The following is a 57256-nucleotide window of genomic DNA, read 5'->3' as shown; positions in this document are numbered from 1 at the left end:
GGCCCGAGGCCGACAAGGCCTATCTGCATCGCGGCATCGCCGCCCGCGGCTTCCTGCGGACCTTCGTGCTGGCCGAGGGCATGGAGGTCACGGCCGCCACGCTCGAGCATGGCCTGCTGCACGTGGACCTGGCCCGTCCGGAGCCCGAGCGGCTGGTCCGCCGCATCCCGATCCGCTCGGTGGGCTGATCGCCCAGCGACAGCCCGACGACAGTCCCCGGCGCGCGGGCTGAACCCAGACGCGCCACGGGGCGTTCCCCTTTCGAAGGAGGTGGTCTTATGACACCCAACCCCGCTACCCCGTTCTTCTCGGCCGAGGCCTTCGCGGCCCTGGGCGCCCCGGACCTGGTCTATGTGCGCCCGATCAAGGCGGCGGAGATTCTGGCCGACGTGCCGGTCGGCGTGACCGACGAGGTCGAGCTGTCTCCCGACCAGACCCTGTACGCGGTGTTCCGCGCCGACGGCGCCCGCCTGGCCGTGCTGACCGACAAGGACGCGGCCGTCGCCGCCGCCCTCGCCCACGAACTGGCGCCGGTCTCGGTGCACTAAGACCGCTCGATCAACGTTCCTCGGCGCGCTAAGGAGTCGCGGCCACAGGCGAGGAGCGGCGAGCATGAGCACCTGGATCGGACGTCGTACCCTGCTGGGAGCCGCCGGGCTCCTGGCGGCCCCCCTTCCGGTACTGGCCGCGGCGCCCAAGCCCCGCGTGGCCATCCAGACCGACCACGGCACGATCGTGGTGGAGCTGGAGAGCGGCAAGGCCCCGATCACCTCGGCCAATTTCCTGCGCTATGTCGACGCCCACAAATATGACGGCGGGACCTTCTATCGCGCGTCGAAGACCAAGGGCGTCAAGGGGGCCGGCTCGATCCAGGGCGGGCCGCCCGATCGCGTGCGCCGCTTCGCCCCGATCGCCCACGAGAGCACCCGCCTGACCGGGATCAAGCACCGGGCGGGAACCATTTCCATGGCCCGAAACGCGCCGGGCACGGCCACCTGCGACTTCTTCATCTGCGCCAGCCCCCAGCCTTATCTGGACGCCCACCCCGGCGGGCCCGGCGACAACCAGGGTTTCGCGGCGTTCGGCGGCGTGGTCCAGGGCCTGGACGTGGTCAAGAAAATCCTGGCCCTGAAGGCCGACGGCCCGGCCCTCTATCCGGCCATGAAGGGCCAGATGCTGAACCCGCCGGTCAGGATTCTGAGCATGAAGCGGGCCTGAGCGCCGTGACCCGGTTCCTGACCCTCGCCGCGGCCCTGATGGCTGTCGCCGCCCCGTCGGCGGGGCTGGCTGCGGAAAGTCTGCTGGCCCGGGCGGTGTCCTGCCAGGTCGACGACGGCGACCTCGTCACGCTGATGGGGGCGCTGGCCGCCGAGGACGCCGGCCTGAAAACGGCGGCCCAAACCTTCGCCGCGCCGTCGGGCGATCTCTATCGCCTGGCCAGGCCGGTCGGCGCGCTCGGCTATGCCACGGACGCGATCTATGTCTCGCCGGGCCGGATCGTCATGGTCGTGTCGGGAGAGGCCCTGGCGGCGGTCTCCGCCCGGCTCCAGCTTGAGGCCGAGCCCTACGGACCCGCCGAGCGGCGGATCGACGATACGCGCAAGATCGTCGCCTACCAGCTCAGCCAAGGGGCCCTGAACGGCAAGGTCCTGGTCGGCTGCGAATATGGAAATCCCGCCGCCGCGGCCTGGCTGGGCGACGACATGGCGGGGTTCTGACGAGCGGCTGATCGCTCGGTGGGTCAGGCCGCGGTGGGCTTGCTCTCGTGGGCCTGGGTCAGCATCACGTGCACGGCGTCGGCCGAGCGGGCCTGGCGCAGCTGCTCGCGCAGCTCGGGCTGGCGCATCATCCGCGACACCCGGGCCAGGGCCCGCAGGTGGTTGGAATCGGCCTGCCTGGGGGCGAACAGCGCGATCAGCAGGTCTACCGGCTTGTCGTCCACCGCGCCGAACGCCACCGGGGTTTCCAGGCGCACGAACACCGCGCGGACCCGGTCGATGTCGGACAGGCGCGCGTGCGGGATGGCCACGCCCTGGCCGACGCCGGTGGAGCCGGCGTTCTCACGCTCGATCAGGCCTTCCAGCGCCTCGTCGGCGTCAACGCCGAACGCGCGGGCGGCGACGTCGGCGATCACGCCGAGAACCTGACGCTTGTTGGCGGCGCTGACTCTGAGGGTGACCGCGCCGGGCTCGAGGAGATCGCCAAGGGTCATGATATGGAAACTCGCTCGTAGTCGGTCGTCGCGCTTCGTCGCCGCCTCTCGCCGAGACGGGGGCCTACCGAAACGCGCCGACCGATCCGAGGTTCGATCAACTTGCGGCCGGTGCGTACCCGTTCAGCGATTTGGTGCGTTCGGGGTCGATCCAGCCGATATTTCCGTCAGGCCGCCTGTAGACCACCGACAATCCGTCGTGGGCGGCGTTCCTAAACACGATTGCCTGGGACTCGGTCAAGTCCAGTTCCATGACCGCCATGGAAACAGTCATCGTCTTGAGGGCGGCCTGGGACTCGGCGATGACCATGGCGGCCGGAGCGCCCTTGGGGTGCTCGTCGTCGACGGTCCAGTCGTCGTCGTCGATGTCGTCGCTGTCGGGGGCCCGCAGCACGTACATGGCGGCGTTTTCCGCCTGCTTGGCGGTGGCGGCGATCGAGTGGCTCTTAAGTCGTCGCTTGTAGCGCCGGATGCGCGTCTCGATCTTGGCCAGGGCGGCGTCGAAAGCCGCGTGGGCGTCGCCGCCCGAACCATGGCTGATCAGCTGCTGGCCCGAAGCCAGCTTGACCGAACAATCGACCCGGAAGGCGAAGCCCTCCTTGCTGATCACGACGTCGGCGTCACCGCCGCGGTCGAAATACTTGCCGATGCTCAGGGTGATTTCGTCGGAGACTCGCGCTCGCAGAGCCTCGCCAACGTCGACATGCTTGCCGGAGATTTGGACTTGCATGGCCTAACAACGCGCCCGTCTGGGTCTGGTGTCAAGCGTCGCAAAAGCGACTTAAACCAGTCCCGGAATCATGTGCAGCAACCGGTCGACCGCGGCCGCCACCACGCCCGCGCTCAGGACCAGCAGGCCCACGCTGACCGCCCCCATCAGGTAGCCCAGCAGGGCCAGCAGGCCGTCGCGCTGCAGCAGGGCCAGGGCCAGGACGGCCACGGTGGCGCCGGGCGCCAGGTTGCCCAGCGGGATGGGCAGCACCAGCACCAGGGCCAGCAGGGTGCAGACCACCCCGATCAGCCGCTCGCCGACCGGCCCGAACAGGATCTTCAGCCGCGGGCGGGTGACCAGCTCCATCCGCCGGACGATCGGCGTCAGCCGACGGAACAGCCCGCGCAGGTCGTCGCGCTTCAGGGGGTGCTCGACCAGCCGGCGCGGCAGCCAGGGGACGTCGGACCCCCAGGCGATCTGCGGGGCCAGCAGCAGGATCGGCAGGCTGAGGATCGTCGATGAGCCGGGGGGCAGGGGCAGGCAGTTCAGCAGGCCGAACACCAGCAGCATGGCCCCGAAGGCGCGGCTGTCGAACTGCTCCAGCATCTGGCCGACGGTCAGGACGGGACGTTCGTCCTCGCCGAATCCTTCGATCACGTCGGATAGTCTCTGGATGCTCATGCTCAGCCTTGGATCGCGTGTCTATCAACGCGGATCGCGAGCGTCCGGACCATCGGTCAGGCGGTTTCCTTGATCAGGCGCCGGCGTTCGACCGACGATGGGATCCGCAGGGCCTCGCGATACTTGGCCACGGTGCGGCGGGCGATGTCGACGCCGCTTTCCTTGAGGATCTCGACGATGCGGTCGTCGGAATGGACGTCGGCCTCGGTGCGCTCGGCCTCGACCAGGCCCTTGATCTTGTGGCGCACGCTGGCGGCCGAGTGGGCCTCGCCGCCCTCGGTGGCCTGGATCGCCGAGGTGAAGAAGTACTTCAGCTCGAACACCCCGCGCGGGGTGGCGATGTACTTGTTGGAGGTCACCCGGCTGACCGTCGATTCGTGCATGCCGATGGCGTCGGCGACGGTCTTCAGGTTCAGCGGCCGCAGGTGCTCGACGCCATAGGCCAGGAAGCCGTCCTGCTGGCGGACGATCTCGCTGGAGACCTTCAGGATGGTCTTGGCCCGCTGGTCGAGGCTTTTGACCAGCCAGTTGGCCGTAGCGAAGCTGTCGGCGACGAAGGTCTTTTCCTGCTCGGTCCGCGCGCCCTTGCTGACCCGCGCGTGGTAGCGCTGGTCGACCAGCACCTTGGGCAGGGTGTCGGTGTTCAGCTCCACGTGCCACAGGCCGCCGGGCGTCTCGCGCACGTGGACATCGGGCACAAGCGTTTGCGGTGGGTCGGAATGGAAGGCCGCGCCGGGGCGGGGAGTCAGGGCGCGGATCTCGGCGACCATCTCGCGCAGGTCTTCGTCGTCGACGCCGCAGACCCTGCGCAGGGCGTTCATGTCGCGACGGGCCAGCAGGTCCAGATTGTCCAGCAGGGCGGCCATGCAGGGGTCGTAGCGATTGACGTCCTTCAGTTGCAGGGCCAGGCACTCACGCACGTCGCGAGCCATGACGCCGGCCGGCTCGAAGCCTTGCAGCACCTTGAGCACGCCCTCGACGAAGGCCAGGTCGCAGCCCAGGCGCTGGGCCACCTCCAGGAGGTCGGCGCGCAGGTAGCCGGTGTCGTCGACCGCATCGATCAGCACCCCGGCCACGACGTTCTGGGCGGGAGAGAGGCCGGCCACGGCCAACTGCTCGGTCAGGTGCTCGACCAGGGTCGGGGCGCGGGCAAGGGCCTCTTCGTAGTGGCCGTCGCCCTCGAAATTGCCGCCGCCGCCGGTGCGCGACCAGTCGATCTGGCCGCCGGCCTGCTCGGCGCCGGAATCGGTCCCGTCGCCGGTGGCGCGCTCGCCCGGCGAGACGTCGTCGGGCGCGGCGTCCATCTGCTGGCTGGCGGCGCTGTCGGACACGGAGTCCAGGCCGAGATTCTCGGTGGGGCGCTCGGCGATCTCTTCGACGGCGCGCTCGGTTTCGGCCGGGCCGTCCTCGCGCTGGAGCAGGGGATTGCGCTCGAGCTCGGCCTCGACGAAGGCGTCGAGCTCCAGGTTCGACAGCTGCAGGAGCTTGATCGCCTGCTGAAGCTGCGGCGTGATGACAAGGCCCTGGCCTTGCCGAAGCTCCAATCTGTGGCCGAGAGCCAAGGCGCCCTCCTGGGCAAATCAACGAACCTGTTGATCGCCATTGAAGGGCAGTCTGGTTAACGGGGCGCGAACGCCAGCAAAAAGCGGGCCAGTGCGACACTCCGTCCGGAGAGACGGACGTTTTTCTCCACGGAACGAGGTAAGGGCCCGGAAACGCTGGACTTAAGCCACGCTGGTCCGGACGGGAATCGGCCCGCGCGCCGGGTCGAAGGGCGAGCGGGCCGTTAAATTCTGCCGGGCCTGCGGCGCCGGGCGATTAAAAATTCGCCGCCGGCCGCCTTCAGCGCTCGTCGAAGCTGTCGCCCAGATAGACGCGGCGGACCTCGGGATTGTCGACGATCTCCTGCGGCGAACCTTCGAACAGGACCTCGCCGGCGTGGATGATCGAGGCCCGGTCGACCATCTGCAGCGTCTCGCGGACGTTGTGGTCGGTGATTAGGATGCCGATGCCGCGGTTCTTCAGATAGCTGACCACTTCGCGGATGTCGGAGATCGCCAGCGGGTCGATGCCGGCGAACGGCTCGTCCAGCAGCATGAACGACGGCTCGCTGGCCAGGGCGCGGGCGATTTCCACCCGGCGGCGCTCGCCGCCCGACAGGGCCACGGCCGGCGACTTGCGGATGTGGGTGATGCGCAGCTCTTCCAGGATCTCGGTGACGTGTTCGCGCGCCTTGCGCTGGTTCTTCTGGCGCATCTCGACCACGGCCATGACGTTCTGCTCGACCGTCATGCCGCGGAAGATCGAGGCCTCCTGCGGCAGGTAGCCCACGCCCATGCGGGCGCGCTGGAACATCGGCTGGCTGGTGATGTCCTCGCCGTCCAGATAGATTGAGCCGTAGTCGGCGGCGACCAGGCCGGTGATCATGTAGAAACAGGTGGTCTTGCCGGCGCCGTTGGGGCCCAGCAGCCCCGCGACCTCGCCGCGCTTGAGGCGCAGGGAGACGCTCTTGACGACGGGACGGTCGCCGAACGACTTGCCGACGGCGTCGACGAACAGGCCTTCGGAGGCCGCGTCGCGGTTGACGCCCAGGGATTGCATCGAAAACGCCATGGGGTCCTACGGCTTGCCGGCGGGCTTCTTGTCTTTGTTCTGGTCGGGATAGAGCACCGCCCGCACACGCGTCTTGCCGCGACCCGTGGCGTTGGATTCCATCTTCACGTCATTGGTCTTGGTCTTGATCGTCATGCGGTCGCCGCGGGCCACGTCCTGGCCCTGGACGGCCACCACGTCGCCGGTCACCACGATGGTGTCGTTGTCATAGGTGTAGACGGCGTGGTCGCCGCGCACGGTCTGCTCGGGCGTCACGTAGAAGACGTTGCCGTCGGCCTCGACGCGGTCGACGTCGCCGCAGTCGTTGTTGCCGGTGGGCGAGGAGGTCTTGCCCGGCGTCTTGCGGCGATTGTAGACGGTCATGGTCGCCGCCCGCATCCGGGCCTTGTCCTGCAGCACCTCGACGGCGCCCCGGAAGATCGTCTTGCACTGGCTGTTGATGACCTCCTGCTCGTCGGCGGAGATGTCCACCGGCGCGCTGGAATTGTTGCCGCTGGCGGCCGGCGTCTGAGCCGTCGCCGCGCTTCCGAAGCCGACCAGGAGGGCCGGGCCGCTCAACAGGCTGAGGGCGATCGCCGTCGGCGCCATCCATCGATTCATCAACCAGGTCCTCATGTCTATTCGGAAGCCGTCCCTTGCACCGGGACCGCTTGGCCCGTCTTCCGGTCGATTCGTGTCCTGACGCCGCCCCGGAAGATGATGCGGTCGCCCTTGTCATATACGGAGTAGGCGTTGGATTGCACCTGTCCAGTAGGACCTTCGCCTTGCAGCTCGGTTTCGCCGGTCGTGTTGCCGTTGCGCGTATCGACCATGGCCTCGTCCGAGGCGAAGCGATAGCCGGCTCCGTCGTCCATGCGGACATTGCCATAAAGCTGCAGCTTCAGGGTGTCCTCGCGATAGACGCCGCGGTCGGCGGTCGAGCGGGTCGGGGCGGGGCTGCCCACGCCCAGGGTCAGGGTCGGGGCGTCCAGGAACACCCGCTTGAGGTCGTTTTCGTCGCGCACCGCCGAGCGGGCGGTGATGATGAACGGCCGCCCGTCGCTGGACTGGCCGTAGAAGCGCGGCGTGACCATGCGGATCTGCGCCTTGCTCTCGGACGGCCGGCGGTCGCCAGCGGTGAACGAGCGCCAGGCCACCTGGCCGCCGACCGTCGCCAGGGTGGCGAGCATGGCGATCGGCAGGACCACGCGCGCCAGCTTGACGCGGCGCGAGCGACGGCGCCAGCGGCGCAAGTCCCGCCTGAATCCCGCCCGATCCGCCTCCAGGGTGGTCATGCCTCCAGCCTTCAGCTGTGCGCGAAGATGTCGACGTCTTCCCAGCCGGCCAGGTCGAGGGCGGCGCGGTGGGGAAGATAGTCGAACGCGGCCTTCGCCAAGGCCATGCGGCCCTCGCGGACCAGCATGGCGTCCAAACGCTCGCGCAGGGCATGCAGATGCAGCACGTCGGACGCCGCATAGGCCACCTGTTCGGGCGACAGCGTCGCCGCCCCCCAGTCCGAGCTCTGCTGGACCTTCGACAGCTCGACGCCGACCAGCTCGCGCGTCACGTCCTTCAGGCCGTGGCGGTCGGTATAGGTGCGGGCCAGCTTGCTGGCGATCTTGGTGCAGTACACGGGGGCGGTCATGACGCCCAGGTGCAGCAGGAACATGGCGATATCGAAGCGGCCGAAGTGAAAAAGCTTCACCACGGACGGATCGGTCAGCAGGCGCTTGAGGTTGGGCGCGTCATAGGTCGAGCGGTCCAGGCGCACCACGTGGGCGTCGCCGTCGCCCGACGACAGCTGGACCACGCACAGCGGATCGCGGCCCAGGCGCAGGCCCATGGTCTCGGAATCGATGGCGACCGCGGTGGCGCCGGCGAACGCGCCGTCCGGAAGGTCGCCTTCATGCAGGAAGTTGGCCAAGTCTAACGTCTCCGCGCCTCGGTCTCGTCGCACGGGACGTTGCGAATTCCGACACGCCTTAAATATGGTGCGCCGACACTATAGGCCGGATGAACAGGATATCTATCCGCTGGTCACGACCATCGCCAGCCCTTGGTTGAGCTTGCGGAGCTTTCAATGTCTGGAAACCTGGGAAGCCCGGCCGAAGCCCGAACACTTTCGGCGCCACCCCGACCTTCTTCCGAAGGTTGGTAGGGGGTGGTGCCCAGGAGAGGACTCGAACCTCCACGACCTTTCAGTCACTGGCACCTGAAGCCAGCGCGTCTACCAATTCCGCCACCTGGGCCTGCGAAGCGATCCGTGGACCGCCGCGAGGCCGGGACGTTTATGCAAAGGTTTTGACCGCGTCAATCGCTTAGTTGCGCATTTCGTTGCGATTGGGCTCGCGGTCGTCTATCCCCCGGCTCACGGGTTTAGGACGAGGTTGATTATGCAAGGTCTGGTCACGGTGTTCGGCGGCTCCGGCTTCGTCGGCGGCCAGGTCGTACGGGCGCTCGCCAAGGCGGGCCATCGCGTGCGGGTGGCGGTGCGCAATCCCAACCTGGCCTACCGCATGCGGATGCTGGGCGATGTCGGCCAGATCGAGGTGGTGCAGGCCAACATCCGCAACGCCCCGTCGGTGGCGCGCGCCGTCGACGGCGCCGAGGCGGTGGTCAACCTGGTCGGCGTCCTGTGGGAAAGCGGCCGGCAGACCTTCCAGACCCTGCACGTGATGGGCGCCAAGACCGTCGCCGAGCAGGCCCGGGCCGCCGGCGCCAAGCGTCTGGTGCAGGTCTCGGCCCTCGGCGCTGACGCCGAATCGTCCTCGAAGTACCAGCGCACCAAGGCCCAGGGCGAGGCGGCCGTCCGCGCCGCCTTCCCGGGCGCGGTGATGATCCGCCCGTCGGTCATGTTCGGGGCCGAGGACAAGTTCTTCAACAAGTTCGGCCAGATGGCCGCCCTGTTCCCCGCCCTGCCGCTGATCGGCGGCGGCGAGACCAAGTTCCAGCCGGTCTATGTCGGCGACGTGGCCCAGGTGGTGGCCAAGGCCGTCGCCAGCCCGGCGGCCGAGGGCCTGACCTACGAGCTGGGCGGCCCGGCCGTCTACAGCTTCAAGGCGCTGATGGAACTGATCCTGCGCGAGACCGGCCGCAACCGCGTCCTGGCCCCGATCCCGTTCTTCGCGGCCGGCCTGATCGGCAAGGTCGGCGACCTGTCGCCGATCAATCCGCCGCTGACCTCCGACCAGGTCGAGACGTTGAAGGCCGACAACGTCGCCAACCACGGCCTGCCGGGCCTGGCCGAGGCCGGCGTCGTCCCGACCGCCGTCGAGGCGGTGGTTCCGTCCTACCTCTACCGCTACCGCAAGGGCGGCCAGTACGCCGAGGTCCCAGCCGGGGCGTTCTAGGACTCAGGCCCTTCTCCCCTTGCGGGAAAAGGTGTCGGCGAAGCCGACGGATGAGGGGTCTCTCAAAAATGAAAGCCGCGACAAGCCGAAAGGCCGGTCGCGGCTTTTGCGTTTATCGACCCCTCACCCGGCCCTCCGGGTCACCCTCTCCCGCAAGGGGGGAGGGATCGCTAGTCGCGAGCCAAGTCGACGCGGTGTTTGAGGCTGGCGATAAACTCGACATCCGCGATGTAGGAATCCGCCAGCTCGACGCCGAACTGGCCAGTCTTGTCTTGGGTAGCCTTGCTCAGGAGCTTGGCGACCGTTCGCCGATCTCCAGACGCGACAGCCGCCAGGAACTTCACGGCCTGATCCGTCGCGACGAAGTAATCCTCGATGTCCTTGTCCGTGAAAGATCGAAAGGCCTTCACGACATCACTTCGGCATGTAGATCAGGCCCAGGCCGATCACCCCCACCACGATCCGCCACCAGGCGAACGGGGTGAAGCCGCGCTTGCCGATGAAGGCGATCATCGTCTTGACCACCACCAGGCCCGACAGGAACGACACCACGAAGCCGATGGCGATCGTGCCGGCGTGGCTGGGGTCGATGTCCTTGTAGCTCTTGAGCAGGTCCAGGGCGAAGGCCCCGACCATGATCGGGATGGCCATGAAGAAGCTGAACTCGGCCGCGGCCTTGCGCTCGACGCCCAGCAGCATCGAGCCGACGATGGTCGAGCCCGAGCGTGACACGCCGGGAACCAGCGACAGGCACTGGAACAGGCCGATCAGGAAGGCGGTCTTCAGGCTGAGCGCCATGCCGTCCTCCTCGCGCACCGGCAGCTTGGAGCGGTCGACCCACAGCAGCAGGAAACCGCCGACGATCAGCGACACGCAGATCACCTGCGGCAGGAACGGGTTCTCGAAGAAGTGCTTGATCACCCCGTGCAGCAGCAGGCCGGCGGCGAAGGCGGGGATGCAGCCGATGATCACGCTGAGCGCGAAGCGGCGCGCTTCGGGCCTGGTCGGCAGGCCGACCACCACCTGCCACAGGCGCTGGAAATAGACCGCGACCACCGCCAGCACCGCGCCCAGCTGGATCAGGACGATGAAGGTGTCCCAGGTCGGGTCGGTCAGGCCCAGGGCGATCTTGGTCAGCAGCAGGTGGCCCGTCGATGAGACGGGAATGAATTCGGTCAGGCCCTCGACCAGGCCCAGCACGATCGCGATCAGCCAATCCGGCATCGTCAGTCCTCTCAAGGGCCGGGCTTCCGGGCGCGGCCGTACAAAAGCCCCGGCCGGGGCGTGCGCCTGGCCGGATAACAGCGGGTGTATCCGCGTGGCCGCGCCGCGGAACCGCGGAGACGGCCTTGATGGTCCCCCAAGGCCGTCCTGCCCCGATTTCGTGTCGATCGTTCGTCCGCCCGTCGTCGCCCGCCTGAAAAGCGGGCGGCGCGCGGCGAAATCAGATTTCCTGGTTGTACTTGCCGACCCGGTCGCCCAGGCGCGGCTTGACCTCCTGGCGGAACAGGGCCCGCATGTCGTCCTCCGACCGCGTGCTTTCGACCACCACGACGATCTCGGGCTTGTTGGACGAGGCGCGGACCAGCACCCACGAGCCGTCCTCCAGGTGCACGCGCACGCCGTTGACGGTGATCACCTCGGTGATCTTCCGCCCCAGGATCGAGCCGCCGGCGGCGAACAGGTCCTCATATTCCTTCACCACGTCGGCGACCACGCCGTACTTCACCTCATCGCCGCAGTGCGGGCTCATGGTCAGGGAGGTGAAGGCCACGGGCAGGGCCTTGCGCATGTCCGACAGCTTCACGCCCGGATTGCGGTCCAGCATGGCCAGGATGGCCGCGGCCGCGGTCAGGCCGCAGTCGTAGCCGTAGCCCAGATCGCCGTTCATGAAGAAGTGGCCGCTCTTCTCGAAGCCGGCCAGGGCGCCCAGCTCGGCGCTCTTGCGCTTGATGTAGCTGTGGCCTGTCTTCCAGTAGACCACCTTGCAGCCGTGAGCGGCCAGGATCGGGTCGGTGGCGTAGAGGCCGGTCGACTTGACGTCGACCACGAACGTCGCGCCGGGGTTCAGCGGGGCCAGGTCGCGGGCCAGCATCAGGCCGATCTTGTCGGCGAAGATCTCCTCGCCCTCGTCATCGACCACGCCGCAACGGTCGCCGTCGCCGTCGAAGCCGAAGGCCAGGTCGGCGCCGTGCTCGCGAACGGCGTGGGCCATCGCGTGCAGCATCTCGGCGTCTTCCGGATTCGGATTGTACTTGGGGAAGGTATAGTCCAGCTCGACGTCCATGCCGATGACGTCCGAGACGCCCATCCGCTGCAGACCGTCGACCGCGAAGGCGCCGGCCGTGCCGTTGCCGCAGGCGGCGATCACCTTTAGCGGCCGGGTGACCTGGGCGCGCTTGGCGACGTCGGCCAGATAGCGCTCGGCCTCGCCCTCGACGCGGATCAGCTTGCCGCCGTCGCGTTCGACGAACGCGCCCGACAGCACGATTTCCTTGAGCCGGCCCATCTCGTCGGGGCCGAAGGTCAGGGGCTTCTGGGCGCCCATCTTCACCCCGGTCCAGCCGTTCTCGTTGTGGCTGGCGGTGACCATGGCCACGCAGGGGATGTCCAGGTCGAACTGGGCGAAATAGGCGGTGGGCGACAGCGCCAGGCCGATGTCGTGCACCTCGCAGCCGGCGGCCAGCAGGCCCAGGGTCAGCGCCTGCTTGATCGACAGCGAATAGCCGCGGAAGTCGTGGCCGACCACGATCCGCGACTGGCCCAGCTCGTGGATGTAGGTCCCCAGGCCCAGGCCCAGGGCCTGGACGCCCAGCAGGTTGATCTCCGGCCCGAACAGCCAGCGGGCGTCGTATTCCCGGAAACCCGTGGCCTTGACCAGGGGGTCATTCTCATAGGCGGCGGTATTGGGAACGAGATCGGTGCGAGGCTTGGAGAACATCAATCACATTTCAGCTGTTGAAGGAGCGGGCCGGGGCCAGGGTGTCGCGGCCGGCACAATCGAGGACTCACGCTGATTTGCCAAGCGCAAGGCGCGGACGCGGTCCGGCGATGATTATCCAAGCCTCGTGACGGTTTACCTGTTCGCCGGACATGTCCGTGCGGCCCTGTGTCGCCCCGGTCGGAACGGATGGCATCCCATCGGACGAGAAACGCCCCGCCACAAGCGCCATACTCTGATCGTCAACTTATCAGACCAATAGTCCGCCGATCTGCGAGTCGCTCTCAATGGCCCCACGGGCGCCGCGGATATATTTGTCTACCTTTTTGACTGACGCATTCTTCTTGCCGCCAAGAGTCCGTATTAGCCCTTCGCACGCAAATTTTTCCCTGGCAGCAGGGACGAGGGAAGTCGCATGGCCGAGCGCATGCTGAAATTCACGACTGTCGCCCGCAAGACGCCCGAAAAGCGTTCGGCGGCTGAGCGGAATGGCGACTTCCACGAGATCTACGCCGACTTCATCGACGCCAAGGCCACCGAGCAGGCCTCGCGTTGCTCGCAATGCGGCGTGCCGTTCTGCCAGACCCACTGCCCGCTGCACAACAACATCCCCGACTGGCTGCGGATGACCGCCGAGGGCCGGATTCAGGAAGCCTACGAGCTGTCGCAGGCCACCAATTCCATGCCGGAGGTCTGCGGCAGAATCTGCCCTCAGGACCGGCTGTGCGAGGGCAACTGCGTGATTGAGCAGTCGGGCCACGGCACCGTGACCATCGGCTCGGTCGAGCGCTACCTGACCGACAAGGCCTGGGAGATGGGCTGGGTGAAGCCCCTGGTCGCCAAGGCCGATCGCGGCCAGTCGGTGGGGATCATCGGCGCCGGCCCGGCCGGCCTGGCCGCCGCCGAGCGGCTGCGCGAGGAAGGCTATGCGGTCACCGTCTATGACCGCCACGACCGGGCCGGCGGCCTGCTGATCTACGGCATTCCCGGTTTCAAGCTGGAAAAGGACGTGGTCGAGCGCCGCACCCGGCGCCTGGCCGACGGCGGCGTGGTGTTCAAGCTGGGCTTCGAGGTCGGCCGCGACGCCACCCTGCAGCAGCTGCGCGACCAGCATGACGCGGTGCTGATCGCCGTCGGCGTCTACGCCGCGCGCGACCTGACCGCCCCGGGCTCGGGCTCGCAGGGCGTCGTGCCGGCCCTGGACTACCTGATCGCCTCCAACAGGAAGACGCTGGGCGACGACGTCCCGGCCTATGACAGCGGCCAGCTGAACGCCGAGGGCAAGGACGTGGTCGTGGTCGGCGGCGGCGACACCGCCATGGACTGCGTGCGCACCGCCGTCCGCCAGGGCGCGACCTCGGTCACCTGCCTCTATCGCCGCGACAAGGCCAACATGCCCGGCTCGCTGCGCGAAGTGGCCAACGCCGAGGAGGAGGGGGTCACCTTCGAGTGGCTGGCCGCCCCGCGCGCCCTGCAGGGCGACGCCGACGCCGTCACCGGCGTGCGCGCCATCCGCATGCGCCTGGGCGCCCCGGACGCCTCGGGCCGTCAGACCCCGGAAGAGATCGACGGCGGCGACTTCGACCGTCCCGCCCAGCTGGTGGTCAAGGCCCTGGGCTTCGAGCCCGAGAACTTGCCGCAGCTGTGGTCGGCGCCGGACCTGAAGACCACCCGCTGGGGCACGGTCAAGGCCGATGTCCGCCACCAGATGACCAACCTGGACGGCGTGTTCGCGGCCGGCGACATCGTGCGCGGCGCCTCCCTGGTGGTGTGGGCGATCAAGGACGGCCGCGACGCCGCCGACGCCATGCACCGCTACCTGATGACCAAAGCCTCCGCGATTTCGATCGCGGCGGAGTAAGTGCCGGCTGATTTCCTCGTCCTTCGACAAGCTCAGGATGAGGAAATCAGACTGCCAGTGACGCTTCAGTAGCCCTCATCCTGAGCTTGTCGAAGGACGAGGGCGGACCAAAGACACCCTTCTGGGAGGCCGCCATGGCCCAAGACATCGACCTCTATCTGAAGAACCGCCAGGCCCTGATCGACGGCCACGCCTACGACCCCTCGACCGAGCGCGACGCGTGCGGCGTCGGCCTGGTCTGCGCCATCGACGGCCAGCCGCGCCGCGAGGTCGTCGAGCTGGCGATTAAGGCCCTGAAGGCCCTGTGGCACCGCGGCGCGGTCGACGCCGACGGCAAGACCGGTGACGGCGCCGGCGTGCTGGTCAGCGTCCCGCAGGACTTCTTCGTCGACCAGGTGCGCCGCACCGGCCACGCCCTGCGCCAGGGCCCGATCGCCGTCGGCCAGGTCTTCCTGCCGCGCACCGACCTGGGCGCTCAGGAGGCCTGCCGCACGATCGTCGAGGCCGAGGCCCTGCGCTTCGGCTTCTATATCTATGGCTGGCGCCAGGTGCCGGTCGACACCTCGGTGATCGGCGAGAAGGCCAACGCCACCCGTCCGGAAATCGAGCAGATCATGCTGGCCGCCCCGGCCGGCCTGGAGGGCGAGGCGCTGGAGCGCGCCCTGTTCCTGTGCCGCAAGCGCATCGAAAAGCGCGTTCACGCCCAGAACATCAGCGACTTCTACATCTGCTCGTTCTCGGCCAAGTCCCTGATCTACAAGGGCATGTTCCTGGCCGAGCACATCGACGAGTTCTATCCGGACCTCAAGGACGAGCGCTTCGCCGCGGCGGTGGCGATCTTCCACCAGCGCTATTCGACCAACACCTTCCCGCAATGGCGCCTGGCCCAGCCGTTCCGGATGCTGGCCCACAATGGTGAGATCAACACCATCAAGGGCAACATCAACTGGATGAAATCCCACGAGATCAAGATGGCGGCCGACGCCTTCGGCGAGTTCGGGGACGACGTGAAGCCGGTGATCCAGCCGGGCGGGTCGGACTCGGCCAACCTGGACAACACCTTCGAGGTGCTGGTCCGGGCCGGCCGCGACGCGCCGATGGCCAAGACCCTGCTGGTGCCGGAGGCCAACGGCCCGCACATGAAGGCCTCGCACAAGGCCCTCTACAGCTATTGCAACGCGGTGATGGAGCCGTGGGACGGCCCGGCCGCCCTGTGCGCCACCGACGGCCGCTGGGTGGTGGCCGGCAAGGACCGCTCGGGCCTGCGTCCGCTGCGCGTCGCCTATACCGACGACGGCCTGGTGATCATGGGCTCTGAAGCGGGCATGTGCGGCGTCGAGGAAAGCCGCATCACCCGCAAGCTGGCGATCTCGCCGGGCCGGATGATCGCCATCGACCTGGGCGAGGGCAAGCTCTACGGCGAGGACGCGATCATCGACGAGCTGGCCGGCCGCCACCCCTATACCGACTGGCTGGGCAACATGGTCGATCTCGAAAAGGAGATCGGCCCCGGCCCCGAGCCGCGCAAGTACGGCCGCGAGGAGCTGACCCGCCGCCAGGCGGCCGCCGGCTTCTCGCTGGAGGACCTGGAAATGGTCCTGGCCCCGATGGTCGAGGAGGGCAAGGAAGCCGTCGGCTCGATGGGCGACGACGCGCCCCTGGCCGTGCTGTCGGAAAAGTACCGGCCGCTCAGCCACTTCTTCCGCCAGAACTTCAGCCAGGTGACCAACCCGCCGATCGACCCCCTGCGGGAGACGGGCGTGATGAGCCTGAAGACCCGGTTCAAGAACCTGGGCAACATCCTGGCCCAGGACGCCGCCCAGGCGGACGTCTATGTGCTGGAAAGCCCGGTCCTGACCACCGGCATGTACGAGCGCATCCATGGCCTGCTGGGTCAGAAGAATGTCGCCGTCATCGACTGCACCATGCCGCTGCCGGCGCCTGAGGCGCGTCCGGGCGACGCCCTGCGGGCCAATCTCGACCGCATCCGGGCCGAGGCCGAGGACGCGGTGCTGCGCGGCTGCGGCGCCATCGTCCTGACCGACGAGGGCAGCGACGCCGAGCGCGTCGCCCTGCCGATGATCCTGGCCACCGGCGGCGTCCACGCCCACCTGGTCGCCAAGGGCCTGCGGTCGTACGTCTCGATCATCGTCCGCTCGGCCGAGTGCCTGGACACCCACTATTTCGCGGTGCTGGTCGGCGTCGGCGCCACGGCGGTCAATGCCTACCTCGCCCAGGAAAGCTTCCAGGACCGCCTGGAGCGCGGCCTGGTCGGCGACAAGTCGCTGCGCGACGTCTGCATCAACTTCAAGACGGCCATCGAGGGCGGCCTGCTGAAGATCATCTCCAAGATGGGCATCAGCGTCATCTCCTCGTACCGCGGCGGCTACAACTTCGAAGCTGTCGGCCTGTCGCGCGCCCTGGCGGCCGAGTTCTTCCCCGGCATGCCGTCGCGCATTTCGGGCATCGGCCTGGCCGGCCTGGAGAGCAAGGCGGTCGAGCTGCACCGCAAGGCCTGGGGCGAGCCGGCCGTGACCCTGCCGGTCGGCGGTCTCTACAAGCTGCGGCGTTCCGGCGAGGCCCACGCCTTCGAGGCGCGGCTGATCCACACCCTGCAGAGCGCCTGCGACACCGGCGACTTCGAGCTGTACCGCCGCTGGTCCAACGGCCTGCGCACGCAAAAGCCGATCCAGCTGCGCGACCTGCTCGACTGGCGCTCGGACCGCAACCCGATCTCGACCGACGACGTCGAGAGCGTCAACGAGATCCGCAAGCGCTTCGTGACGCCCGGCATGAGCCTGGGCGCTCTGGGCCCCGAGGCGCATGGCGTGCTGAACATCGCCATGAACCGGATCGGCGCCAAGTCGGTGTCGGGCGAGGGCGGCGAGGACTCCGCCCGCTACAAGCCCCTGCCGAACGGCGACAACCCCAACAGCGCCATCAAGCAGGTGGCCTCGGGCCGGTTCGGCGTCACCGCCGAATATCTGAACCAGTGCCGCGAGATCGAGATCAAGGTCGCCCAGGGCGCCAAGCCCGGCGAGGGCGGCCAGCTGCCCGGCTTCAAGGTCACCGAGATGATCGCGCGGCTGCGCCACGCCACGCCCGGGGTGATGCTGATCAGCCCGCCGCCGCACCATGACATCTATTCGATCGAGGACCTGGCCCAGCTCATCTATGACCTGAAGCAGATCAACCCGATCGCCCGGGTCACGGTGAAGCTGGTCGCCGCCACCGGCATCGGCGCGATCGCGGCCGGCGTGGCCAAGGCCAAGGCCGACGTGATCCTGGTGGCCGGCAATGTCGGCGGCACCGGCGCCTCGTCCCAGACCTCGGTCAAGTACGCCGGCGGTCCGTGGGAAATGGGCCTGTCGGAAGCCAACCAGGTGTTGACCCTGAACAACCTGCGCCATTCGGTGGTGCTGCGCACGGACGGCGGCATCCGCACCGGCCGCGACGTGGTCATCGCCGCCATGCTGGGTGCGGAGGAGTTCGGCATCGGCACGGCGTCCCTGGTGGCCATGGGCTGCATCATGGTGCGCCAGTGCCATTCCAACACCTGTCCCGTGGGGGTCTGCACCCAGGACGAGGCCCTGCGCGCCAAGTTCACCGGCACGCCGGAAAAGGTCATCAACCTGTTCAGCTTCGTGGCTGAAGAGGTCCGCGAGATCCTGGCCGGCCTGGGTTTCAGGAGCCTGCAGGAGATCGTCGGCCGCACCGACCTGCTGGCCCAGGTCAGCCGCGGCGGCGAGCACCTGGACGACCTGGACCTGAACCCGCTGCTGGTCCGCGCCGATCCTGGCCAGAACAAGCCCTACTGCACCGTCGAGGGCGGCCGCAACGCCGTGCCCGACACCCTGGACGCCCAGATCGTCCGCGACGCCGCGCCCCTGCTCGAGCGCGGCGAGAAGATGCAGCTGACCTATACGGTCCGCAGCACCGCCCGGTCGATCGGCTCGCGCACCTCCAGCCACATCGTGCGCAAGTTCGGCATGAAGGGCCTGCCCGCCGGCCACCTGACCGTCCAGCTCAAGGGCTCGGCCGGCCAGAGCCTGGGGGCCTTCGCGGTCCAGGGCCTGCGCATCGAGCTGACCGGCGAGGCCAACGACTATGTCGGCAAGGGCCTGTCGGGCGCGACGATCGTGATCAAGCCGGCCCGCGGCCTGGCCGCGCCGGAGACCAACACGCTGATCGGCAACACCGTGCTGTTCGGAGCCACCTCCGGCCGGCTGTTCGCCGCAGGCCAGGCCGGCGAGCGCTTCGCGGTCCGCAACTCGGGCGCCACCACGGTGGTCGAGGGCTGCGGCGCCAACGGCTGCGAATACATGACCGGCGGCCAGGTGGTGATCCTGGGCCCGACGGGCGGCAACTTCGGGGCCGGCATGACCGGCGGCATGGCCTTCGTCCTCGACCAGCACGGCCGGTTCGAGAGCCAGGTCAATCCGGAGAGCATCCTGGTCCAGCGTCTGGCCTCGCCCTACTGGGAAGGCGTGCTGCGCTCGCTGGTGGCCGAACACGCCCGCGAGACGGATTCGGCGTTCGCCGAGAGCCTGCTGCGCGACTGGGACCGGGTGCGCGACCTGTTCTGGCAGGTCTGCCCCAAGGAGATGGTCTCGCGGCTTCCGCAGCCCCTGGCGGCGGAAGAGGCGGTCCACGAGCGGGCCTAGAGCAAATCGCGCGATATAGGAATCGCACGATTTGCTCTAGGTTTTTGTTTTCGCATCGCTTTTGCGGAAAACCGGCATCCACTTTTCCGCTCTAGGCGGCCGGCACGAAAAACTCCGCCGCGGGATCACCGCGGCGGAGTCCTTGTCCGTCGATCGGCCTTTTACTTGGGCGTGATCGTCGAGGTCGGCGCGCCATCGGCGCCGTTGCCGGTGACCGCGTTGTTCACGTAGCTTTGGATCAGGCCGCCGCTGAGCGGCTGGAAGCCGAAGGCGTTGCCGACGAAGCTGCTACGATTGACCAACGCCACGGCGCCGGCGCCGATGGAGTTCACGCCGCCGGCGTTGTTCGAGGAGTTGGTGTCGGTGATGTAGATGCTCGCCGTCGCGCCGGCGCTGACGATGTGGATCCCCGCCAACGTGTTGTTGGAGAGGTTGCTGTTGGCAATGGTGCCCTTGACCGATCCCGAGGTGCTCGAGGCGTCCAGCTGAACACCGCGAGCGTTGTCGATGGCCGTGACGTGGTTGAAGGAGACGATCGCGCTGCCCGAGCCGGTGGGCTGCACGAGAATGCCGGCTCCGGTGCTCGCGGCGCCGTTTTCGGACAGCAGCGTATTGACGACATTGAGCCGCAGGGTGCCCGAACTGTTCAGCGCGACGATGCCGTTGCCGTTCGGCGCGGCGGCCCGATTGCCGTAGATGTAGCAGTTCTCGATATTGACCGCGCCGGCCTGCAGGATGCGAACGCCGTTGAGGCCCGTCGAAACGCCTGTCGTCGGCCCCATGATCACCAGCCCTCGCAGGGTGACCGTGTCGGTGGCGGCGGCGTTGATGAGAATGCCGTTGGTCGAGGCGTTGAGCGTGCCGCCAAGAGCCGGATCGGTGCCGATAGTGATCGACTTGGTGATCGTCACCGTGCCGAACCCGCCCGGATCCAACACATTGATTTCACCGCCGGCCGCCGTCTTGGAGATCGCTCCGGCGAAGGTCTTGCAGGGCGCGGTTCGGCTGCAAGGGTTGACGTCGTCGCCGACGCCGGACACCCAGGTTCGCGTCGCTTGCGCGTGCCCGACGACCGGCGCGCTCAAAAGGGCTAATGCAAGAAGCCCGCTCTTGATCAAATGTCTCATCTCTGCCTCCCAGTCAGCTTAACGATGGCCCAGATCCTAAACCTATGGACAATATGTCCAATAAGCTCAACCATTTCTGCTCCGGATAATAACATTGGTATCCGAATTTTGGACTCGGAGCGATAATGGCGTATGCCGCCGCGTGCCGATGATCGCTCGTCGCGGCGAAATTCGTCGCGCCATTCGCTGAAAGGGCGGAGTTGATGGAGGCGTCGGGCGTCGGCGCAGAAGCCGTCTTGGCGGACCAAGGCGCGACCACGGCGTTCGTCGTCGCGCATCCGGGCCACGAACTGCGCCTGGCGACCTGGATCGCCCGGACTCGACCTCTGGTGTTCATCCTGGCCAAGGGCGCCCGCGCCGGCCGGTCCGAAACCCGGATCCAGGCGAGCCGCCTTCTGGTCGAGGCGCTCGGCGCCACGCCGTCGGACCTGTTCGGCGTAGCCTTCGACTCCGAGATCTACGGCTGGATCATGAACCGTGACGTGAAGGTCTTTTCGGCCCTGGCCGACGATCTGCGGGAGGCTTTCGTCGCCCGACGAGTCGAGTTCGTGGTGACCGACGCCTGGCAGAACTACAATCCTGTCCACGACCTTACCCACGCCCTGGCGCGGGTGGCCGCCGCCGAGGCCTCGGCGCTCACCGGACGCCCGGTCGAGGTCATGGATTATCCCGTGGTCATGGGCCGTCTGGCCCACGCGCCCCTGGGCTCCGAGCACAGCCACATCGAGCAGTCCTCCCAGGACTTGGCGGCCAAGGCCAGGCTGATCGACGACTATCCCGATGTCGCCGACGACGTCCGGGCCTTGGACGATGCGGTCGGCCGCGAAGCCGTCAGTCGCGAGACGCTGCACCGTCCGCTGAACCTGGAGACCTTGCGCGGTCCGCTGGATGAGGCGCCGTGGTACGAGCGGCACGGCGAGGAACGGGTCAGGGCGGGAGTCTATTCCGACGTGCTGCGCTGGAGCCACATGGCGCCGATCGTCGCCATGTTGGCTGACCGCCTGTCGGCGGCCGAAAGTCGGTCGGGGTCGGCGGTCCTGCCGGCGCTTTCGCCGATCGCGCCGCTCTAAGCTCCCGAGCCCGGCGGGCCTTAGCTAGAGCATCGCGCGGAAAAGTGGATGCCGGTTTTCCACAAAAGCGATGCGAAAACAAAGAGCTAGAGAAAATCGTGCGATTCCTATATCGCGCGATTTGCTCTAGCCCAGCTGGATGGCCAGGAGCCCAAAGCCCAGGGGGCGCCGATCCAGCGAAACACCCGCCGACTTGGGCGTCACGCAGTCATCGGTCTCGAAGGTCATCCAGTGCTGCCCCCCCTCGACCCGTTGGGGGAGCGTGAGCCTGACGGTCGACACCGCCTGCTCGACGCCGTCGTTCTCCAGGACGACCTCACCCAACGGCCGGCCGTCCAGACCGCAGGCGATCCGGAAGGGCTTGCGAGCCGGCGTGGCGAACGCCAGCAATTCCAGGTCGATCTGCTCGAAGGCCTGGCCGGGCGCCAGCCTGAAGCGGGCGCTGCAGGACCGTTGCGCAGACCAGGCGCCCCAGGACTCCGGGGGGTGGAAGCCGGTCAAGGCCAGGGCGAGGGGGGCGGCGGCGCGGGCGCGCTGTCCGGGCTCGATCGGCGCCAGTCCCGTTTCGAGGCGGGCGATGTCGGCCAGCAGCGCCTCGCGTTCCAGCGGCCAGCCGGCCACGTCCAGGGACGGGTTCCAGGTTTGCATGTGCAGCGCCACGGCGCGGGCCGTCTCGTCGCGACCGACCAGCGGCGCCATTCCGTGGCTGCGGATCGCCCGCCGATAGAGCGAGACATAGCTTTCGGCCCAGGCCTGGAGATTGGCCTCCCGTCGCACCCGTTCGCCCAGGGCCACGGCGCCGACGGCGTCGTAGGCGTCGATCTCGTCGAGCAGGGCTTCGACCGTGACCGGGCGGGAGAGGGTCCGAAGGCCGAAATTCTCGCGCCGCCAGCCCGCGTAGCGCTCTTCGGTGGCGAAGCCCGCCAGGCCGCGACCGTCGCACACGATCACCGGTCGCAGGGCGGCCATGGCCTCGATCGCGGTCAGGGCGCTGCAGAAGACCAGGTCGTACCGAGGCAGCAGGGCCTCCGGCGCATCGGTCAACCGGTCCACGGCCGCGCCGACGGCGTCGACGATGATTCCGCGCTGGGCGCAGGCGGCCTGGATCGCCTCCAGATGGCCGTGATTCTTGGCGAACGCCAGGGCGCGTCTGGGCTTGTCGGGAGGGGGTGGTCCGGGCCGGAAGCGGACGGTGTCGACACCGTTGGGAATGACCTCGACCAGCTTCGGATCGATCCCGCCCTGCACGGTCATGCGGGTCCGGAAGGCCTCGCTGATCGAGACGTAGGCGCGGATGTTGGGCAAGCGCGGCGGATGGTCGTGCCAGGCCATGAAGTCGTGGCAGACAAAGATCGCCGGCGTGTCGGGATACCGGGTGGCTGCGACCGCCGTCTGGACGACGTGGTGGCCGTGGATGACGTCCGGCGTTTCCCCGATCGCCAGGATGTCGTCCGTCACCGGAATGGAGGCGCGTCGGATCTCCTCGGCGACAGGGCCGAGCCGCGGCGAATAGACCATCGGCCGGTGTCCGGCCTGCAGCAGCGCGAACGCCAGGTCGCGCGTCACCGTTTCGGTTCCGGACCGGCTCGCCAGCGTGATGTTGGTCAGCAGTATGCTCAGGCCGCCGGGATCGGTCGCAGACAAGTCGGATGTTCCTCGCATTGCGGCGATCGATCGGCGTCGCGCGAGTCGAGTCATAGACTGGCCGGTCGCCTGTCCGCCATGGTCAACGCACAGGCTGGGATCCGCCTGGCCGCGGGCCCACGTAGCGGGCGCGAGGGCGGATCAGTCTGCCCGTCTGCAGTTGCTCGATGGCGTGGGCGTGCCATCCGGCCATGCGCCCGACGGCGAACAGGCTGAAGGGCGCGTCGCCGGGCAAGGTCAGGGCCTGCGCCAGGGCCACCAGGGCGAAGTCGATGTTCGGCGCAAGACCGGTGGAGACCTCGGTCTCGCGGCGCAGGTCGGCTAAGAGGTCTGGAACCTCGAAGCTGCCCAGAAGGGCCGCGGCGCGCGGGTCGCCGTCTGGATAGAGCGGATGGCCAAAGCCCGGGGTGGTCGAGCCCTGGGCCAGGCGCCCGGCCACGGCCTTGCCCGCTCCCCGGCGCCGCGCCTCGTCGACGAACGCCTCGACCCGGGCGGCCATGCCGCCGTGCAGGGGTCCTGACAAGGCCGCCAGTCCCGCCAGCGACGCTGCGGCGAGCGAGGCTCCGGTCGAAGCGGCGACCCGCACGGCGAAGGTCGACGCGTTCAGTTCGTGGTCGGCCAGCAGCACCAGGGCCCGGCGGATCAGGTCGGCGCCGTGGGCGTCCAAGGCCCAGGCGTCGGCGAGGCGCTGGTGGATGGGGCCCTCGCCGATCGACCCGGCCACGGCGTCGGCGGCGGCCTCCAGCAGGCCGGCCGCTTCCATCGCCAGGGCCAGCGGGGCGCGGCCCCTAGCGGGCGGATCGATCCCGGCTCGGGCGGCCAGGGTGGAGAACAGCCGGGCGCGCGGCGTCTCGCCCTTCTTCGGCTTCTTTGGTTCCGATCCGGTCAGCGGCGCGCCGTGGCCGCCGCGCAGGAGACGCGCGACCTGCTCCAGGCTGTGCATCCGGACCAGGTCAACGGCGTCCTGGCCGCGATAGAACAGCCGCCCGCCCTCCACCGTGGTGATCGCGGAGGGCAGCACCGGCTCGCCCCAGGCGATGGCCTCGGCCGCGACGTCGGCAGCCCGCCGGCCTCGGGCCTTACGGGCGGCCAGGGCGGCGACGTCGGAGGCGCGATAGAGGCTGCGGCGCGGATCGTCGGGATGGGCCGTCGCGCCCACCCGGCCCCGGCTGACATAGGCGTAGAGGGTCTGGGCGCGCACCCCCAGCGTCGCCATCGCCTGTTCCGCGTCGATCCATTCCGCCATTCATATTGATTATATTGATCAAGATTGACGATCAAGCACCCGAGGCGTGGATTGCGGGACGAAAGGAGATCTCATCCATGTCCAAGGGTCTTTCCGCCGTTCCCACCGCGAACTCCGTCGCCGAAGGCCTGGAAGGCGTCGTCGCCGCCCACACCGTGCTGTCCGACGTCAATGGCCAGGCCGGTCGCCTGACCATCCGCGGCTACGCCGTCGAAGACCTGGCCCATCGCGCCGGGTTCGAGGACGTCGCCCATCTGCTGCTGGACGGCTTCTTCGACTCCATGCCGTCCGACCTGGCTTCGGCGCTGGGCGCGGCGCGCGTACGGGTCTTCGCCGAGGTCGCGGCCCTGGACGAAGGCCTGGCCCGGCGCGATCCGGTCGAGGCCGTCCGCGCCCTGATCGCCCGTCTGCCTGACGGCGAGGGGCTGGACACCGCCCTGCTGCTGATCGCCGCCCCGGCGGTCTTCACCCCGGCCGTCCTGCGGGTCGCCGCTGGCGAATCGCCGGTGGTCCCGGACCCGGCGCTGTCGCACGCCGCCGACGTGTTGCGGATGACGCGTGGCGTTCCGGTCACGGACGGGGAGGCCCGGGCCCTGGACGCCTATCTGGTCACGGTCTGCGACCATGGCCTCAACGCCTCGACCTTCGCCGCCCGGGTGGTGGCCTCGACCCGCGCCGGCCTGACCTCGGCGGTGCTGGCCGGGATCTCGGCGCTGAAGGGGCCGCTCCACGGCGGCGCTCCAGGTCCGGTGATCGAGATGCTGGACGCTATCGGGACGCCCGACAACGCCCAGGCCTGGATCCTGGCGGCCCTGGCGCGCGGCGACCGGCTGATGGGCTTTGGCCACCGCATCTACCGGGTCCGCGACCCGCGCGCCGACGCCCTGAAGGCCGCGATCCGCCAGCTGGCCCAATCTCAGATAAATTTGGCCTCCAATGCGGTTCCCGGCCGCCTGGCCTTCGCCGAGGCGGTGGAGCAGGCCGCCCTGCGGATCCTGCGCGACCACAAGCCCGACCGGCCGCTGGACACCAATGTCGAGTTCTACACCGCCGTACTGCTGGAGGCCCTGGGCCTGCCGCCGGCCGCGTTCACCTGCGTGTTCGCCATGGGCCGCACGGCCGGCTGGATCGCCCATGCCCGCGAACAGTTGGCCACCGGCAAGCTGGTGCGGCCCCAGTCGGTCTATGTGGGGCCGAGGACGAAAGCGGCGGCTTAGCGCGCTCGCGACTTGAGGTGGGGACACACACTCACCCCACGGCATGGCCAGCGGCCTTGCCATGAGTGTGCGTCCCCGTCTTCGTCCATGGCGTCATGCCTGCGAACACCTCGCGCGAGTCGTTCTCGCTGGGGTCGCATCGCGGCGCTTGCTACACAGGCGGCATGTCCGCTCCCGCCCTGACCGCCGCCGAATCTCTGGTGCTGACCCGCCGGGTGACCACCCTGTCGGTGGGGGTCGCGGTCGTCCTGATCGCGATCAAGGGCGTCGCCTGGCTGATGGGGCATTCGGTGGCCATGCTGGCCTCGCTGGCCGACAGCGGGCTGGACCTGGTCGCCTCGCTGATCACCTTCTACGCCGTGCGCTACGCCGCCGTTCCGCCCGACGCCGAACACCGCTTCGGCCACGGCAAGGCCGAGGCCTTCGCCAGCCTGACCCAGGGCGGCCTGGTGTTCGCCTCGGCGGCGCTGATCGGCCAGGAGGCCATCCGCGCCTTCGGCCGCGCCGAGCCCCCCGAGCATGGCGTCCTGGGCGTCGGGGTCATGGCCGCCTCGATCGTCCTGACCCTGCTGCTGATCCGGGCCCAGACCGAGGTGACCAAGAGGACCCGTTCGGTGGCGGTGTCGGGCGACCGCGCCCACTACGCCGCCGACCTGGCCTCCAACGCCGTGTCGCTGGTCGGCCTGGCCGCGGCCAGTCTGCTGCACCTGGCCTGGGTGGACGCCGCCGCCGGCCTGGCCGTAGCCCTGTGGCTGCTGTGGGGGGCGATCGGCGTGTTCCGCGAGGCCGCCCACCAGCTGATGGACCACGAGCTGCCGCTGGAAGATCGCGAGCGGATCATCGCCCTGCTGACCGCTGACCCCCGCGTACTCGGCGTTCACCAGGTGCGCACCCGCGCCTCGGGCCCCTACATGCATGTCCAGGCCCACATGGACCTGGATCCGACCCTGGTTTTGAGCGTCGCCCACGCGGTGATGGTGGCGGCCGAGAACCGTGTGCTGGAGGCCTTTCCGGCCGCCGACATCCTGCTCCACCCCGATCCCCGCGGCGTGGCCGAGCCGCATGGCGGGGCGTTCGGCGAGGTCCCGCCGCCCTGAGCGCGCATCGCCGGGCTTGCCGACCGCGTCCGGCGGGGCCAAATGGCGCTTCCTGCACAGACGACGAGCGACCCACCCGATGGACGACACACTGGCCAAGCTGCCGCGAGCCTTCGCGGGCGTCACCGTGCTGGTGCTGGGCGACGTGATGCTGGACCGCTTCGTCTATGGCGCGGTCGACCGCATCTCGCCCGAGGCGCCGGTGCCGGTGATCGCCGTCGAGCGCGAGACGGTGATGCTGGGCGGGGCCGGCAACGTGGCCCGCAACGTCGCGGCCCTGGGCGGGCGGGCGGTGCTGGTGGGCGTGGTCGGCGACGACGACGCCGGCCGGGTGCTGACCGGCCTGATCGACCGCGAGGCCAGCCTCGACTCGGCCCTGATCGTCGACGCCCGCCGCCGCACCACCGAGAAGACCCGCTACATCTCCGGCTCGCACCAGATGCTGCGGGCCGACCGCGAGGACCGTGGCGAGGCCGACGGCCAGGCCCTGCTGGCGGCGTTCAACGCCCACCTGCGCGAGGTCGACGTGGTGGTGCTGTCTGACTACGCCAAGGGCGTGCTGACTCCCACGGTGCTGAAGGCCGCCATCGCCGCCGCCAACGCCGCCGGCAAGCCGGTGATCGTCGATCCCAAGAGCCGCGACTTCTCGCGTTACGACGGCGCCACCCTGATCAAGCCGAACCGCCGCGAGGCCGCCGAGGCCACGGGGGTGACCGGAGCCGGCGACGAAGCCGCCGCCGAGGCGGCCAACGCCATCCTGGCCGGCGCCCCCAACCTCGCCGCCGCCCTGATCACCCGGGGCGGGGCGGGCATGACCCTGGCGGTGCGCGGCGAGGCGCCGGTCCACCTGCCGGCCACGGCCCTGGAAGTGTTCGACGTCTCCGGCGCCGGCGACACGGTGGCCGCGACCCTGGCTCTCACTCTTGCTCGCGGTGCGCGTCCGCTGGACGCGGCGCGCCTGGCCAACCTGGCCGCCGGCCTGGTGGTGGCCAAGCTGGGCACCGACGTGGTCACCGCCGACGAGCTGGTCCGCCTGGCCCACGGCGAGCACGCCGATCCGGCGGCCGACAAGATCGCCGACCTGGACGGGGCTCTGGCCGTCGTCGCCGGCTGGCGGGCGCGGGGCCTGAAGGTGGGCTTCACCAACGGCTGCTTCGACCTGCTGCACCCCGGCCACGTCTCGCTGCTGGCCCAGGCCAGGGCCGCCTGTGACCGGCTGATCGTCGGCCTGAACACCGACGCCTCGGTCCAGCGCCTGAAGGGCCCGACCCGGCCGGTGCAGAAGGAGGGCGGCCGCGCTACGGTGCTGGCCTCGCTGTCGGCGGTGGATCTGGTGGTGCTGTTCGACGAGCAGACCCCGCTGACCCTGATCCAGGCCTTCCGTCCCGACGTGCTGGTCAAGGGCGCCGACTATACGGTCGAGACCGTGGTCGGATCGGACATCGTGCTGGGCTATGGCGGCAAGGTGCTGCTGGCCCAGCTGAAGCCCGGCCAGAGCACCACCAACCTGATCGGCCGGATGAACGCCAAGGCCTGATCGACCGGCGCGATCGGGCCGAACGCCGGAAACCTTACGAAACCCCTTAATTCAGCCGCGAAGTCGACCGATGACCGTCGTTCGGCAAGTTGTTGTTAAACAAAACGGCGCATCGATCGAACGATGCAGCCTGAATGCGCGTGGGCATGAGCGTCGAACGAACCCTTCACCACTTTCCCCTCGACCCGGCCTCGCGCCAGGTGCGCCTGGCCCTGGGCGAGAAGCGCCTGCCGTTCGTCGAGGTGCAGGTGCGCTATTGGGAAGGCCCGGCCGAGTTCCTCAAGCTCAACCCGTCGGGCCTGCCGCCGGTGCTGGTCGAGACCCGGCACCAGCGCACCACGGTGATCGCCGAGAACCGCGCCATCCTCGAGCACATCGAGGAGCAGGAGCCCGAACCCGCCCTGCTGGGCCGCGAGCCGGGCGAGCGGGCCGAGGCGCGCCGCCTGCTGCAGTGGTTCGACCGCAAGTTCGACAACGAGGTCAACGGCTTCCTGCTGCACGAGAAGATGGAGAAGCGCCTGCTGCGGCTGGGCGCGCCGGACCTGTCGTCGCTGCGCCGGGGCCGCGACGCCCTGCGCGCGCACATGGACTATATCGAGGGCCTGCTGAACACCCGCGACTGGCTGGCCGGCCGGCGTATGAGCCTGGCCGACTTCGCCGCCGCCGCCCACCTGTCGGTGATCGACTATTTCGGCGACGTGCCGTGGAAGGACTTCCCGGCGACCAAGACCTGGTACATGAAGCTGAAGTCCAGGCCCGCCTTCCGACCCATCCTGGCCGATCGCTGGCCGGGCCTGGCGCCGGTCGCGCACTATGACGATCTCGATTTCTGATCACCCGAACGCATCCCAGAAAGATGGGGGGCTGAGGGATGAAATCCGCGCCGAGGCCCTGAGGCTGGGCTTCGACGCCTGCGGTTTCGCCAGCGCCAGCGACGCCTGGCCGAACGGCGGCTGGCTGCGCGACTTCGTGGCCGAGGGCTTTCACGGGGCCATGGGCTGGATGGCGGAGACGCTGGACCGGCGCTCCCATCCCACGGCCATGTGGGCCGACGCGAAGACGGCGGTGGTGCTGGGCGTCAATTACGGCCCCGAGCACGACCCGCTGCTGGCGCTTCAGGATCCGTCCCGCGCGACGATCAGCGTCTACGCCCAGGGCGACGACTATCACGAGGTGATCAAGAAGCGGCTCAAGGCCCTGGCCCGCTGGATGCACGGCCGGTTCGGCGGCGAGGTGAAGGTGTTCGTCGACACCGCTCCGCTGATGGAAAAGCCCCTGGCCCAGCGGGCCGGCCTGGGCTGGCAGGGCAAGCACACCAACCTGGTCTCGCGCCAGTTCGGCTCGTGGCTGTTCCTGGGCAGCGTGCTGACCACCCTGGACCTGCCGGCCGACCCGCCCGAGCGCGACCATTGCGGCTCCTGCACCGCCTGCCTCGACATCTGCCCGACGAGGGCCTTCCCGGGCCCGAACCGGCTGGATGCGCGGCGCTGCATCTCGTACCTGACCATCGAGCTGTCGGGGCCGATTCCGATGGAATTCCGCGAGGCCTTGGGCAACCGCATCTACGGCTGCGACGACTGCCTGGCCGCCTGCCCGTGGAACAAGTTCGCCAGCCTGTCCAACGAGATGGCCTTCCACGCCCGCGAGACCTTGAAGGGGCCGTCCCTGGCCGAGTTGGCCGGGCTGGACGACCCGGCCTTCCGCGCCCTGTTCAGCAAGAGCCCGGTCAAGCGCATCGGCCGGGACCGCTTCGTGCGCAACGTGCTCTACGCGATCGGCAACAGCGGCGACGCGGCGCTGATGGCGGTGGTCGAGCCGCGGCTGGCGGATCCCTCGCCGGTGGTGCGCGGCGCGGCGGTGTGGGCGGCGGGGCGGCTTCTGGACGCAAAGACCTTCGCGCGACTGGCGGAGGCGGCGAGGGAGGTCGATCCGGCCGTGCGGGCGGAGTGGAAGAACGGTTCGACGCTCGGATCCGCGCCCCTTCCGCACGGCCCGATGGCGTCACCGCGATAGGGGCGGGGCCGTATCGCCGTCGAGGAAGCGGCGCATGAGGTCGGCGATGACCGGCGTGGCCAACTGGGCGCCTACGGCTTCCTGGGCCCGCCGTCCGATGGCCTCGCGGCGCGCGTCGTCGTCGATCAGCTCCGCCAGGGCCCGGCCGGCGGTCTCGATGTCGGCCTGGGCCCAATGGCCGCCACGATAGATGCCCTGCGGGTCATCGACCGAGATCAGGGTGTAGGGGACCAGGACCGCCGTCCGGTCGCTCATGTAGTCGAGATTTCCCGACCAGCCGGTGGCGATCACGGCCTTGCCAGCCGCCATGGCCTCGGCCAGCAGCAGACCGAAACCTTCGGAACGGTGCAGCGACAGCAGGATGTCACAGCTGGCCAGCAGGCGATCTCGATCGGCGGCGCTCAGCGCCTGGTCGATCAGCACGACGTCGTGCGCGTCGCCGATCGCCGCCAACAGCGAGGCCAGGGCGGCGGGGGCCTCGGCGCCGCCCATGGTCTTGAACACCAAGGTCGCAGGGCGGTGGGTTCGAGCGACGGCGCGGCGGAACGCCTCCAGGGCGGCGAGCGGGTTCTTGCGGGCCAGGGTGGAGCGCAGGTCAAAGGCGGAAAGGACGATCACGTGATTTGGATCCAGCCCGAATCGGGCCCGGTCCGGGGTCGCCGGGCTCACCGGCACAGGGTGGGGCGCCACGCGCACCGCCAGTCCGCGCGGCGCGGCCGAGCGCACGGCGTCGGCGGTGAACCGCGAGGGGACCCAGATCTCGTCGACATAGCGGAAGGCCGGTTTCCACAGACCGGGAACCGTCGGCAGTTCCCAAGCCCAGTATCCGATGACCCGCTTGCCTTCGAACGGCGTCGGATCGCTTGCGATCAGCTGGATCAGTTCGGGCGGGTTCATATGGGCGATGATCACCCCCGACCCGGCGTCCGGCGCGGTGGCGTCGCCGAGGTCAAGCCGGCGCATATGGCCCAGCCGTTCCGAGACGTCCCAGGCCTGCACGGCGGTTCCAGTCGAGGCCAGGGCCGAGGCCAGGGCGCGTGCGGCCTCGCCCAGGCCCAGGACGGCGCCATGGAAGCCCGCCACGACGATCGGCCCGGCCGCCGTCGTCGCCGGATTCACAGCGCGTCGCCGCCATCCGTATCGCCGATAGGCGCGCAAGGCGGGCAGGCGGACCGAGATCGCCTCGCAGAGATCCGGCGCACACCGCCAGGCCAGAGCTCTGAGTTGTTTCAACACGATCGATGTACCCCGGGGCGGTCGGGCTGTGTTAGCCAGTCTTTCTGTTCCCGTTCAATAGACAGTCGTGTTCATGGGCTCGCCGCCGCCTCTCGTCAGCATCCTTATCGTCGCCTACCAGAGCGGCCCGACCTTGGCGCGATGTCTGGACGGCCTGAGGGGCCAGAGCTTTCGGGATTTCGAGATTCTGCTGGTCGACAACGCCTCTACCGACGGCGCGCCCCAAGCCGCCGCGAAGGCCGATCCGTCGATTCGCTTCCTTGAGCCCAAGGCCAATCTCGGCTTCGCGGCGGGCAACAACCTGGCGGCGCGGGAGGCCAGGGGGCGCTGGCTGGTGCTGCTCAACCCCGACGCCTATCCGGCGCGCGACTGGTTGGCGGCCTTGATGGACGGAGCCTTGCGCCACCCAGAGGTGCGCTGCTTCACCTCGCTGCAGATGGTGGCCGACGAGCCGGGTCTGATGGATGGAGCGGGCGACGTGATGACCTCGGCCGGAATCCCATTCCGGGGCGGCTATCGCCGACGGCTGCCGCCGGGTCTGCCAGAGGGCGAGGTGTTCTCGGCCTGTGGGGCGGCGACGCTGATCGACCGCGACCTGTTCCGGGGCCTGGGCGGCTTCGACGAGCGGTTCTTCTGTTATTGCGAGGACGTCGACCTGGGCTATCGCCTGCGGCTGGCTGGCGAGCCGACCCTGCTGCTGCCGGGGGCGGTGGTTGAGCACGTGGGCTCGGCCAGCACCGGGGTGCGGTCGGACTTCGCGATCTTCCACGGCTCGCGCAACCGGATCTGGACCTTCCTCAAGAACACCCCGCCGCTGCTGCTATGGCTCACCGCGCCGCTACATGTGGGGGTGACGGCGGGCCTGCTGCTGCTGCACTGGCGGCGGGGCGACGCCACGCCGGTGGTGCGTGGGATCGCGGCCGCCTTCCAGCGCCAGGCCCTGGAGCTGATCCTGGCGTCGCGGCGCGAGCTGCAGGCGACGCGCAGGGTCAGCTCCTGGGACATCCTGCGGGCCATGGCCTTCGACCCCGTGGCCTTTGTCGGCCGGCGGATCGTTATCCGCCGCCACCGACCCTCGACCGTCACCTCGCCGAAAGCTCCTCGATCAGCCGCCGCATGAAGGCCGCGCCGCGCTCCATCTGGCTGAGCTCGACATATTCGTCGGGCTGGTGGGCTTGGTCGATCGAGCCGGGGCCGCAGATCACGGTCGAGAATCCGGCCCCCTGGAACTGGCCGGCCTCGGCGGCGTAGGGCACGACGCGCGGCGGGCCGTTGTCGCCGGCGATGCGACGGGCGAAGGTCTCGGCGGCGCCGTCGACCTCGGGGGCGAAGGCGGGGGTCATCGAGCGGGTCTCGACCACGACGCCCCCTTCCGGGGCCCTGGCCTTGACCTGAGCGTCCAGCGCCTGCGCCAGGGCGAAGAAGTCGGCCAGAATCGCCCTGGGCTCCAAACCCGCCGGGACGCGCAGGTCGAAGACGAACACGCACTCGCGGGCCAGGATGTTGACCGCCGTGCCGCCGTTGACCTGGCCAATGGTCAGGGTAGCGCCCTTGGGGGTGAACGGCGAGTCCGGATCGGCCTCGCGCTCCAGCCGCTCGGACAGCTCGACCAGATGGTTCATCAGCTTGATGGCGACCATGTTGGCCGAGACGCCCAGATGGGTCAGGCTGGAATGGGCCTCGCGACCGGTGACCGTGACCCGGAAGCTGGCGATGCCCTTGTGACCGCGCACGGCGACCATGTCGGTGGGCTCGCCGACCACCACCAGGGCGGGGCGGGGCAGTTCGTCGGCGATCACCGCGATCATGTCCGGCGCGCCCAGGCAGCCGACCTCCTCGTCATAGGAGAAGGCCAGGTGGACGGGGCGGTCGAGGGTCGCCTTGGCCAGCTCGGGGGCGGCAGCCAGGGTCAGAGCCAGGAAGCCCTTCATGTCGCAGGTTCCCCGGCCGTAGAGCCGGCCATCACGCCGCGTCAGGACGAACGGATCGCTGGTCCAGGGCTGGCCGTCGACCGGCACGACGTCGGTGTGGCCCGACAGCACGACACCGCCCGGGATCGCCGGACCGATGCTGGCCAGGAGATTGCTCTTGGTCCCGTCGGCGTTGGGCACCCGCCGCGAGGCGACGCCAAGGTCGGACAGATACGCCTCGACCCATTCGACCAGGGCCAGGTTGGACCGGCGCGACGTGGTGTCGAAGGCCACCAGGGTGGCGAGGATGTCGACCGCGCGGGCGGCTAGGACTTCGGAGGAGGCGACTTCGATAGGGGCGACCATGGCCTGAACCTAGCCTGCGCCGGCGCGCGCGCCTACGGGGCTCGATCCGGAACGCCTCGCTTCGCGTTCCATGCCCGCGGGACTCAAGCCGGCGCGCGTTCCTTGGGCGCCTGGATCTTCGAGGCCAGGACGTCGATCAGCTCGATGCGGAAGATCATCACGCTGTTGCCGGGGATCGGACCCTTGTCCTCGGCCCCGTAGCCCAGTTCCGGCGGCACATAGAGGGTCCATTCGTCGCCCGGACGCATCATGACCAGGGCCTCCTTCCAGGCCGGCACCAGGCCCTGCAGCGGGAACGAGGCGGGCACGCCACGTTCGTAGGAGCTGTCGAACACCGTGCCGTCGACCAGCTTGCCCTCGTAATTGACCTTGACCTCGTCGGTAGGCGCCGGCTTGGCGCCGCCGGGTGGGCCCGAGCGGACGACCTTGTACTGAAGGCCGTCGGCCAGGGTGACGACGCCCGGCTGCTTGGCGTTCTGGGCCAGGAACGCCTGGGCGGCGGCCAGACTTTCCTGCTGCTTCTTGCTGGGGCCGCAGGCGGACAGGGCCAGGGCCGTGGCGAGAACGGCGGCAAGGGTGAAACCGAGGGGGCGGACCATGGGGCGACGGGCTCCGGCGAACATTCGTCCGTGCTAGACCAATTCGCGCTCGCCCGCGCGCCGATTTTCGGCAACCGCAAGCTTGGCCGGAGTTTGAGACGCGCAGTCACAGAACAGTGGTGGCGCCCGACCGCGTCGCGCCCTAGAAACCGTCGGCATCAGTGACCGCTCACGAGGCCTTCATGAAACCCGTCCGCAAAGCCGTCCTCCCCGTCGCGGGCTTCGGCACCCGGGTCCTGCCCGGCACCAAGACGACGCCGAAAGAACTGCTCAACGTCGTCGACCGGCCGATCCTGTCGTACATTATCGAGGAAGGCCGCGCCGCGGGCATCGAGCACTTCGTCTTCGTGACGGGGCGCAACAAGGGCGCGATCGAGGACTATTTCGACCACCAGGTCGAACTGGAGGCGGCGCTGGAAGCCAAGGGCAAGACGGCCCTGCTCAAGGAGCTGCGCGACGAGCTGCCCCGCCCGGGCGAGATGAGCTTCGTGCGCCAGATGGCCCCGCTGGGCCTGGGCCACGCCGTGTGGTGCGCCCGCGACATCGTCGGCGACGAGCCGTTCGCGGTGATGCTGCCCGACATGGTGATGTCGGCCTCCAAGCCTGCCCTGGCTCAGGCGATCGAGGCCTACGACCAGAAGGGCGGCAACATCGTCGTGGTCGAGCCGGCCCCGGAGGGCATGGCCCACCAGTACGGCATCGTGGCCCTCGACGGCCAGGACGGCCGTCTGAACCGCATGACCGGCATGGTCGAGAAGCCGCCGAAGGGGACCGAGCCCTCGAACCTGTTCATCTCGGGCCGCTACATCCTTCAGCCGGAAATCTTCGACCTGCTCGAAAAGCAGGGCAAGGGCGCCGGCGGCGAGATCCAGCTGACCGACTCGATGCTGACCCTGTTGGAAAGCCAGGACTTCCACGCCCTGGAATACGAGGGCGAGACCTATGATTGCGGCGACAAGATCGGCCTGCTGCGGGCCAATGTCGCCCTGGCGCTCAAGCGTCCGGATCTCGGCGACGCGGCGCGCGCGATGATCCAGGGCCTGTTGTAGAGCCCCCCTCTCCGCAGATTGCATCTTGCCCAGAACGGGCGAACTATTGCACCAGCCTTCGATGCGGTCCCGTGAGCCTCGGCGTGCGGGATCGCGCAAAGGCTCGGAGATTCCATGGATACGATCGCCAAATCCGCGGCGGAACGCGCGCCGGCCAGTCGCCGGAAGCGGGCGTCCAAGGTCGAGGCCGCCGCCGACAAGCTGACCGGCGCGAGCCTGGAGGCCGCCTATAGCGAGGCCCGGGACCGTGCGCAGCGCGCCGAGGCCGAGCTGGCCCTGGTCCGCTTGCAACTCGAAGCCTATCAGCAGGAACTTTTCGAAAGCGAGCGCCAGAGCGCATGGCTGGCGGCCGAGCGTCAGGGCCTTGTCGGACAGATCGCCTACCTCGAAGCGCGGCCGCGCGAGGGAGAGCCGGCGACCGGCGCGCAGTCGCGGCTGGCCGAGCTGGAGAACGCCGCTCTGCTGAACGCCTCCTACATTCGCTCGCTGGAAAGCTGGGTCAGCCGCGTCGAGGAACGGGCGACCCGGGCCGAGGCCGAGCTCGAAGCGTTCCGCGCCAGGCCCTGATCCGTCCGAGGCGGTCACCCTTTTCTCCTGGACCGCGCCGTCGGGCGATCGCGATCCAGGTCGATTCCAAGATTCAGGTCGAGCATGGTCCAGCAGAGCAATTTGAACGCGGAGATCTGCATCGTCGGCCGGTGCTGGTTCGAGACGGGAATCGGCACGCTGACCTACGCCTGGTGCGAGGCCCTGGCGCGCAATTTTCCGGTCTGCATCCTGCCGACCGAACCGGACCTGCGAACGCGGGACGCGATCGTCCTGCCCAGCGGGCGGTCGATCCCGGTCTGGAAGGGCCAGGACGTCAAGGCGTCGATCTTCGTCGACGTGCTGTGGAACGGCGCCTACGACCACAATTACACCCTGGTTCCCCAGTCGGGTCTGCGCCTGGCCTCGGTGGTGTTCGATTCCGACGCCCTGCCCCCCGAATGGGTTCGGACGCTCAACAACCATTTCGACGCGGCCGTCTGCACGAGCCCGCATATCCAGGAACTGCTGACCAGCGGCGGCGTGGAGATTCCTTCCGCGGTGGTTCCGCCGCCGCTCGACCTGGAACCCCTGCTGCGCCGGCCTTTCCGGAAGTATTCCGACAAGCTGAGGGTCGGATCGGTGGCCGCCTTCCACCCGCGCAAGGGCGCGGAGGTCCTGGTCGCCGCCTTCGCCAAGGTGTTCGGCCGCCGGGACGACGTCGAACTGGTCCTGCATTCGAACCTGAACTTCGCCGACACCGTCGACCAGCTCCGCCTGCAAGTACAGGCCATGGGCCTGACCAACGTGGTGATCTCGACCGGCAATCTGTCGGTCGAAGAAAAGACGGCCCTGATCGAGTCGTTCGACGTCTTCGCCAACTTCTCGCGCGGTGAAGGCTATTCGATCGGCCCGCGCGAAGCGCTGGCCCTGGGCAAGGTCCTGGCCCTGTCCGACGTGGGAGGTCACAGCGACCTGGCCGGCGTGCCCGGCGTCTTCCTGGCTCCGGCCCATCTGCGGCTGCCGGCCCGCTATGTCGAGATCGACAACCGGGTCTTCGGCGAGCAGCGCGGCGTCCTGGTCGATGACGCCGCCAGGACGCTCAAGGCGGCGCTGGACTTCGTCGAGGCGGATCTGGACAGGGAAAGCCGGGTCGCCCGGCGGGCCTATGCCGGTTCGCTGTCGTTCAGCCGCATGTCGACCACCGTCGCCGAGCTGCTGGAACCAGGAATCCGCTCGTTCCGTCGTTCGGCGCCGGTCGCCGAGCATGTCTCAATCCCGGCGGCCTTCAAGCAGCGCATCGCGCGGGGCCTGGCCGAGCGCGGCGGGCTGAGCCATCAGCGCGCGCGGGTCATCCAGGCCCACGACGGCGGCTTCTTCTCGATCTTCAACACCTACTTCACGCACCTGGCCTGGGATCTGCGCGACGAACGCTGCCACCGGACCCTGCCGGACTGGGATGTGGGGCGCTTTCTCGAACGGCAGAAAGGCGCGCCGGCGACCAGCTTCTGTTATGGGCGACCTGAGGACGGCAACGTCTGGACCCGCTTCTTCGAGCCGCTGTTCGACTTGTCCGTCGACGACATGAACGACGGCGCGCTGCTGTATGCGAACGCCGGGCCGCCCGACTATCCGTTCAACGAGGCGCGCGAGCCGCTGCTGACCTATGTCCACGCTTACCGCCTCTACAAGACGCCGTGGTTCCGCAATTTCCGCCGGCAGTACAACCGGGTGTATCGCGACCATATCCGGCTGGCGCCCGATCTCGCCGCCGAGATCGACCGGTTCGCCGCCGACCTGCCGGGGGACGGCGTGCTGCTGGGCGCGCACGTGCGGCATCCGAGCCATTCGATCGAACAGCCCGGCGCGGTCATGGCCCACACCGACAGCTATGTGGACGCGCTCAAGGCGCAGATCGCCCAGAAGGGCCTGGACCGTCGGGGCGCGCCGGATTGGCGAATCTTCCTGGCGACCGACCAGGAGAGCGTCGTGCGGCGCTTCAAGGCCGAGTTCGGAGGCCAGGTCTGCTTCTTCGAAGGCGTCGAGCGCACGCGCGAGGAGGACGACCTGCGGCTGAGCGCCGGCGGCGACGCCCTGCGCCACGTGCAGGGCCACCAGGTGCAGCATTTGATGGCGGCGTCCACGGCTACATGGTCTGCCGATCTGGCCCGTCAAGTCATTCGCGACGCGGTGATGTTGTCGCGATGTGACTCTATGCTTCATGTCGTCAGCAACGTCTCGACCGCCGTATCCTACATGAACCCCAACTGCGAGCTGATCTTCTGTCGGCCAGGGCAACTCATTTCCGACGGTGGGTCCGCCTAACGGGCGTTAGCCTTGCAAGTGTTTGGCGTGAATTGAATTTCCGACCGCGGAGCCAGTTTACTCGGGCCGCCCCGTAGTTCATATCGTTCCACCCGGAGAGGAGCCCGAACGCAACCGTCCGCTGATGGCGGCGTGGCGTCGGGAGCGTCGCGGGGGGCTTGTAGCGAAGAGGCTGGCGCGTGTCGGGGGGATTCCGACGACGGCGCTTCGCGCATGGCCCGCCGTTGGCGGATCGAAAAACAATGGGCGAGGGTGTGGCGCAGTGTCTTTGAAATCTATGTTCGGTCGATCGTCGGAGAAGCCCCTGACGGTGACCATTGTCGGCAAGGGAAACTCACACACCGGCATGGGGCGTCTCACCCACGCCTGGCTGATGGCGCTGCAGGGGCAGCCGGGCCTGACCGTGCGCTTCGTCAACACCCGCCCCGAGGAGGGGGATGACGTCGTTTCGAGCGACGTGGTCAAGATCACCGAGGCCGAAGGGCAAGCCGCGCCGGGCGACATCGCCATTTTTACGGACGTGCTCTGGAACGGCGTCGGCGACCGCAACTATGAGAAGTGCCCAGCGGCCAAGCTGAAATTCTGCTATACGGTCTTCGACTCCACTCAGGTGCCGCCGGAGTGGATCCGGATCATCAACGGCCACTTCGACGCCGTGCTCGTGACGTCGTCGTTCCTCGCGCCGGTGTTCAGGCACAGCGGCGCCTGCAAACCGATCTTCACCCTGCCGCTGGGTCTGGATCTGGCGCGGTTCTTCGCCACCAAGCCCAAGCCGATCGGCAAGCCCTACGTGTTCGGCGCGGTCGGCGCCTACGATTTCCGCAAGAACGTGCACCTGATGGTCGAGGCGTTCGAGGCGGCCTTCGGACTGGACAATCCCGATGTCGTCCTGCGGCTGAAGTTGAGCTACACGCTGCTGCCCGAGGAGGAAGCCGCCGCCTTCGCTCAGAAATACGTCGGCACGAACATCAAGATCGTCCGCGGCAACATCGACGAAGCGGCCTACCTGCGCTTCGTCGAAGACATCGACTGCATGATCAACATCTCCCGCGGCGAGGGGTACTCGATCCCCGCGCGGGAAGCCGTGGCCATGGGTAAGCCGTTGATCCTGACGGACAATTTCGCCCACCAGGACTTGCTCGGGATCGATTCCGTGCAGTTCGTCCGCGCCGAAATTCCCGTCCCGGCGCTGTATCCCCAAATCAACGAGCGCTTCATCGGCCTGCAGTACGTGCCGCACCTGATCGACGTGAAGAGGGCCTTCCAGCAGGTCTACGCCGAGCGGGACGCGTTCGCCGCCCGGGCCGTGGCCAATCGGCGCGTCGCCGAGGCCTGGTCGGTGGAGAAGCTTCGCCCGCTGTATCTGGCGACCGTCAAGCCCGACAACGTCAGCATTCGCGGCGGCCCCGACAGCCTGACGCCGTTGGGCATGGCCTCGCCGGACGAGGCCTTCTACCAGCGCTCGGCGCTGGTCCACGAAGCGGCCTGCCGTTCAGCCCGCAATCCGCAGCTGTTGAACCGTTCGGCCGGCAAGGTCGTGGTGATCGGCAATGACGGCGGCTTCTTCTCGCTGTTCAACCGCTACGCCTCGTACCTGGTCTGGGAAAAGGACATCGACGAATCCCGCCTGGTCCTGCCCGACTGGCGGGCCTCGGCGATCCAGGAATATTACGGTCTCTCCGGCTTCACGAGCTTCTGCTACGCCGCGCCGTCGGAAGGCAACGCTTGGCTGAAGCTGTTCCAGCCGTCTCCCGATGTCGCCGACGTCTCGATCTACAACGACACCGAGACGCTCTACGACGGGGCGTTCGTGGCGGACGACTTCAACGAGAAGCGCGAGCCTTGGCTGACCTATATCCACGCCTACCGGCTCTACCAGATGCCGGAGTTCCAGCGCTGGCGCCGATGGTATAACGCCCGGGTCTCGGAGCACATCAAGCCCGTGGCCGCGATCCAGGAACGGATCGATCGCAACATGGCGATGCTCGGCGACGGACATCGCATCGCGGTGCATATCCGCCACCCCAGCCACGCGATCGAGCAGCCGGGCGCGCAGCTGTCGCATATCGAGACCTACGTGCGGGCGATCGACGCCTACATCGCCGAACGAGGCATCGCCAATCCGCAAATCTTCCTGGCCACGGACCAGGAATCGACGGTCGCCGAAATGCGTCGACGGTTCGGGCCCCGGCTGCATGTCGACACCGACGTCAAGCGCACCTCGATGGCCGACGACCAGCAGTTCGCCGGGCTCGACACCCGGGAAAAAATGCGCGAAGGCCACCAGATTCAGCACCTGACCGCCGCAGATCCGGCCAATTGGTCCTCGACCATGGCGGCCGAGGTGATCGCCGACTGCTATTCGCTAGCCCAGTGCAACGTCCTGTTCCACATCGTCAGCAACATCTCGACCGCGGCGAGCTATATCAATCCCGACTTGGAAATGATCTTCGTGGGTCAGCGTCATGAGTAAGGTTTTGGATGCGGGCTCGGCTCCATCGATCGCGGACGAGGCGGAACTCGATCGATTGATCGCCGGGGAAAGCGCCGACCGGCAGGGTTCGGACATTCTCCAGGAACTGCGCCAGGAGCTGTCGGCCAGTGAGGACCAGATGCGCCGGATGGGCGAGGACCTCGCGGCGGCTCGTTACGAGCAAGGTCGCCTGGACGAGGAACGGTCCCGCCTGGGCGCCGATCTCGGTTCCGCCCGGGTCCAGATCGAAACGCTGCGGCGCGAGCGCGACACTCTTGAGGAGAAGATCCGCGACATGATCAAAGTCTCGGAAGCCGAGATGACCAAGATCATGGACCATACCGAGCGGATGCAGCACCTGCGGTTCGCCCAGGACGATGTCGCCAGCCTGACGCGGCGGGTGGAGGACCTTCAGGCCCAGCTGGCGGTCGAGCAGGCGGCCGGCGCCAAGCATCTGGAGGACCTGCGGGGCACCCAGGCCCATCGCGACATTCTGGAGAGCAAGATCGCCGGCATGCTTGAGGTGATGCGGCGCGAAACCCAGAAGATCGTCGACCATACCGAGCGTCAGTTCGCGACGATGGTGGAAGGCATGGAGGCGCGCCAGCGGCTGGCCGACGAGGTCGCCCGGGGCGATGCGTTGGAGGGGCGCCTGCGCGACCTGGAGCATCGCCAACAGGAACTGGAGCATCGCGAGCGCGAGACGGTCGCGGCCATTCACGCCTCGATGTCCTGGCGTCTGACCAAGCCGGTGCGGTTCGCCAGTCGCGCGCTGGCCCGTGTCGGACTCCGACGCGGCGCGCGATAAAGCGATCGGCCCGAAGGAGAGGCCGAACGGTTCGCGCCGGCAACATGCATTTCGAACGCGAAGGAGAGACGATTGAGAGCCTTGGTTACCGGCGGAGCCGGATTTGTCGGCCGGCATCTTTGCCATGCATTGCTTGAGCGTGGCTGGGAGGTCGTCTGCGTAGATCCGATCGTGCCGCGCACAGGAGGGCTGCGTCCCGAGCACTGGCCGCTGTATGATCCGCGAAGCTATGACGGCTTCACCTGGGTCGAGGAGGATTGCCGCGACTATTTCCGTCGCGATGAGAGGTTCGACTACGCCTTCCATCTGGCCGCCATGGTCGGCGGTCGCCTGATGATCGAGTACGATCCTCTCGCCGTGGCCGAGGATCTGGCCATCGACGCCGATTTCTTCCGCTGGGCGTTGCGCACGCGTCCGAAGAAGAACGTGTTCTTCTCGTCGTCGGCCGCCTATCCGATTTCGCTGCAGACGCGTGACAACGCCCATCTGCTGTCGGAAGACATGATCGATTTCGACACCAAGCTGGGCATGCCCGACCTGTCCTACGGCTGGGCGAAGCTGACGGGCGAGTATCTGGCTCGCCTGGCGCACAAGAGCTACGACCTCGACATGGTCTGTTATCGTCCGTTCTCGGGCTATGGCGAAGATCAGGACCTGACCTATCCCTTCCCCAGCATCTGCAAGCGCGCCCTGGAGTTCCGCGGCCAGGAGACCTTGACCGTGTGGGGAACGGGGGATCAGTCCCGCGACTTCATCCACATCAGCGACGCGATCCGCTTCGTGATGGAGTCGATGGACCTGGTCAGCAACGGCGACGCGATCAACCTGTCGACGGGCCGCAAGACCACGTTCAAGGAATTCGCCAAGATCGCCGCCAACGCCGCCGGCTACGACCCGGTGGTCATCGGTACTTCCGACAAGCCCGAGGGCGTGTTCGCCCGGGTTGGCGACACCGCCCTGCAGACCAAGCTGGGCCTGAAGCCGTCGATCTCGTTCGAGGAGGGCGTCGCGCGCGGCGTGGCCTATCAGGCGCGATTGCTCGGCGGCTAGGCGCGTTATCTATCGGCGGTCGGCAACTCCAGCCGGCCGCCAACGGACATTCGGGGGGGCCAGTCAGCATTGATGAGGCCCGGAATGGACAAGGCCATTATCGAGAAACTGGAAGAACACCAGATTCTCCAGTTTCTCGGGTCGATCGAGATCGACCTCCCGCGATGCATCGTGGATGTCGGCGGCAACCTCGAGGCGGAAATCTCATCGCCGTATGTCGCCAAGGGATGGCGGTCCTTGATCGTCGATCCCCAGGAACGCTGCGTCGAATCGCTCCGAAAAAAGTTCTCCGCGCACCCGAACGCGAGCGTAGTTCAGTGCGCCTGCTCCAACGAGCCTGGAGAACTCAAGCTGTTCATCGGTCTCGACGGGCCGGGCTCCGAAGTCTCCACGCTGAACTCGACTTCCGATCCGTGGATGGATCGTGTCCGTTCGGCTCAGTTTGAAATGGTTACGGTGAAGACCCTGACCGCTCTTCTGGAGGAACAGGACTTTCCCTCCGAGATCGGTATTCTGAAGATCGACACGGAAAGTTGGGACTACAACGTCCTCCTCGGCCTGGATCTGAGAAAGTTCAGGCCGAAAATCATCGTCACCGAAGAATATTATTGGGATGTCCAGGCGACGATCGGCAAGCACACCTACCTCGACGACAACGACTTCGTGAACGTCGGATTCATCGGCTATAACTCGATCTGGATGGATCGGGCATGCGGTGTACGGCACAGCCTGTCGATGTTGCGCGACTGGCTGGTCGCGGTCGACCGCTATCCGTCGGCGGTGCAAGGGCGAGGCGAGCTCACCCGGCTCTCGCCCTACCTGAAGGCCAAAAGCCTGCACTCATCGCCGGTAAGATTTGACAATGTTCTGGTTCAGGCCGAGGGCCTCGACGCCATGATCTGCGAGCAGTCGACGCGGCTTGCCGTGACGGTGGCCAACTTTCTCCACGAACCCGTCGGTCGTCTCGGAGCGCAGGGGGCGCCGATCGCGGTGAGCTATCACTGGCTGCACATGTCCGGCAAGGCGGCGGTCTGGGACGGGATCCGAACCTATCTGGACCGAGAGATCGGCGTGAACCAGATGGTGAAGCTCGACATCGTCGTCAGGGCCCCCGACAGGCCGGGATCTTACCTCTTGGTGGTCGATCTTCTGGAGGAGAACGTGTCGTGGTTCGGGCCCCGCGGCGGGATCAGCGCCAGCCAGGCCGTGGTGGTCGTCGAGGCTCCGTCCATCCCGCTCGCCGGCGCCGGGACGTCTTTTCAGGCGGGGCGAGACGCGGCGCCGTCAGGCAACCGGCGAACGATGTAGCCGAACAGGTGGATCTCCGCGTCGGTCGCGGTCACCCGGACCTCGAAGGCGGGAAGGAGCTTGCGGGCTTCGAACCTCAGCGTCTGGACGGCCGGCCCTTTGAGTTCCAGCTCGACCGGTTCCTGTACGATGATGTTTCCGTAGTCGGCGACGATGTCGATTTCGGCCGACGCTTGCCCGGCCCCAGGGCGCGGCGTGGCGTGGTAGCTCATCGCCACTTCGTAAGATCCACGCGGCAGCGACCAGTGTGGGCCGAACCCGATCAGGGATTTCGCCGATTGGGACGAGACGATCGCGTCAGTCTGGGAAAGGGGATCACGGCGTAGCGCCGCGCCGGGGGCGACGTACATGGCCCGGGCATCGACGCGCAGGATGTCGTCATCGTCGCCGGTCAGGCGGTGAGGAACGGTCAGGAGCGGCGGTTGGATCGGCACGGCGCCGAAGGCGCTGCTGCCGCAGGGTTCCGGGGGGGCGGGCTTCAGAGCGCGGTCGCTCAGGGCCGACAACAGCTCCATCGGCGAATAGCGTTCGAACGGTCCATGGGTGGAAAGCCGTGCGGCCGCCTCGGCTTCGGCCTCCAGTCCAGCGTCGAGGAAACGCGCGGCGCCCCCTCCGGCCTTCAGCGGACGCACGTGACCCGCGTCCCAGAGGCAATAGTCCGCCAGGGCCTCAAGACGTGCGAAGCGTTCGTCGTGGCGCAGGTCGCTCTCCGCGCGTGATAGCCGGGCGGTGGAAAGATCGAGCTTAATGTCGTGATTGGCCGAGAACGCGTCGAATTCGGCGAGGCGCTCGGGCGGCGCATAGATGCTGAAGACGGCGTCCGCCGCCTCGAGCGCATGCCTGAATTGGCGCTTCCACAGATAGGCGTGGACAAAATAGAGCTGCTGCAGCGTCAGCCCCGCCGCGATCCGCTGATAATGGGCCTGCTCCTCGGCGGCGTTCGTGCTGAAGAACGCCTCGATCCGCACCAGTTTGGCGGCGAGCTCCGCGTCGAAGACCGAGACGTTCTTGGCGAAGATCTCGCACGTGGCGGCGAGGAAATAGAGGTTCCCCCGATTGCCGTTCCAGACGTAGGAGCGGAACTGGTCGAAACAGGCCCGGGCAAGCGCGAAATGTACGCCGCCGCAGGTCCGCTTGATCCAGGCGATTCTACCCTGGCTGCGGACATATTTCAGAACCGGGCGCTTCCTGCGGCTGCGAGCGAATAGCTCTAACGACCTAAGATAGTGGGCGAGCGCGTTGTTACCCTCCAGTGGGTCTAAAAAGTAGCGCTCGTAAGAGAAAGACTTGCGAAAATTCTTGACGCCGTTCATCCCGTTAAGGATTGGAGCGTAGCAGGAAAACATGTCCACATCGCTGTCGTTTCCCAAAATATCGGAAATACTGTCATCCAGATTCCATTGTTCGCCTGGAGCGAGGTCGGCGAGCCTTTCATGAAGAGGCTCATAGAAGGCAAAATTATCCGGATCTTTGTTCGAAGAAGACCATGCCAGCGTGCTTCCTGTACGAAACCCTGCGTGTAAATGTACCGTAGAAGATCCAAAAGTCATATAATTGGTGCTCATCCCGCAGCACGCCGAAGCTGCGCCTGGACGTTGCATATCTTGTACGCCGGGCCATGACAACTTGGTGACAGACCTTCCAGGATTCCGAGCGCGGAATCACCTTCGGCGATCGGTTGATCGGTGAAGGTGATGCGGTATGAAGGCATTCCCAGCCGCTTCCTTGATCTGGCGCGTTCGGTCGCAACCGGCTCCGCGAGGTCCCGAAGGTGGCTCCAGTGTATCACTCGATTTGGAGACCGGCATGGCCGAGCGGAGATCAACGCCCGAGGACGTCTATCTCTGCTATCGCATGCTCCTGGGACGGGAGCCGGAGTATCCCCAGGCGATGATCGCACGGGCGATGCAGTATCCTTCCCGCACGGCCCTGGTCTCGAGTTTCATCCATACGCTGGAATTTCAACTGCGGCTCGGCGCTCCGATCTGTCCGGGACTCGACGTCGCCTTGATGGCCGAGTTCGCCGATCCGGAGGCGGTCGGCGTCGAAGGCTTCGTCACCGACTTCATGGGCGGCATCACCCATACCAGCCTGCTGGCCTGGGCGTTGGAGCGGAACGGTCAACTCGAAATGGCGCCGGTGCTGGGCAATCTGTTCGGCAGCCTGCCGGAGTGGCTGTCGGTGCTGGGGGCGGTCAAGGACGCCGTCGATCGCGGGCGGGGGCGTTTCGCCGTGGCCGAAATCGGCGCGGGCTGGGGGCCGTGGCTGGCCGTCGCCGGTCGCGCCGCGCGTCGCAAGGGCCTGGGCGACCTGCGTCTGATCGGCGTGGAGCCGGCTCCGGAACTGTGCGCATCGATGAAGCGCCATTTGAGCGACAACGGGTTCGACGCCTCCGTCGTCACCCTGGTCGAGGCGGCGGTCGTGCCTGGCGCCCAGGCCGCCCAGCACCCCATGCTGGCCCACCCGTCTCTCGAGTTTGGCCATCGTTCGACCGCCAGGCCGGTCAAGGCCCCGCCCGCCGACGGGTGGCGGGCGGTCGAGACGATCACGCTGGGCGAGGTCATGGCGCTGGAGCCGGAGCTGGATCTTCTGGTTCTTACGACGGGCGGCGAGGAGGCGGCGATGTTGGCCGAGGTCGATCTGACGACCCTCAAGGCGCGCTCGCTGATGGCGGCGACGCATGACCGCCAAACCGATTTCACGCTCTGGGACAGGCTCAGCAAGGCCGGCTGGCGCAACGCGATCTATCAGCCCTGCGAAGTTCGACAGGACAGCGACGACCTCTCGGTGACCCACATCGTCCGCGACGGCTGCCAGTACTGGGTCAACCCACGGCTCTGAGTCCGCCCCCGGTCCCTTGCGGCTTTCGGCGCCTGTCTCAACGCCATCGCCGGCGACGGACGGGCGCCCGCGTCATTGCTTCGACCGGTCGCCCGGCCGCTCGACGGTGCGGCTCGCCAGGGATGCGACGACCTGGTGGCGGGTGCGAGCGGCCCTCACCAGATCGAGAACCGCGTCGCGCTGGTCGAGCAGGACGCGCCGCCGCGCCAGCAGCTGCATGATGCGCGCGTTGTCGCGGGTCTTACGCGCCTCAAGGTCGGCCAAGGTCTCGCGCTCCCGACCCAGGATCATGGCCAGGTCCTCGATCGTCGCGATCATGGCCCGGACCTGGGCGTCGGCGTCGTTCGCCACGCTGGCGATTTCCGGCGACACGCCTTGATCTGCGTGGATTCCACGCAAGCCGACCTCCCGCTCGACGGCCCCGAACGCCTGGCGCAGGACGTCCACGCTGGAGACGAGCTTGGCGTTGAAGGCGGCCTCGTGCCGCAGCTCGACTTCCAGGGCTGCGAGGCGCGCTGACAAGTCGTCGTTATGGCTCTTTTCCCGGGCGGCCTCGACTCGCAGGCGGCCGGCCTCGTCTCGCTGCGCCGCCAGGGCGGCCTGGTGGCGCTGGTCCGCCTCCGACACCATGCGTTGAGCCGCGTCCCGAACGGTGTCGAGTTCCTCCTGCAGGCCGCGCAGCCGCTCCAGGGCGGTGTCGGCGTCGGCGGACTTCGCCGCCAGAAGGGCGCGGGCTTCCTCCAGGAGGCCTTGGTCGAGCTTGCTCGCTGGCGAGGCCGAGTCCGCGGCGGCGAACAGCGATCGTGTATAGAAGGTGAACCTGGCGTGCTCGGCCCACATCTCGTCGACGAGGCGGCGCGCGAAGGCCTCGGCTTGCGAGGAAGGTTGCACCTCCCGCGTCGCGTACTTGAAAAAGGTCTCGATCTTGAACCGGACGCCCGCCGGATCGCTCACGGGGCGAAGCGGGGCTTCGATATTGGCTCGCGCGCTGGACAGATCGATTCGGATCCCGCCCCGTGCGGCGATCGTCGCCTCGATGGCTTCGGCGTAGGCCCTGTCCCCGGTCAGGCGATTGACGTCCACGACGACGTCGATCGCATCGAACATCGCCATGTAGAAGTACAGGTGCGTCGCCACGAACGCGACGAAGATGTCGTCGTAGTCGCAGTGCTCGATCCAATCGCCGTCGAAGACCTCGGTCCGCAAATGCAGAAAGTCTTTCAGCTTCCGAAAAAACTCGATGTGTTCGGCGTATTCGATCGTGTACTTGATCGTGTCGAGGAAGTAGCGGTTTTGTTCGCGGTGCTGGTTGGAATACGAGTTCCACTGATGGAACAGATTGCGGTAGGCCAGCAGATGAAGGCCGCCGAAACGCCGCTTCAGCCCGACGCAACGACCTAGGGTGCGGTTGTCGGTCAGCACCGCGACCCGCGCCGGATCGGCCGGATTCTCGATCAGGGTCTTCACATAGTCCAGTTCGGCCTGGCTCAGGTCGCCCCGCGGGCCTTCACGCGGCACGAAGGTTTCGAAGGCGAAGGCGGCCGAGAAATTCCGCGCGCCGCCGCGCGGTTCGAGGAGATCGAAGAACTCGATGAAATAGGGCGAGCTCGGCGGATGACGGGAAAGCCAGCTGTTCGGGCTGATCGATGGAATCTGGTCCACGCTCAGCTCGGCCAGGAGCTCATGGAAGATCTCGCAGTAGGCGACGGTGTTCTCCGCCGCCCGAAACCGGGTCCAGAGCCAGGTGCTGGACGTGCGGAAGCTGGAATGGACGAAGATCGGCGGCGGCCGGCCGGGATCGTTCCGGTCGATTCCGGCGACGGCTCCGGAGGTCGCCGACCCGGCTTTGGCCGCTCGCGCGCGCTTGCCGCCAGCGGAGATCGAGCGCGGTCGCGTGGCCGCGCCTTTCGGCGGTGAAGGCTTCGAGGTCATGGCCCGCAATCTTTCTCGCAACAGCTTGGCGCGCAAGGGTTCGAAGGGATTTTCCCGGGATCGGGATTCAGAACCAGGGCGGTTCGAGATGGCCCTGCGCGCCGAGGAAGGCGCGAACATCGTCGTTAAGCCCCGCTTGCCAGACGAGCGCCACTTGGCTGGGCACCGCCAGCTCGCCGGACGCCGCGAGGGCGCGCAGCGCTCGGCCCGAGACGAGCCGGGTTCGCATGCCCGTCTCGGGGCGGTCGCGCGTCGGTTCGACGGTGGCGAAGAAACCGAACAGCTTGTTCGTCCGACGCGGCGGATCCTCGTGGGTGACGCCCACCGGGATCATGCGCGTGATTTGGAACCCGGTTTCTTCCCTCAGTTCGCGTGCGCCCGCTTCAGCCGGCGTCTCGCCTTCATCGACGGCGCCCGCCGGTAGTTCCCAGGTCCAGGCGTCGATCACCGGCCGGTACTGTCGTACGAGCAGGAACTCTCCTGCCGTCGTCATGGCCAGGACGCTCACGGCGTCGGCCTGCCGGACGCCGTGATAGGTCTCCACCCGGTCGGAACCCGGCATCCGCACGTCGATCTCGTCGATCTGCAGCCACGGCGAGAAGGGGCGCGTCCGGCGTGCTACGACGTTCACTTCGGGATCGGATTCGTCCATCGGCTTCTCGCGGGAGGCGGCGGGTCATACCGCGCGGGGCGGGTAGCCTTTTTCCCGCAACGCATCCATCACCTCCTGGGTGTGCTGAGCGTCGCGGGTTTCGATCGTGATGTCGAACTCCGCGCCCTTGGCGGGCACGTCCAGGGCCAGGCGGTTGTGGTTGACTTCGATGATGTTGGCGCCCATGGCGCCGATCACGTGCGAGACGGTGGACAGCAGCCCCGGACGGTCGTCGCCGACGATCCGCAGGGACACCAGGCGCTGGGCGCGCACCAGTTCGCGGGTCAGGACCGAGGCCAGCAGGCGGGTGTCGATGTTGCCCCCGCACAGGATCAGGCCGCATTTCCGGCCCCGGAATCGTTCGGGATAGGCCAGCAAGGCGGCCAGCGAAGCCGCCCCGGCGCCCTCGGCGATGGTCTTCTCGACGTTGCAGTACAGGGCGACGGCCTGTTCGATATGCGGCTCCTCCAGCAGCAGCACGTCGTCCAGCAGCGGCCGGGCGACGCCGTAGGTCAGTTCGCCCACCTGCTTGACCGCCACGCCCTCGGCGATGGTCTGGCCGCCGCAGTGGGCCGCGACGCCGCGCATCCTGGCGGTGAAGGACGGATACATGGCCGGCTCGCAGCCGATCACGCGGATGTCGGGCTTGACCGCCTTGGCGGCCGTGGCCACGCCGCTGATCAGGCCGCCGCCGCCGATGGGCACCGGCAGGATCTCAAGGTCGGGCGCGTCTTCCAGCATTTCCAAGGCGATGGTGCCTTGGCCAGCCATGATGTCGTAGTCGTCGAACGGATGGACGAAGGTCAGATCCTGCTCGGCCTGCAGCTTTCGCGCGTGGGCCGACGCGTCGTCATAGGTTTCGCCTTCGATGATCACGGTGGCCCCGAAGTCGCGAGTGTGCTGGACCTTCACGAACGGGGTGGTCTTGGGCATGACGATGGTGACCGGCACACCGAGGCGCGCGCCGTGATAGGCCAGGCCCTGGGCATGGTTGCCGGCGCTGGCGGCGATGACGCCCCGAGCCTTTTCGGAATTCGACAGCAGCATCAGCTTGTTCAGCGCGCCGCGCTCCTTGTAGGCGGCGGTGAACTGCAGGTTCTCGAACTTGACCCAGACTTCGGCTCCCGTGATCTTCGAAAGCGTCTTGGAGTACCGGCAGGGGGTGCGCTCGATCTGGCCGACGAGGCGGTTGGCGGCGGCGCGGATAGCGGTGATATCGAGGGTCATGAAGCCGATCTTCGGGAAGCTGAACGGAAGGCCTGGGCGGTTGATAGTCGGTTTGCGCCCTTCGCACAGCAGTCAGGCTCAATTTTGCCGAGTTTGTGCGTGAACAGCCGCGACGAACCGCCGCATTGCGTCGCCACGGAGGCGCAAATCGAGTTGTCGTTGACTTGTCCGCGCCGAGTCCCTAGACGCGACGGGCCAGCGAACACTCGCTACCCGCGTGGCCAATCGCAACAAAGTATCGGGCCGAATTGAGAAATGTCGCAAGCCTTGAAGGCCGCTGGTAAAGATCTGGTGGAAGGTGTTCGTCTTGCTCCTCTTTGGGGAGCGCTGGGTTGGGAACAAACGGTCGGTCGTTTTCGGCGAACGCTGTTAGGCCCATTCTGGCTGTCAACTACGCTGCTCACGATGGGCTTTGCTCTGAGCTTCGTATTCGGCGCAATGATGGGCACGCCCTGGCGGGAGAATTTTCCTTACGTCCTGGCCGGCATTCTCGCCTGGGGTCTGGTGGGCACCGGCATCGCCGAGGGCGCCAACATGTTCGTGAACGGGGCGGGCATCATGCAGGTGCAACGCTTGCCGCTGTCGTTCTATGCCTGGCTTGCGATCTTTCGTGTCCTGGTGAACTTTCTGGCGCAGCTGCTGACCTATTGGGCGGTCCTGCTGGTGCTGGGTCTGGCGGCGATTCCATCTTGGACCCTGATCCTCGCGTTGCCCCTGACCTTCATCGCCACGCTGGTGGCGGGCTTCGTGGTCGCCATCCCCTCGACGCGATTCCGCGACATCGGTCTGGGCATCGGCTTCGTGATCCAGATGCTGTTCTTCCTGACCCCGATCTTCTGGCATCCCGGCAAGATGCACGGCATCCGCGGCATGGTCGTCGAGTACAATCCGTTCACCCATCTCGTCGCGTTGATTCGCGAACCCCTGCTGGGTCACGCGCCCCGACTGACCGACTGGACCTGGGGCGTGGGCTGGACCGGCGGGGCCTTCGTCGTGACCTATGTTCTGATCGCTGCTTTTCGCAAGCGCGTCATTTTCTGGCTGTAAGGCACGACCATGAGCCATTCCGTAGAGCTTAGCGGCGTCACGCTCGATTATCCGGTCTACTCCGTCAGAGCGAAGTCTCTGCGCAGCGCGATGTTCGCGCGCAAGATCGGTGGCCAGATGTACAACAACCAGGACGTGACCATCGTTCGCGCCCTGTCCAACATCAGCTTCAAGCTGCAGGAAGGCGACCGCCTGGCGCTGGTCGGCCACAACGGGTCGGGCAAGACCACGCTCCTGAAGGTGCTGGCCGGCGTCTACGAGCCGACGGCGGGCCAGATCCGGGTCGACGGCAGCGTTGCGACGACGATCTCGATCGGGGCGGGCCTGGACTACGACGCCACCGGCCTTCAGAACGTCTACCATATGGGCCGCATGCGTATGGTCTCGCGCAAGGCCATCCAGGCCAAGCTGGACGACATCGTCGAATGCTCGGGCCTCGCCCAGTTCATCCACTTGCCGGTTCGCACCTACTCACTGGGCATGGTGGCGCGACTGATGTTCGCCGTGACCACCGCCTTCGAGGCCGACGTCGTGATCATGGACGAGTGGCTCAGCGCGGGCGACGCCGACTTCCAGGAACAGGCGCGTGCGCGGATGACCGAGTTTATCGACCGTGCGAAGATCGTGGTGGTCGCGACCCACGACTTCCATATGGCGCGCGATGTCTGCAATAAGGTTTGCGCTCTTGGGGGGGGCAAGGTCGGCTTTTTCGGCACGACAGCCGAATGGGTGCAATGGATCGCCGACGGAGCCCAACCGCTTTCGGCCTGACCGGCGCCGGGGGGTGAACGGCGATGCCAAGCGCGAGACTGAAGTGGGTTCAAGGGGGGCGGGAAGCCGACTTATGCGCGTAGCGATGATCGATACCGGCCGGCCGTCCGAGGCCTTCCTCGCCGATCGCGACCGGGCGGGACGCGATCTGGCGTCTTCACCGATCCTGCGAGGCTGACGCATGGCCGACGCCGCCAAGACCGGGGCCGCGGGCGCGTCCAAGTCGCGAGCAGCCGCTTCCAGACGTCCGGCGGCGAAGCCGGGAACGCGCTTCGCGTTCGATCTGTCGACCTCGGCCCGCTGGAGCGGCGTAGCGGTCGGCATCGTGCGGGTTGAGCGCGAACTGGCCCGGCGCGCGCAGGAACACCTGGGCGACCGACTCCAGTATTGCCTGTACGACCTGCATGCCAAGGCGTTCCGGACGATCGACCCGACGACGGCGATGGCGATTGTCGAAGGGCGGTTGAACGTCGATTTCGAGCCGGGCGAGACCCAGCGCCTGGCCGACCTGGAGCTCAGGACGCAGGTCCGGGCCCACCTGCTCAATCGCCCGAGGCTGTTTTCCGTCCTGCAGGCCCTGAGGGGACGGAAAGTCTCGATCGAACAGACGCTGGCCCTGCGCGCGGCCACCGGCGCGCCCAGCATGACCTTCCGGCAGATCGGTCGCGAATATCTCATCGGAAATCCCCGCCTCTACCAGGCGTTCCAGCGCCTGAGAGGGCGGTCGCTGTCCTTGAGCCAGATCTCGCAGATCCGGGCCGAGGAGGCGCGCCAGCGCCGTCCGGTCGAGGCCGGAGCCAAGCGGGTGAAGCTGGCGGATTTGGCGGCCGGCGAACTGAAGCTGGCCCCGGACCTCGTCGTCATCTCGGGCGGCCTGGACTGGGAGCACAAGGACCTTCGTGCGATCTACAGGCTCAAGGGGGAGCACGGCTTCCGCTACGCCGCCATTCTGTACGACCTGATCCCGCTGAACCTTCCCCAGTACGTGGTCCCGCACTACGTCAACCTGCTGACCGACTATTTCGGCGAGCTGTTTTGGACCGCCGACTTTGGCATGTGCATCTCGCGCAAGACGCAAGAGGACGCGCTGGCCTATTGCGCCGAGAACGGCATGCAGCCGCTGGCCATGCGGCATTTCCCGCTCGGCGGCGACCTGCCGCCCAGCAAGGTCCAGGCCACGCTGCCCGAAGCGCTGACGGGGAAGCGGTACGCGATCTTCGTATCGACCATCGAGCCCCGCAAGAACCACCGAGCGCTCTACGAAGCCTGGGATCACGCCGTACGGCAAGGCAGGATCGACGCCGAAACATGCCGTCTGGTCTTTGTGGGCCGTGCGGGCTGGAACACTAGCGAGCTGATGCACGAGATCCGCACCAACCCGCACACCAAGGACAGCATCGTCCTGATGGAGGGCGTCAGCGACGCGATGCTGGACGCGCTCTACAAGGGCGCCGATTTCGGCCTGTTCCCCTCGCGCTACGAAGGTTACGGCCTGCCCTTGGCCGAAATGCTCAGCCACGGCCTGCCTTGCATCGTCAGCCCCGCGGGTTCGTTGCCGGAGGTGGGCGAGCAGCTGGTGGTCTACAAGGATCCGATCGACATCGCCGGCTGGTCCGAAGAGATCGTCCGCTTCTTCTCGGAGCCCCAGCTGCTGGCCGCCCATCGGCAGGCCATCCGCGAGCGCTATCGACCGATTAGCTGGGAGCGCGCCAGCGACGAATTCTTTCGCGCCCTGGAAGGGCTGGTGAAGTCATGAAACGGCGCGTGCTGGGGCTCTCGACCTATCCGATCCGCCGCCCACGCCATGGCGGACAGTTCCGTGTCGCCGCGATCGCCGACTTCTATCGCGGCTTCGGCTACGACTATCACTATTCGGCCGTCTACGAGTCCCCGGCTTACGGCCCCGCGGACGTTGGCCCGGACGATATCAAGCTCGACCATGTGGACGTGCGCTGGCAGGGTCTGCCCTTCATGGGCGATGTCGCGTCCGGGACGTTCGCGGCGGAAACCCCCGCGGCCTACGCGCATTTCTGCCAGGTCGTCGCCCGGCTCCAGCCCGACGTCGTGCAACTTGAGCATCCCTTTCTGTGGCCGCTGATCAAGCGCATGCGAAGCGAGGGAAAGCTCGACGGCGTCCAGATCGTGTACTCGTCCCACAACTGGGAAGGGCCGCTGAAGGAAAGCATTCTCAAGCGAGCCGGGATGGCGGCGGCCAAGGCTGCGGCGCTTCGCGCCGGTATCGAGGCCATGGAAACCGAACTCGTCCGGGCTGCGTCTCTGGTGATCGCCGTTTCGACTGCGGACGCCAAAATCTATGCCGGCTTGACGCAACGCTCGAAGGTGCTGGTCGCATCCAACGGCACCCCCAGGCCCCCCGCGGAGAATCCGACGGGAGAGGCCGGCAAGGCCGCGCCGGCCGGCGAGTCGCTGCGGCGAAAGCTGTTTGGCGGCGACAAGTTCATGTTCTTCGTCGGCAGCGCCTATCCGCCGAATATCGAAGGCTTCCGGCGTCTCGTCGCCGACGGCGGCTTCTTCTTCCTGCCGCCGAAGAAGGCCATGGCGGTATGTGGCGGCGCGTCCGAAGGCATTTTCTTCAGCGACGAATACCAGCGCTTCGTGATCGGCAACAGCGAGCGTGTGCAGTTCATCTCGGATATCGACGACGAGCAGCTCTGGGACCTCAAGCGCGCCGCGCACGTCTTCCTACTGCCGATCGAGTTTGGCGGCGGCACCAATCTCAAGTCCGCGGAAGCGATCGCCTCCGGCAAGTGGGTCATCACGACCAGCGTCGCCCTGCGCGGGCGCGAGGCCTTCCGGGACGCGCCGGGAGTCGTCGTCGCGGACACGCCCAAGGCGTTCCGCAAGGCGATGATCCAGGTGATGAACAGTCCGCCGCTCAAGTTGGGCGCCAGGGACCGCGCGGCGCGCGACAAGCTCTATTGGGACCATGTGCTGCTCGACAGCGGGATCCAGGCCGCCATCGAGGCCCTGCCGTATCCAGACGGGCCGAAGAAGGCTCCCTGATCGCTCCAGCGCGGTCGGATCGGGTTCCGAAGGCGCTTTCTCGCCGGGCGTTCACCATTGTGCGCCTCCTGCCCGAATGGTAGGACGCGCGTTCAAATTCTAGCTGGGCATAGGACTTTATAGATGGCTCGTACGGCACTTATAACCGGTGTAACCGGCCAGGATGGCGCCTACCTTTCCAAGCTTCTTCTTGAGAAGGGTTATACGGTTCACGGTCTTGTTCGCCGCAGCAGCCATTCGGAAGTTCATGCACATCGCCTTCAGTGGCTCGGTATTGAAAACGACGTCCAGTACCACGACGGAAATCTGATCGATCTTTCAGGCCTGATCCGCACCGTTCGCGAAGTGAAGCCGGACGAAGTGTACAACCTGGCCGCCCAGTCGTTCGTGAAGTCCTCGTGGCAGCAACCGATCCTGACCAGCCAAGTGACTGCGAACGGCGTGGCGAACATCCTTGAGGCTGTTCGCCTGGAGGCGCCGGAAGCCCGGTTCTATCAGGCGTCGTCGTCCGAGATGTTCGGCATGATCCAGGAGCCGCAGCAAAGCGAGAAGACGCCATTCTATCCGCGCAGCCCCTATGCCGTGGCCAAGCTCTACGGCCACTGGCTGACGGTGAACTACCGCGAGAGCTTTGGCCTGCACGCCAGCAGCGGCATCCTATTCAATCACGAGTCGCCACTGCGCGGCCTGGAGTTCGTGACCCGCAAGGTCACCGACGCCGCGGCCCGCATCAAGCTGGGCCTGGCCAAGACCGTGCAGCTCGGCAACCTGGACGCCAAACGCGACTGGGGCCACGCCAGGGACTACGTCAAGGCTATGTGGATGATGCTGCAGCAGCCCGCCAGCGACGATTACGTCGTGGCCACCGGCACGATGTACACCGTGCGCGAGCTTTGCCGGTTGGCGTTCGAAGCGGCGGAACTGAACTACGAGGATCACGTCGAGGTCGCCGAGGCGTTCATGCGTCCGGCCGAGGTCGACGTTCTGTTCGGCAACCCCGCCAAGGCCGTGGCTCAGCTGGGCTGGAAGGCCGAAACAACCTTCCCGGACATGATCGCCGAAATGGTCCAGGCCGACCTGGAACGGCATCGGCGGAGGCTCTAGTGCGCGCGGTCGAAGACAGGCGCATCCTGGTCACAGGGGCGTCCGGCTTCGTCGGTCGCGCGCTTGTGGCGCGGTTGCGTCAGGCCTATCCCGAAGCCGCGCTTCTCGGCGCGGCGGCGTCCGGTCAGGTGGACGGCGTCGATATGGTCCGGCTGGACCTGGCGTCCACCGACAGCATCGTCGCCGTCACGCGAGCTTTCCGGCCCACGGACGTGATCCACTTGGCCGCCCAGTCCAGCGTCCAGGGCGCTTTTGGTTTGCCCCGAAGCGTTTGGGAAACCAACGTCGTCGGCGTGTTGCGCCTGATCGACGCCCTGCGCGACGACGCCCCGGACGCATCCCTGGTGTTCGCGAGCAGCGGCGAGGCGTACGGACGCTCGTTCCTGGCGGGCCAGGCCCTGGACGAAGACGCGCCCCTGCAGCCTGAAAACCCTTATGCACGAAGCAAGGCCGCCGCCGAGATGGCCTTGCGCGACCTGTGGGGCGACAGGGGGCGGCTGGTGATCCTGCGCATGTTCAACCATTTGGGCCCGGGACAGGACGAACGGTTCGTCGCCGCCTCGTTCGCGGCGCAGGTCGCCCGAGCGGAGCGGGGCCTGGGCCCGCCCGTCATCAAGGTTGGCGACCTCTCGGCCGAACGGGATTTCGGCGACATCCGGGATCTGGTCGAAGCCTATGTCAGCGTGCTCGACAACATCGACAGCTTCGAGGCGCGCTCGGTGTTCAACGTGTGTTCGGGAACGACGCGGCCGGTGCGCGACATCGCCGACCTGCTCATGGAATTCGCGCGCATACCGATCTCGTTCGAGATCGATCCCGCCCGCGTGCGTCCACAGGCGGTCCAGCGAGCGGCCGGTTCGCACGCGGCCTTGACGGCCGCGACGGGCTGGCGGCCCGCCAAGTCGTTCCGGGAGACGATCCTTTCGGTGCTTGAGGGATGGCGGAACCGCGCCTAGAGCCTGTTGAGATTAGGCGGCGTAGCCTGAGTTTCTGAGATAGTTGGCGCATTCTTCTGGTGGGAAGGCGTTGAGGAGCAAGCCGGTGG

At 67.4% G+C, this 57256-nt stretch carries 49 protein-coding genes and 1 tRNA gene (1 of these 50 cut by a window edge); 28 read left to right on the top strand and 22 right to left on the bottom strand.

Annotated features, from left to right (window positions below; all coding sequences use genetic code 11):
• The 4 genes from EV278_RS18645 to EV278_RS18630 form a co-directional block, all read left to right on the top strand.
• Positions 1–188, top strand: partial view of an Hsp20 family protein gene (locus EV278_RS18645; protein ID WP_057187302.1) — the 3' end only. Its footprint begins 238 nt before the window's first position; 188 of the gene's 426 nt are visible here — the last part of the coding sequence; the start codon falls outside the window, past its left edge; the stop codon is at positions 186–188.
• 90 nt (positions 189–278) lie between these two features.
• Positions 279–548: a DUF1150 family protein gene (locus tag EV278_RS18640; protein WP_028041338.1), complete on the top strand. Its 270-nt coding sequence runs from the start codon at positions 279–281 to the stop codon at positions 546–548.
• Between the two features lie 64 nt (positions 549–612).
• Entirely contained in the window at positions 613–1218 is a 606-nt protein-coding gene (locus tag EV278_RS18635) for a peptidylprolyl isomerase (protein ID WP_132094840.1), read from the top strand.
• A 5-nt stretch (positions 1219–1223) separates the two neighbouring features.
• On the top strand, positions 1224–1718 hold the full coding sequence (locus EV278_RS18630; RefSeq protein ID WP_132094838.1) for a hypothetical protein: 495 nt from the start codon (positions 1224–1226) through the stop codon (positions 1716–1718).
• 23 nt (positions 1719–1741) lie between these two features.
• Here EV278_RS18630 and ptsN read toward each other — a convergent pair whose 3' ends face one another.
• The 9 genes from ptsN to EV278_RS18585 form a co-directional block, all read right to left on the bottom strand.
• Positions 1742–2212, bottom strand: coding sequence for a PTS IIA-like nitrogen regulatory protein PtsN (gene ptsN, locus EV278_RS18625; protein WP_132094836.1), 471 nt, complete (start codon positions 2210–2212; stop codon positions 1742–1744).
• A 97-nt stretch (positions 2213–2309) separates the two neighbouring features.
• Entirely contained in the window at positions 2310–2942 is a 633-nt protein-coding gene (raiA, locus tag EV278_RS18620) for a ribosome-associated translation inhibitor RaiA (protein ID WP_132094834.1), read from the bottom strand.
• Positions 2943–2993: 51 nt separating this feature from the next.
• Positions 2994–3605 (bottom strand): exopolysaccharide biosynthesis protein, encoded by a 612-nt coding sequence (locus EV278_RS18615; protein ID WP_132094832.1) that lies wholly within the window; start codon positions 3603–3605, stop codon positions 2994–2996.
• Positions 3606–3661: 56 nt separating this feature from the next.
• Positions 3662–5167, bottom strand: a complete 1506-nt coding sequence (rpoN, locus tag EV278_RS18610; RefSeq protein WP_132094830.1) for an RNA polymerase factor sigma-54 — start codon at positions 5165–5167, stop codon at positions 3662–3664.
• Positions 5168–5447: 280 nt separating this feature from the next.
• Complete coding sequence (lptB, locus tag EV278_RS18605; protein ID WP_132094928.1) at positions 5448–6206, bottom strand: LPS export ABC transporter ATP-binding protein; 759 nt, start codon at positions 6204–6206, stop codon at positions 5448–5450.
• Between the two features lie 18 nt (positions 6207–6224).
• Positions 6225–6818, bottom strand: a complete 594-nt coding sequence (locus tag EV278_RS18600) for an LptA/OstA family protein (protein WP_132094828.1) — start codon at positions 6816–6818, stop codon at positions 6225–6227.
• Positions 6819–6835: 17 nt separating this feature from the next.
• A complete protein-coding gene (lptC, locus tag EV278_RS18595) occupies positions 6836–7492 on the bottom strand; it encodes an LPS export ABC transporter periplasmic protein LptC (protein ID WP_132094826.1) in 657 nt (218 codons plus the stop codon).
• Positions 7493–7503: 11 nt separating this feature from the next.
• Entirely contained in the window at positions 7504–8121 is a 618-nt protein-coding gene (locus tag EV278_RS18590) for a ribonuclease D (RefSeq protein WP_132094824.1), read from the bottom strand.
• Between the two features lie 238 nt (positions 8122–8359).
• Positions 8360–8446: transfer RNA gene (locus EV278_RS18585), tRNA-Leu, on the bottom strand.
• 144 nt (positions 8447–8590) lie between these two features.
• On the opposite strand from EV278_RS18585, the gene EV278_RS18580 reads away from it, so the two are divergent.
• On the top strand, positions 8591–9547 hold the full coding sequence (locus tag EV278_RS18580) for a complex I NDUFA9 subunit family protein (protein ID WP_132094822.1): 957 nt from the start codon (positions 8591–8593) through the stop codon (positions 9545–9547).
• A gap of 170 nt (positions 9548–9717) precedes the next feature.
• On the opposite strand, the gene EV278_RS18575 is transcribed toward EV278_RS18580, so the two are convergent.
• The 3 genes from EV278_RS18575 to EV278_RS18565 form a co-directional block, all read right to left on the bottom strand.
• Positions 9718–9957, bottom strand: a complete 240-nt coding sequence (locus EV278_RS18575) for a hypothetical protein (RefSeq protein ID WP_132094820.1) — start codon at positions 9955–9957, stop codon at positions 9718–9720.
• Positions 9958–9961: 4 nt separating this feature from the next.
• Positions 9962–10771 carry an undecaprenyl-diphosphate phosphatase gene (locus EV278_RS18570; RefSeq protein ID WP_132094818.1) on the bottom strand — a complete coding sequence of 270 codons (810 nt, stop codon included), beginning with the start codon at positions 10769–10771 and terminating at the stop codon, positions 9962–9964.
• A 220-nt stretch (positions 10772–10991) separates the two neighbouring features.
• Entirely contained in the window at positions 10992–12488 is a 1497-nt protein-coding gene (locus EV278_RS18565; RefSeq protein WP_132094816.1) for a phosphomannomutase/phosphoglucomutase, read from the bottom strand.
• A 415-nt stretch (positions 12489–12903) separates the two neighbouring features.
• Between EV278_RS18565 and EV278_RS18560 the strand changes: the two genes are divergently transcribed.
• Together EV278_RS18560 and gltB are read left to right on the top strand one after the other, a co-directional pair.
• Positions 12904–14349: an NAD(P)-dependent oxidoreductase gene (locus EV278_RS18560; protein ID WP_132094814.1), complete on the top strand. Its 1446-nt coding sequence runs from the start codon at positions 12904–12906 to the stop codon at positions 14347–14349.
• A gap of 134 nt (positions 14350–14483) precedes the next feature.
• Entirely contained in the window at positions 14484–19013 is a 4530-nt protein-coding gene (gltB, locus tag EV278_RS18555) for a glutamate synthase large subunit (protein WP_132094812.1), read from the top strand.
• A 161-nt stretch (positions 19014–19174) separates the two neighbouring features.
• On the opposite strand, the gene EV278_RS18550 is transcribed toward gltB, so the two are convergent.
• Positions 19175–20131, bottom strand: coding sequence for a hypothetical protein (locus EV278_RS18550; protein ID WP_132094810.1), 957 nt, complete (start codon positions 20129–20131; stop codon positions 19175–19177).
• A 245-nt stretch (positions 20132–20376) separates the two neighbouring features.
• On the opposite strand from EV278_RS18550, the gene EV278_RS18545 reads away from it, so the two are divergent.
• Complete coding sequence (locus tag EV278_RS18545; protein ID WP_132094808.1) at positions 20377–21210, top strand: hypothetical protein; 834 nt, start codon at positions 20377–20379, stop codon at positions 21208–21210.
• A gap of 126 nt (positions 21211–21336) precedes the next feature.
• Here EV278_RS18545 and EV278_RS18540 read toward each other — a convergent pair whose 3' ends face one another.
• Positions 21337–22854, bottom strand: coding sequence for a glycosyltransferase (locus tag EV278_RS18540; protein WP_165916700.1), 1518 nt, complete (start codon positions 22852–22854; stop codon positions 21337–21339).
• 82 nt (positions 22855–22936) lie between these two features.
• The gene (locus EV278_RS18535) at positions 22937–24100 is read right to left on the bottom strand and encodes a citrate synthase (RefSeq protein WP_132094804.1); all 1164 of its coding nucleotides are present in this window, start codon (positions 24098–24100) and stop codon (positions 22937–22939) included.
• 77 nt (positions 24101–24177) lie between these two features.
• Between EV278_RS18535 and EV278_RS18530 the strand changes: the two genes are divergently transcribed.
• The 5 genes from EV278_RS18530 (at position 24178) to queG (ending at position 29964) form a co-directional block, all read left to right on the top strand.
• Positions 24178–25317, top strand: a complete 1140-nt coding sequence (locus EV278_RS18530; RefSeq protein WP_132094803.1) for a citrate synthase/methylcitrate synthase — start codon at positions 24178–24180, stop codon at positions 25315–25317.
• A 164-nt stretch (positions 25318–25481) separates the two neighbouring features.
• Positions 25482–26414 (top strand): cation diffusion facilitator family transporter, encoded by a 933-nt coding sequence (locus EV278_RS18525; RefSeq protein WP_132094801.1) that lies wholly within the window; start codon positions 25482–25484, stop codon positions 26412–26414.
• Between the two features lie 79 nt (positions 26415–26493).
• Positions 26494–27951 carry a D-glycero-beta-D-manno-heptose-7-phosphate kinase gene (gene rfaE1, locus EV278_RS18520; protein WP_132094799.1) on the top strand — a complete coding sequence of 486 codons (1458 nt, stop codon included), beginning with the start codon at positions 26494–26496 and terminating at the stop codon, positions 27949–27951.
• A 146-nt stretch (positions 27952–28097) separates the two neighbouring features.
• Positions 28098–28784 (top strand): glutathione S-transferase family protein, encoded by a 687-nt coding sequence (locus EV278_RS18515; protein ID WP_132094797.1) that lies wholly within the window; start codon positions 28098–28100, stop codon positions 28782–28784.
• Complete coding sequence (gene queG, locus EV278_RS18510; protein WP_132094795.1) at positions 28765–29964, top strand: tRNA epoxyqueuosine(34) reductase QueG; 1200 nt, start codon at positions 28765–28767, stop codon at positions 29962–29964. The genes EV278_RS18515 and queG overlap by 20 nt, the downstream gene beginning before the upstream one ends.
• Here the strand turns inward: queG and EV278_RS18505 are convergent.
• Complete coding sequence (locus tag EV278_RS18505; RefSeq protein WP_165916699.1) at positions 29953–31197, bottom strand: glycosyltransferase family 4 protein; 1245 nt, start codon at positions 31195–31197, stop codon at positions 29953–29955. The two genes, queG and EV278_RS18505, sit on opposite strands and share 12 nt — an antisense overlap.
• Before the next feature lie 76 nt (positions 31198–31273).
• Here EV278_RS18505 and EV278_RS18500 point away from each other — a divergent pair, with 76 nt between their 5' ends.
• A complete protein-coding gene (locus EV278_RS18500) occupies positions 31274–32320 on the top strand; it encodes a glycosyltransferase family 2 protein (protein ID WP_132094926.1) in 1047 nt (348 codons plus the stop codon).
• Here EV278_RS18500 and argE read toward each other — a convergent pair.
• Both argE and EV278_RS18490 read right to left on the bottom strand, forming a co-directional pair.
• On the bottom strand, positions 32283–33476 hold the full coding sequence (gene argE, locus EV278_RS18495; RefSeq protein WP_132094791.1) for an acetylornithine deacetylase: 1194 nt from the start codon (positions 33474–33476) through the stop codon (positions 32283–32285). The genes EV278_RS18500 and argE overlap by 38 nt on opposite strands.
• Positions 33477–33559: 83 nt before the next feature.
• On the bottom strand, positions 33560–34075 hold the full coding sequence (locus EV278_RS18490; protein WP_132094789.1) for an FKBP-type peptidyl-prolyl cis-trans isomerase: 516 nt from the start codon (positions 34073–34075) through the stop codon (positions 33560–33562).
• 182 nt (positions 34076–34257) lie between these two features.
• Here EV278_RS18490 and EV278_RS18485 point away from each other — a divergent pair, with 182 nt between their 5' ends.
• From EV278_RS18485 to EV278_RS18455, 7 genes are all read left to right on the top strand, one after another.
• Complete coding sequence (locus EV278_RS18485) at positions 34258–35124, top strand: UTP--glucose-1-phosphate uridylyltransferase (protein WP_132094787.1); 867 nt, start codon at positions 34258–34260, stop codon at positions 35122–35124.
• Between the two features lie 114 nt (positions 35125–35238).
• Positions 35239–35691, top strand: a complete 453-nt coding sequence (locus tag EV278_RS18480) for a hypothetical protein (protein ID WP_132094785.1) — start codon at positions 35239–35241, stop codon at positions 35689–35691.
• A gap of 84 nt (positions 35692–35775) precedes the next feature.
• A complete protein-coding gene (locus EV278_RS18475) occupies positions 35776–37974 on the top strand; it encodes a glycosyltransferase (protein ID WP_132094784.1) in 2199 nt (732 codons plus the stop codon).
• Positions 37975–38320: 346 nt separating this feature from the next.
• A complete protein-coding gene (locus EV278_RS18470; protein WP_132094782.1) occupies positions 38321–40447 on the top strand; it encodes a hypothetical protein in 2127 nt (708 codons plus the stop codon).
• Positions 40440–41255 carry a hypothetical protein gene (locus tag EV278_RS24650; RefSeq protein ID WP_132094780.1) on the top strand — a complete coding sequence of 272 codons (816 nt, stop codon included), beginning with the start codon at positions 40440–40442 and terminating at the stop codon, positions 41253–41255. The genes EV278_RS18470 and EV278_RS24650 overlap by 8 nt, the downstream gene beginning before the upstream one ends.
• Positions 41256–41327: 72 nt before the next feature.
• On the top strand, positions 41328–42305 hold the full coding sequence (locus EV278_RS18460) for an NAD(P)-dependent oxidoreductase (RefSeq protein ID WP_132094778.1): 978 nt from the start codon (positions 41328–41330) through the stop codon (positions 42303–42305).
• Positions 42306–42389: 84 nt separating this feature from the next.
• Positions 42390–43613: an FkbM family methyltransferase gene (locus tag EV278_RS18455; RefSeq protein WP_165916698.1), complete on the top strand. Its 1224-nt coding sequence runs from the start codon at positions 42390–42392 to the stop codon at positions 43611–43613.
• On the opposite strand, the gene EV278_RS18450 is transcribed toward EV278_RS18455, so the two are convergent.
• A complete protein-coding gene (locus EV278_RS18450) occupies positions 43565–45178 on the bottom strand; it encodes a hypothetical protein (protein ID WP_132094774.1) in 1614 nt (537 codons plus the stop codon). The two genes, EV278_RS18455 and EV278_RS18450, sit on opposite strands and share 49 nt — an antisense overlap.
• 241 nt (positions 45179–45419) lie before the next feature.
• On the opposite strand from EV278_RS18450, the gene EV278_RS18445 reads away from it, so the two are divergent.
• Positions 45420–46454 (top strand): class I SAM-dependent methyltransferase, encoded by a 1035-nt coding sequence (locus tag EV278_RS18445; RefSeq protein WP_132094772.1) that lies wholly within the window; start codon positions 45420–45422, stop codon positions 46452–46454.
• A gap of 72 nt (positions 46455–46526) precedes the next feature.
• Here EV278_RS18445 and EV278_RS18440 read toward each other — a convergent pair whose 3' ends face one another.
• From EV278_RS18440 to EV278_RS18430, 3 genes are read right to left on the bottom strand one after another with little or no spacing between them, the layout of a single operon-like run.
• Positions 46527–48395 carry a hypothetical protein gene (locus tag EV278_RS18440; protein WP_132094770.1) on the bottom strand — a complete coding sequence of 623 codons (1869 nt, stop codon included), beginning with the start codon at positions 48393–48395 and terminating at the stop codon, positions 46527–46529.
• Between the two features lie 58 nt (positions 48396–48453).
• Positions 48454–49038 carry an NUDIX hydrolase gene (locus EV278_RS18435; protein ID WP_132094768.1) on the bottom strand — a complete coding sequence of 195 codons (585 nt, stop codon included), beginning with the start codon at positions 49036–49038 and terminating at the stop codon, positions 48454–48456.
• Positions 49039–49062: 24 nt separating this feature from the next.
• Entirely contained in the window at positions 49063–50265 is a 1203-nt protein-coding gene (locus EV278_RS18430; protein WP_132094766.1) for a threonine ammonia-lyase, read from the bottom strand.
• A gap of 255 nt (positions 50266–50520) precedes the next feature.
• Between EV278_RS18430 and EV278_RS18425 the strand changes: the two genes are divergently transcribed.
• The 6 genes from EV278_RS18425 (at position 50521) to EV278_RS18400 (ending at position 57167) form a co-directional block, all read left to right on the top strand.
• Positions 50521–51312: an ABC transporter permease gene (locus tag EV278_RS18425; protein ID WP_132094764.1), complete on the top strand. Its 792-nt coding sequence runs from the start codon at positions 50521–50523 to the stop codon at positions 51310–51312.
• A gap of 9 nt (positions 51313–51321) precedes the next feature.
• Positions 51322–52083 (top strand): ABC transporter ATP-binding protein, encoded by a 762-nt coding sequence (locus EV278_RS18420; protein WP_132094762.1) that lies wholly within the window; start codon positions 51322–51324, stop codon positions 52081–52083.
• A 181-nt stretch (positions 52084–52264) separates the two neighbouring features.
• A complete protein-coding gene (locus EV278_RS18415; protein WP_132094760.1) occupies positions 52265–53839 on the top strand; it encodes a glycosyltransferase in 1575 nt (524 codons plus the stop codon).
• Positions 53836–55107 carry a glycosyltransferase gene (locus EV278_RS18410; RefSeq protein WP_132094758.1) on the top strand — a complete coding sequence of 424 codons (1272 nt, stop codon included), beginning with the start codon at positions 53836–53838 and terminating at the stop codon, positions 55105–55107. Before EV278_RS18415 ends, EV278_RS18410 begins: the two co-directional genes overlap by 4 nt.
• Before the next feature lie 123 nt (positions 55108–55230).
• Positions 55231–56211: a GDP-mannose 4,6-dehydratase gene (locus EV278_RS18405; RefSeq protein ID WP_132094756.1), complete on the top strand. Its 981-nt coding sequence runs from the start codon at positions 55231–55233 to the stop codon at positions 56209–56211.
• Positions 56211–57167 (top strand): GDP-mannose 4,6-dehydratase, encoded by a 957-nt coding sequence (locus EV278_RS18400; RefSeq protein WP_165916697.1) that lies wholly within the window; start codon positions 56211–56213, stop codon positions 57165–57167. Before EV278_RS18405 ends, EV278_RS18400 begins: the two co-directional genes overlap by 1 nt.
• Positions 57168–57256: the final 89 nt, after the last annotated feature.

Source organism: Caulobacter sp. BK020, assembly GCF_004342605.1.
GTDB lineage: Bacteria > Pseudomonadota > Alphaproteobacteria > Caulobacterales > Caulobacteraceae > Caulobacter.
Note: the sequence above shows the minus strand (reverse complement) of the source record. Positions and strands in the feature narration are given on the sequence as shown.

What these genes read in the sequence shown, in the direction of transcription:
- EV278_RS18485 (WP_132094787.1), top strand. Translation starts at nt 34,258, where the DNA reads ATGAAACCCGTCCGCAAAGCCGTCCTCCCCGTCGCGGGCTTCGGCACC.
- lptB (WP_132094928.1), bottom strand. Translation starts at nt 6,206, where the DNA reads ATGCAATCCCTGGGCGTCAACCGCGACGCGGCCTCCGAAGGCCTGTTC.
- EV278_RS18515 (WP_132094797.1), top strand. Translation starts at nt 28,098, where the DNA reads ATGAGCGTCGAACGAACCCTTCACCACTTTCCCCTCGACCCGGCCTCG.
- EV278_RS18560 (WP_132094814.1), top strand. Translation starts at nt 12,904, where the DNA reads ATGGCCGAGCGCATGCTGAAATTCACGACTGTCGCCCGCAAGACGCCC.
- EV278_RS18405 (WP_132094756.1), top strand. Translation starts at nt 55,231, where the DNA reads ATGGCTCGTACGGCACTTATAACCGGTGTAACCGGCCAGGATGGCGCC.
- EV278_RS18420 (WP_132094762.1), top strand. Translation starts at nt 51,322, where the DNA reads ATGAGCCATTCCGTAGAGCTTAGCGGCGTCACGCTCGATTATCCGGTC.
- EV278_RS18480 (WP_132094785.1), top strand. Translation starts at nt 35,239, where the DNA reads ATGGATACGATCGCCAAATCCGCGGCGGAACGCGCGCCGGCCAGTCGC.
- EV278_RS18565 (WP_132094816.1), bottom strand. Translation starts at nt 12,488, where the DNA reads ATGTTCTCCAAGCCTCGCACCGATCTCGTTCCCAATACCGCCGCCTAT.
- EV278_RS18600 (WP_132094828.1), bottom strand. Translation starts at nt 6,818, where the DNA reads ATGAATCGATGGATGGCGCCGACGGCGATCGCCCTCAGCCTGTTGAGC.
- EV278_RS18530 (WP_132094803.1), top strand. Translation starts at nt 24,178, where the DNA reads ATGTCCAAGGGTCTTTCCGCCGTTCCCACCGCGAACTCCGTCGCCGAA.
- EV278_RS18435 (WP_132094768.1), bottom strand. Translation starts at nt 49,038, where the DNA reads ATGGACGAATCCGATCCCGAAGTGAACGTCGTAGCACGCCGGACGCGC.
- EV278_RS18535 (WP_132094804.1), bottom strand. Translation starts at nt 24,100, where the DNA reads ATGGCGGAATGGATCGACGCGGAACAGGCGATGGCGACGCTGGGGGTG.
- EV278_RS18410 (WP_132094758.1), top strand. Translation starts at nt 53,836, where the DNA reads ATGAAACGGCGCGTGCTGGGGCTCTCGACCTATCCGATCCGCCGCCCA.
- EV278_RS18425 (WP_132094764.1), top strand. Translation starts at nt 50,521, where the DNA reads ATGTCGCAAGCCTTGAAGGCCGCTGGTAAAGATCTGGTGGAAGGTGTT.
- EV278_RS18490 (WP_132094789.1), bottom strand. Translation starts at nt 34,075, where the DNA reads ATGGTCCGCCCCCTCGGTTTCACCCTTGCCGCCGTTCTCGCCACGGCC.
- rfaE1 (WP_132094799.1), top strand. Translation starts at nt 26,494, where the DNA reads ATGGACGACACACTGGCCAAGCTGCCGCGAGCCTTCGCGGGCGTCACC.
- EV278_RS18415 (WP_132094760.1), top strand. Translation starts at nt 52,265, where the DNA reads ATGGCCGACGCCGCCAAGACCGGGGCCGCGGGCGCGTCCAAGTCGCGA.
- EV278_RS18430 (WP_132094766.1), bottom strand. Translation starts at nt 50,265, where the DNA reads ATGACCCTCGATATCACCGCTATCCGCGCCGCCGCCAACCGCCTCGTC.
- EV278_RS18470 (WP_132094782.1), top strand. Translation starts at nt 38,321, where the DNA reads ATGGGGCGTCTCACCCACGCCTGGCTGATGGCGCTGCAGGGGCAGCCG.
- EV278_RS18615 (WP_132094832.1), bottom strand. Translation starts at nt 3,605, where the DNA reads ATGAGCATCCAGAGACTATCCGACGTGATCGAAGGATTCGGCGAGGAC.
- lptC (WP_132094826.1), bottom strand. Translation starts at nt 7,492, where the DNA reads ATGACCACCCTGGAGGCGGATCGGGCGGGATTCAGGCGGGACTTGCGC.
- queG (WP_132094795.1), top strand. Translation starts at nt 28,765, where the DNA reads ATGACGATCTCGATTTCTGATCACCCGAACGCATCCCAGAAAGATGGG.
- EV278_RS18525 (WP_132094801.1), top strand. Translation starts at nt 25,482, where the DNA reads ATGTCCGCTCCCGCCCTGACCGCCGCCGAATCTCTGGTGCTGACCCGC.
- ptsN (WP_132094836.1), bottom strand. Translation starts at nt 2,212, where the DNA reads ATGACCCTTGGCGATCTCCTCGAGCCCGGCGCGGTCACCCTCAGAGTC.
- EV278_RS18570 (WP_132094818.1), bottom strand. Translation starts at nt 10,771, where the DNA reads ATGCCGGATTGGCTGATCGCGATCGTGCTGGGCCTGGTCGAGGGCCTG.
- EV278_RS24650 (WP_132094780.1), top strand. Translation starts at nt 40,440, where the DNA reads ATGAGTAAGGTTTTGGATGCGGGCTCGGCTCCATCGATCGCGGACGAG.
- EV278_RS18475 (WP_132094784.1), top strand. Translation starts at nt 35,776, where the DNA reads ATGGTCCAGCAGAGCAATTTGAACGCGGAGATCTGCATCGTCGGCCGG.
- argE (WP_132094791.1), bottom strand. Translation starts at nt 33,476, where the DNA reads ATGGTCGCCCCTATCGAAGTCGCCTCCTCCGAAGTCCTAGCCGCCCGC.
- EV278_RS18640 (WP_028041338.1), top strand. Translation starts at nt 279, where the DNA reads ATGACACCCAACCCCGCTACCCCGTTCTTCTCGGCCGAGGCCTTCGCG.
- EV278_RS18445 (WP_132094772.1), top strand. Translation starts at nt 45,420, where the DNA reads ATGGCCGAGCGGAGATCAACGCCCGAGGACGTCTATCTCTGCTATCGC.
- EV278_RS18635 (WP_132094840.1), top strand. Translation starts at nt 613, where the DNA reads ATGAGCACCTGGATCGGACGTCGTACCCTGCTGGGAGCCGCCGGGCTC.
- EV278_RS18500 (WP_132094926.1), top strand. Translation starts at nt 31,274, where the DNA reads ATGGGCTCGCCGCCGCCTCTCGTCAGCATCCTTATCGTCGCCTACCAG.
- gltB (WP_132094812.1), top strand. Translation starts at nt 14,484, where the DNA reads ATGGCCCAAGACATCGACCTCTATCTGAAGAACCGCCAGGCCCTGATC.
- EV278_RS18450 (WP_132094774.1), bottom strand. Translation starts at nt 45,178, where the DNA reads ATGAGCACCAATTATATGACTTTTGGATCTTCTACGGTACATTTACAC.
- EV278_RS18455 (WP_165916698.1), top strand. Translation starts at nt 42,390, where the DNA reads ATGGACAAGGCCATTATCGAGAAACTGGAAGAACACCAGATTCTCCAG.
- EV278_RS18580 (WP_132094822.1), top strand. Translation starts at nt 8,591, where the DNA reads ATGCAAGGTCTGGTCACGGTGTTCGGCGGCTCCGGCTTCGTCGGCGGC.
- raiA (WP_132094834.1), bottom strand. Translation starts at nt 2,942, where the DNA reads ATGCAAGTCCAAATCTCCGGCAAGCATGTCGACGTTGGCGAGGCTCTG.